The organism is Pseudomonas sp. 1121_17, assembly GCF_052850745.1.
On the sequence record NZ_VXCX01000014.1, the window covers coordinates 1 to 56,154 of the forward strand.

The 56,154-nt window shown below is 62.0% G+C and carries 53 protein-coding genes, 3 pseudogenes and 2 riboswitches (1 of these 58 only partly in view); of the genes and pseudogenes, 24 read left to right on the plus strand and 32 right to left on the minus strand.

Going from position 1 to position 56,154, the window contains the following annotated elements:
* The 3 genes and pseudogenes from FW789_RS21145 to FW789_RS21155 all read left to right on the plus strand — a co-directional run.
* Window positions 1-571 (plus strand): annotated as a pseudogene (locus tag FW789_RS21145) (PAAR domain-containing protein); the annotation flags it as partial.
* Window positions 552-962, plus strand: a complete 411-nt coding sequence (locus tag FW789_RS21150) for a hypothetical protein (protein WP_186700871.1) — start codon at window positions 552-554, stop codon at window positions 960-962. The pseudogene FW789_RS21145 and the gene FW789_RS21150, both read left to right, overlap by 20 nt.
* A gap of 343 nt (window positions 963-1,305) precedes the next feature.
* A complete protein-coding gene (locus FW789_RS21155; protein ID WP_146047346.1) occupies window positions 1,306-1,665 on the plus strand; it encodes a hypothetical protein in 360 nt (119 codons plus the stop codon).
* 1,638 nt (window positions 1,666-3,303) lie between these two features.
* Here FW789_RS21155 and FW789_RS21160 read toward each other — a convergent pair.
* Window positions 3,304-3,852, minus strand: coding sequence for a lipocalin family protein (locus FW789_RS21160; RefSeq protein ID WP_101320073.1), 549 nt, complete (start codon window positions 3,850-3,852; stop codon window positions 3,304-3,306).
* Window positions 3,853-4,022: 170 nt separating this feature from the next.
* On the opposite strand from FW789_RS21160, the gene FW789_RS21165 reads away from it, so the two are divergent.
* From FW789_RS21165 to tcuB, 3 genes are all read left to right on the plus strand, one after another.
* Window positions 4,023-4,949, plus strand: a complete 927-nt coding sequence (locus tag FW789_RS21165; RefSeq protein ID WP_446431977.1) for a LysR family transcriptional regulator — start codon at window positions 4,023-4,025, stop codon at window positions 4,947-4,949.
* A gap of 124 nt (window positions 4,950-5,073) precedes the next feature.
* Entirely contained in the window at window positions 5,074-6,528 is a 1,455-nt protein-coding gene (gene tcuA, locus FW789_RS21170; RefSeq protein ID WP_446431978.1) for an FAD-dependent tricarballylate dehydrogenase TcuA, read from the plus strand.
* Entirely contained in the window at window positions 6,509-7,690 is a 1,182-nt protein-coding gene (tcuB, locus tag FW789_RS21175) for a tricarballylate utilization 4Fe-4S protein TcuB (protein WP_186700884.1), read from the plus strand. The genes tcuA and tcuB overlap by 20 nt, the downstream gene beginning before the upstream one ends.
* A 41-nt stretch (window positions 7,691-7,731) precedes the next feature.
* On the opposite strand, the gene FW789_RS21180 is transcribed toward tcuB, so the two are convergent.
* Window positions 7,732-8,625 (minus strand): LysR family transcriptional regulator, encoded by an 894-nt coding sequence (locus FW789_RS21180; protein WP_101320065.1) that lies wholly within the window; start codon window positions 8,623-8,625, stop codon window positions 7,732-7,734.
* A gap of 147 nt (window positions 8,626-8,772) precedes the next feature.
* Between FW789_RS21180 and FW789_RS21185 the strand changes: the two genes are divergently transcribed.
* The 3 genes from FW789_RS21185 (at window position 8,773) to FW789_RS21195 (ending at window position 12,597) form a co-directional block, all read left to right on the plus strand.
* Window positions 8,773-9,846 carry a 4-oxalomesaconate tautomerase gene (locus tag FW789_RS21185; RefSeq protein WP_103437647.1) on the plus strand — a complete coding sequence of 358 codons (1,074 nt, stop codon included), beginning with the start codon at window positions 8,773-8,775 and terminating at the stop codon, window positions 9,844-9,846.
* A gap of 125 nt (window positions 9,847-9,971) precedes the next feature.
* Complete coding sequence (locus tag FW789_RS21190) at window positions 9,972-11,276, plus strand: CitMHS family transporter (protein WP_103437646.1); 1,305 nt, start codon at window positions 9,972-9,974, stop codon at window positions 11,274-11,276.
* A gap of 67 nt (window positions 11,277-11,343) precedes the next feature.
* On the plus strand, window positions 11,344-12,597 hold the full coding sequence (locus FW789_RS21195; protein ID WP_103437645.1) for an OprD family porin: 1,254 nt from the start codon (window positions 11,344-11,346) through the stop codon (window positions 12,595-12,597).
* Window positions 12,598-12,621: 24 nt separating this feature from the next.
* Here the strand turns inward: FW789_RS21195 and FW789_RS21200 are convergent, their stop codons facing one another.
* A complete protein-coding gene (locus FW789_RS21200; RefSeq protein ID WP_446431979.1) occupies window positions 12,622-13,683 on the minus strand; it encodes an AbrB family transcriptional regulator in 1,062 nt (353 codons plus the stop codon).
* Window positions 13,684-13,796: 113 nt separating this feature from the next.
* Here FW789_RS21200 and FW789_RS21205 point away from each other — a divergent pair, with 113 nt between their 5' ends.
* Window positions 13,797-14,699, plus strand: a complete 903-nt coding sequence (locus tag FW789_RS21205; RefSeq protein ID WP_103437643.1) for a LysR family transcriptional regulator — start codon at window positions 13,797-13,799, stop codon at window positions 14,697-14,699.
* 9 nt (window positions 14,700-14,708) lie between these two features.
* Here the strand turns inward: FW789_RS21205 and FW789_RS21210 are convergent, their stop codons facing one another.
* The 4 genes from FW789_RS21210 to FW789_RS21225 all read right to left on the minus strand — a co-directional run bounded on the left by FW789_RS21210 (window position 14,709) and on the right by FW789_RS21225 (window position 17,106).
* Entirely contained in the window at window positions 14,709-15,071 is a 363-nt protein-coding gene (locus tag FW789_RS21210) for a VOC family protein (RefSeq protein WP_103437642.1), read from the minus strand.
* Window positions 15,072-15,188: 117 nt separating this feature from the next.
* Entirely contained in the window at window positions 15,189-15,911 is a 723-nt protein-coding gene (locus tag FW789_RS21215; protein ID WP_186700892.1) for an anti-sigma factor, read from the minus strand.
* Window positions 15,908-16,453: a sigma-70 family RNA polymerase sigma factor gene (locus FW789_RS21220; protein ID WP_242548634.1), complete on the minus strand. Its 546-nt coding sequence runs from the start codon at window positions 16,451-16,453 to the stop codon at window positions 15,908-15,910. The genes FW789_RS21215 and FW789_RS21220 overlap by 4 nt, the downstream gene beginning before the upstream one ends.
* A gap of 110 nt (window positions 16,454-16,563) precedes the next feature.
* Window positions 16,564-17,106, minus strand: coding sequence for a DUF3455 domain-containing protein (locus FW789_RS21225; protein ID WP_207073454.1), 543 nt, complete (start codon window positions 17,104-17,106; stop codon window positions 16,564-16,566).
* Between the two features lie 201 nt (window positions 17,107-17,307).
* Between FW789_RS21225 and FW789_RS21230 the strand changes: the two genes are divergently transcribed.
* The gene (locus FW789_RS21230) at window positions 17,308-18,414 is read left to right on the plus strand and encodes a Gfo/Idh/MocA family protein (RefSeq protein WP_340609671.1); all 1,107 of its coding nucleotides are present in this window, start codon (window positions 17,308-17,310) and stop codon (window positions 18,412-18,414) included.
* Between the two features lie 41 nt (window positions 18,415-18,455).
* Here FW789_RS21230 and FW789_RS21235 read toward each other — a convergent pair whose 3' ends face one another.
* From FW789_RS21235 to FW789_RS21255, 5 genes are all read right to left on the minus strand, one after another.
* Complete coding sequence (locus tag FW789_RS21235) at window positions 18,456-20,210, minus strand: glycoside hydrolase family 15 protein (RefSeq protein ID WP_446432012.1); 1,755 nt, start codon at window positions 20,208-20,210, stop codon at window positions 18,456-18,458.
* Window positions 20,211-20,342: 132 nt separating this feature from the next.
* A complete protein-coding gene (locus FW789_RS21240; RefSeq protein ID WP_446431980.1) occupies window positions 20,343-20,879 on the minus strand; it encodes a PqiC family protein in 537 nt (178 codons plus the stop codon).
* Window positions 20,880-20,894: 15 nt separating this feature from the next.
* Window positions 20,895-22,550: a PqiB family protein gene (locus FW789_RS21245; protein ID WP_446431981.1), complete on the minus strand. Its 1,656-nt coding sequence runs from the start codon at window positions 22,548-22,550 to the stop codon at window positions 20,895-20,897.
* Window positions 22,531-23,187 (minus strand): paraquat-inducible protein A, encoded by a 657-nt coding sequence (locus FW789_RS21250; protein WP_186700909.1) that lies wholly within the window; start codon window positions 23,185-23,187, stop codon window positions 22,531-22,533. The genes FW789_RS21245 and FW789_RS21250 overlap by 20 nt, the downstream gene beginning before the upstream one ends.
* Window positions 23,184-23,780 carry a paraquat-inducible protein A gene (locus FW789_RS21255; RefSeq protein WP_446431982.1) on the minus strand — a complete coding sequence of 199 codons (597 nt, stop codon included), beginning with the start codon at window positions 23,778-23,780 and terminating at the stop codon, window positions 23,184-23,186. Before FW789_RS21255 ends, FW789_RS21250 begins: the two co-directional genes overlap by 4 nt.
* A 162-nt stretch (window positions 23,781-23,942) precedes the next feature.
* Between FW789_RS21255 and FW789_RS21260 the strand changes: the two genes are divergently transcribed.
* Complete coding sequence (locus FW789_RS21260; RefSeq protein ID WP_446431983.1) at window positions 23,943-24,659, plus strand: DUF72 domain-containing protein; 717 nt, start codon at window positions 23,943-23,945, stop codon at window positions 24,657-24,659.
* Here FW789_RS21260 and FW789_RS21265 read toward each other — a convergent pair.
* Entirely contained in the window at window positions 24,645-27,293 is a 2,649-nt protein-coding gene (locus FW789_RS21265) for an excinuclease ABC subunit A (RefSeq protein WP_446431984.1), read from the minus strand. The genes FW789_RS21260 and FW789_RS21265 overlap by 15 nt on opposite strands.
* Window positions 27,294-27,488: 195 nt before the next feature.
* Here FW789_RS21265 and FW789_RS21270 point away from each other — a divergent pair, with 195 nt between their 5' ends.
* Window positions 27,489-28,193 carry an SDR family oxidoreductase gene (locus FW789_RS21270; RefSeq protein WP_207073458.1) on the plus strand — a complete coding sequence of 235 codons (705 nt, stop codon included), beginning with the start codon at window positions 27,489-27,491 and terminating at the stop codon, window positions 28,191-28,193.
* Window positions 28,194-28,278: 85 nt separating this feature from the next.
* Entirely contained in the window at window positions 28,279-28,530 is a 252-nt protein-coding gene (locus FW789_RS21275) for a hypothetical protein (protein ID WP_186700913.1), read from the plus strand.
* 37 nt (window positions 28,531-28,567) lie between these two features.
* Here FW789_RS21275 and FW789_RS21280 read toward each other — a convergent pair whose 3' ends face one another.
* Both FW789_RS21280 and FW789_RS21285 read right to left on the minus strand, forming a co-directional pair.
* Window positions 28,568-29,893: an MFS transporter gene (locus tag FW789_RS21280; RefSeq protein WP_446431985.1), complete on the minus strand. Its 1,326-nt coding sequence runs from the start codon at window positions 29,891-29,893 to the stop codon at window positions 28,568-28,570.
* Between the two features lie 164 nt (window positions 29,894-30,057).
* Window positions 30,058-30,750: a FadR/GntR family transcriptional regulator gene (locus tag FW789_RS21285; RefSeq protein ID WP_186700914.1), complete on the minus strand. Its 693-nt coding sequence runs from the start codon at window positions 30,748-30,750 to the stop codon at window positions 30,058-30,060.
* Window positions 30,751-31,036: 286 nt separating this feature from the next.
* Here FW789_RS21285 and FW789_RS21290 point away from each other — a divergent pair, with 286 nt between their 5' ends.
* The 5 genes and pseudogenes from FW789_RS21290 to FW789_RS21310 form a co-directional block, all read left to right on the plus strand.
* The gene (locus tag FW789_RS21290; protein WP_103437630.1) at window positions 31,037-31,822 is read left to right on the plus strand and encodes a transporter substrate-binding domain-containing protein; all 786 of its coding nucleotides are present in this window, start codon (window positions 31,037-31,039) and stop codon (window positions 31,820-31,822) included.
* 23 nt (window positions 31,823-31,845) lie between these two features.
* Window positions 31,846-32,511: an amino acid ABC transporter permease gene (locus tag FW789_RS21295; protein WP_103437629.1), complete on the plus strand. Its 666-nt coding sequence runs from the start codon at window positions 31,846-31,848 to the stop codon at window positions 32,509-32,511.
* The gene (locus FW789_RS21300; RefSeq protein ID WP_446432013.1) at window positions 32,508-33,158 is read left to right on the plus strand and encodes an amino acid ABC transporter permease; all 651 of its coding nucleotides are present in this window, start codon (window positions 32,508-32,510) and stop codon (window positions 33,156-33,158) included. The genes FW789_RS21295 and FW789_RS21300 overlap by 4 nt, the downstream gene beginning before the upstream one ends.
* Window positions 33,145-33,882, plus strand: coding sequence for an amino acid ABC transporter ATP-binding protein (locus FW789_RS21305; protein ID WP_103437627.1), 738 nt, complete (start codon window positions 33,145-33,147; stop codon window positions 33,880-33,882). Before FW789_RS21300 ends, FW789_RS21305 begins: the two co-directional genes overlap by 14 nt.
* A gap of 40 nt (window positions 33,883-33,922) precedes the next feature.
* A pseudogene (locus FW789_RS21310) lies at window positions 33,923-34,057 on the plus strand (methyltransferase domain-containing protein); the annotation flags it as partial.
* Between the two features lie 111 nt (window positions 34,058-34,168).
* Here the strand turns inward: FW789_RS21310 and FW789_RS21315 are convergent.
* The 7 genes from FW789_RS21315 to FW789_RS21345 form a co-directional block, all read right to left on the minus strand.
* A complete protein-coding gene (locus tag FW789_RS21315) occupies window positions 34,169-36,319 on the minus strand; it encodes a TonB-dependent receptor (protein WP_446431986.1) in 2,151 nt (716 codons plus the stop codon).
* Between the two features lie 66 nt (window positions 36,320-36,385).
* Complete coding sequence (locus tag FW789_RS21320; protein WP_207073463.1) at window positions 36,386-36,793, minus strand: DUF2946 family protein; 408 nt, start codon at window positions 36,791-36,793, stop codon at window positions 36,386-36,388.
* A gap of 72 nt (window positions 36,794-36,865) precedes the next feature.
* Complete coding sequence (locus FW789_RS21325) at window positions 36,866-37,639, minus strand: ParA family protein (RefSeq protein ID WP_446431987.1); 774 nt, start codon at window positions 37,637-37,639, stop codon at window positions 36,866-36,868.
* A 196-nt stretch (window positions 37,640-37,835) separates the two neighbouring features.
* Window positions 37,836-38,237 (minus strand): hypothetical protein, encoded by a 402-nt coding sequence (locus tag FW789_RS21330; RefSeq protein ID WP_103437623.1) that lies wholly within the window; start codon window positions 38,235-38,237, stop codon window positions 37,836-37,838.
* Window positions 38,238-38,321: 84 nt separating this feature from the next.
* Window positions 38,322-39,353, minus strand: coding sequence for a UV damage endonuclease UvsE (locus FW789_RS21335; RefSeq protein ID WP_411564939.1), 1,032 nt, complete (start codon window positions 39,351-39,353; stop codon window positions 38,322-38,324).
* Between the two features lie 61 nt (window positions 39,354-39,414).
* The gene (locus FW789_RS21340) at window positions 39,415-41,010 is read right to left on the minus strand and encodes a sensor domain-containing diguanylate cyclase (protein WP_446431988.1); all 1,596 of its coding nucleotides are present in this window, start codon (window positions 41,008-41,010) and stop codon (window positions 39,415-39,417) included.
* 77 nt (window positions 41,011-41,087) lie between these two features.
* The gene (locus tag FW789_RS21345) at window positions 41,088-41,555 is read right to left on the minus strand and encodes a hypothetical protein (RefSeq protein ID WP_103437620.1); all 468 of its coding nucleotides are present in this window, start codon (window positions 41,553-41,555) and stop codon (window positions 41,088-41,090) included.
* Window positions 41,556-41,734: 179 nt separating this feature from the next.
* On the opposite strand from FW789_RS21345, the gene FW789_RS21350 reads away from it, so the two are divergent.
* The 3 genes from FW789_RS21350 (at window position 41,735) to FW789_RS21360 (ending at window position 43,888) form a co-directional block, all read left to right on the plus strand.
* On the plus strand, window positions 41,735-41,926 hold the full coding sequence (locus tag FW789_RS21350; protein WP_103437619.1) for a hypothetical protein: 192 nt from the start codon (window positions 41,735-41,737) through the stop codon (window positions 41,924-41,926).
* Complete coding sequence (locus FW789_RS21355; RefSeq protein ID WP_207073467.1) at window positions 41,923-43,314, plus strand: B12-binding domain-containing radical SAM protein; 1,392 nt, start codon at window positions 41,923-41,925, stop codon at window positions 43,312-43,314. The genes FW789_RS21350 and FW789_RS21355 overlap by 4 nt, the downstream gene beginning before the upstream one ends.
* Window positions 43,315-43,390: 76 nt before the next feature.
* Window positions 43,391-43,888, plus strand: a complete 498-nt coding sequence (locus tag FW789_RS21360) for a GNAT family N-acetyltransferase (RefSeq protein ID WP_103437617.1) — start codon at window positions 43,391-43,393, stop codon at window positions 43,886-43,888.
* Between the two features lie 139 nt (window positions 43,889-44,027).
* Here the strand turns inward: FW789_RS21360 and FW789_RS21365 are convergent.
* The 7 genes and pseudogenes from FW789_RS21365 to FW789_RS21395 all read right to left on the minus strand — a co-directional run bounded on the left by FW789_RS21365 (window position 44,028) and on the right by FW789_RS21395 (window position 52,426).
* Window positions 44,028-45,346, minus strand: a pseudogene (locus FW789_RS21365) (OprD family porin).
* A gap of 23 nt (window positions 45,347-45,369) precedes the next feature.
* Entirely contained in the window at window positions 45,370-45,810 is a 441-nt protein-coding gene (locus FW789_RS21370; protein WP_446431989.1) for a pseudoazurin, read from the minus strand.
* A 17-nt stretch (window positions 45,811-45,827) separates the two neighbouring features.
* Entirely contained in the window at window positions 45,828-46,616 is a 789-nt protein-coding gene (locus FW789_RS21375) for an ABC transporter ATP-binding protein (protein ID WP_446431990.1), read from the minus strand.
* On the minus strand, window positions 46,613-47,629 hold the full coding sequence (locus tag FW789_RS21380; RefSeq protein ID WP_181107438.1) for a FecCD family ABC transporter permease: 1,017 nt from the start codon (window positions 47,627-47,629) through the stop codon (window positions 46,613-46,615). Before FW789_RS21380 ends, FW789_RS21375 begins: the two co-directional genes overlap by 4 nt.
* Window positions 47,626-48,639, minus strand: coding sequence for an ABC transporter substrate-binding protein (locus FW789_RS21385; protein ID WP_446431991.1), 1,014 nt, complete (start codon window positions 48,637-48,639; stop codon window positions 47,626-47,628). The genes FW789_RS21380 and FW789_RS21385 overlap by 4 nt, the downstream gene beginning before the upstream one ends.
* A gap of 127 nt (window positions 48,640-48,766) precedes the next feature.
* Window positions 48,767-48,967: riboswitch (cobalamin riboswitch) on the minus strand.
* 28 nt (window positions 48,968-48,995) lie between these two features.
* Complete coding sequence (locus FW789_RS21390) at window positions 48,996-50,162, minus strand: DUF1624 domain-containing protein (RefSeq protein ID WP_446431992.1); 1,167 nt, start codon at window positions 50,160-50,162, stop codon at window positions 48,996-48,998.
* Between the two features lie 140 nt (window positions 50,163-50,302).
* Complete coding sequence (locus FW789_RS21395) at window positions 50,303-52,426, minus strand: TonB-dependent receptor (RefSeq protein WP_446431993.1); 2,124 nt, start codon at window positions 52,424-52,426, stop codon at window positions 50,303-50,305.
* A gap of 112 nt (window positions 52,427-52,538) precedes the next feature.
* A riboswitch (cobalamin riboswitch) is annotated at window positions 52,539-52,742 on the minus strand.
* 162 nt (window positions 52,743-52,904) lie between these two features.
* Between FW789_RS21395 and FW789_RS21400 the strand changes: the two genes are divergently transcribed.
* Window positions 52,905-53,651, plus strand: a complete 747-nt coding sequence (locus tag FW789_RS21400; protein WP_207073472.1) for an outer membrane beta-barrel protein — start codon at window positions 52,905-52,907, stop codon at window positions 53,649-53,651.
* Window positions 53,652-53,704: 53 nt separating this feature from the next.
* On the opposite strand, the gene FW789_RS21405 is transcribed toward FW789_RS21400, so the two are convergent.
* The 3 genes from FW789_RS21405 to lpxO form a co-directional block, all read right to left on the minus strand.
* Window positions 53,705-54,274, minus strand: coding sequence for a GNAT family N-acetyltransferase (locus FW789_RS21405; RefSeq protein ID WP_181107446.1), 570 nt, complete (start codon window positions 54,272-54,274; stop codon window positions 53,705-53,707).
* Window positions 54,275-54,351: 77 nt separating this feature from the next.
* Window positions 54,352-54,696, minus strand: a complete 345-nt coding sequence (locus tag FW789_RS21410) for a carboxymuconolactone decarboxylase family protein (protein ID WP_103437608.1) — start codon at window positions 54,694-54,696, stop codon at window positions 54,352-54,354.
* A gap of 145 nt (window positions 54,697-54,841) precedes the next feature.
* On the minus strand, window positions 54,842-55,741 hold the full coding sequence (lpxO, locus tag FW789_RS21415; RefSeq protein WP_103437607.1) for a lipid A hydroxylase LpxO: 900 nt from the start codon (window positions 55,739-55,741) through the stop codon (window positions 54,842-54,844).
* A 216-nt stretch (window positions 55,742-55,957) separates the two neighbouring features.
* Here lpxO and thpR point away from each other — a divergent pair, with 216 nt between their 5' ends.
* Window positions 55,958-56,154, plus strand: the 5' end (the start) of a protein-coding gene (gene thpR / locus FW789_RS21420) for an RNA 2',3'-cyclic phosphodiesterase (RefSeq protein ID WP_411562992.1). Its footprint extends 349 nt past the window's final position; 197 of the gene's 546 nt are visible here — the first part of the coding sequence; its start codon is at window positions 55,958-55,960; its stop codon lies off the right edge, out of view.

Consider the following 56,154-nt stretch of genomic DNA (forward strand, 5'->3'; position numbering starts at 1 on the left):
TAGCCCGGAGTTTTTTGCTAGTCGACAGAAGTTGCTCAGGCAACTGGATGGACAGTTGAAAGCGGCGTTTTTGAACAAGCGTCTGAATCTCGGCCCGTACGAGCGTCTTCGCCGTGATCTGAAAATATCTACCAAAAGCCTGGTTCATCATTGGTCAAAAGCCGGTGGGGCGGGGCAGATCCCGGGGTATGCCACGCATTTGGATGAGGTCGCGAAAGTGGCGAAGTATTTACAGCATGGTGGGGCTGTCGGTACTGCTATAGGGGGTGGGGCTTCTTACCTAAATGTTCAAGAAGTATGTCGTTTTGGTGAAACAGCGGAGTGCAAAAAAATCAGATTGACGGAGGTGGGGAATTTTACGGGAGGAATTGCTGGAGGTGCAGTAGGCGCGAATTTGGGTACGTCCGTTGCCTTAGCGGTCTGCGGTGTGTTCTCTGTTGTATCTGCGGGTGTCGGGGTGCCGGTGTGTGGGCTCGTCCTCGTAGGGGCTGGTTCGTTGGCAGGTGGAATGGTAGGTGGAATTGCGGGAGAAAAAGTAGGTGAGATGATGTATGGCCAGTATTATGATTGAGTTCGATAGTTGGCCATTTATGCTGCGTATCAGTGTGGTGTTGACCCCGGTAGTGATAGGTATGTCAGGTGTGGCGTTAAGCTTTTACATAGCCTGCACGCGTGAGTTCTTTGTGGTCGTAGCCGCCCTCAGTAGCACTGCCTGGATTGAAGGTCAGAAGCGGTACATGAAGAGCTTGAGCTTGAAATCACGTTGGATCATTGTGTGCGGTGTATGCGGATTGCTTATCGTGCCAGGGCCACAGATTAGAAGAGGGATGTTAAGTGTTGAGGGGTTAAAGGCGTTCCCGAACGGACTGAAGAAAAGGATGGTGGCGTCCGTATGGCTTACGTTTGTTGGTTTTATAGGGATGATTGTTGTCGCTGCATTCATCAAAATGGGTAAGTTGTAAGTGCTCGCTTGGTCGTTTTTTTGTTAACGAGAGCAGCTTCGCGTATCCAGCTGAAAGTACTTCCGCTCCCTGTAGGCGTATGCGTCCTGTTCGACTATGGTGGGGGTATTATCTGTCAGACACTGCTAGCACTCCTGGCCCAACAAAGCGCTGGAAGTTTGCAAGGATGCGTATCTAGCTTTGGTGCCTGTGGGCGTATCGCGTACGGTGTCGCTTTAGTCGTGGGTGGCTCATTGGCAGGGGGGGCGCTTGGAAGTGGCGCAGGGGAAGGAGCAGGTACAGTTATTTATGAGTTGACTGCGCCATGATCCCGAGTCCTCGGTCATGGCCGGTAGTTTGGCAGATGTTGATGATCTTCGGTCCGCTGACGGTTATGATCTTGGGCATGTTAATAAACGCCTGGACTGCCTGGGGGCGTGACCTTGATCGCATGATGTCAGCTCTTCAGAGCAGTGTTTGGCTCGAGATGCAAAGACGGATATGGGGTGAAAAAACACTTTTCTCCCGATGGATACTGCTCGGCACTATTAGCGGAGTTTTGGCTATGTCACGTATTCATATAAAGCGTGGTGAGCTTGATGCGAGCGAGTATGTTAATTTCCCAAGATCCTTAAGGTTACGAGTTGTCCTAGCGGATGCCATGATGTTAGGCGCGATCTTGGTGTTGTTGAGTATTCTTGGGCTTTATAAGCTGCATGAGTGATGTTCTGGTCCAGGTGCTGAGTGAGACTGATGATCATTCCTCTTTGGGTTAGTTGCATTCGCATCTACTTCCATTGGTGCGAATGAAGGGCGATAAGGTTGCTACTTCGCTATTTTAATTATCGGAGTGCTCCAGGTGAGCTATGTTCGGATGTCACGTAGTTTCTGAGCGAGCGGTACTAGGGGCGGATTATGCTCAATTATCTTGAGGGATTGCTGGGCGGGCTCGGTGTATTCATCTACGCAATGCCATTTGTTTTCATAGGTGTTGGTATGGTCATGTGGGTCTATATCATGATGAGTGGTGATATTGACGTCATGCGAGAAATAGTATCTGCCAATCCGCGCTTGAGGATTTTAATTGCTGGGGCTGTTCGCACGTTGCGAGATAAGTGGTGGTTTGTGACTAACTTTTCCTCATTGACGGATTGCCATCATCTCTATATTCGACGCGGCAAGATAGTGCCTGAGGACTTGCATGCTATACCTCCCAGCTTACGTCTTCGGCTTCGAGTTGGAGGTGGGTGCTACTGCTTGGGTATTGCATGGGCTGCACTCCTGTACGTTGCTAAGGCCATTTATGAGTGGTGAGGTCGCCAGCGTTGGCCGAGTGAATGGCCCTGAGTCAAGAAAGCCGGGACCAGAGGGCGGTGGAGCAGGCGAGGGCATTGGTGAATGCTTCTGTGAGCTTATACATTAATGATCGCTCTGGTCAGTGCTTGGCCGACCGAAGTGAAGCTGCTGCTCTACCTCGTGCCTATGATCTTAATGTGTGTGGGGCTAGCACTCCGATTCTTGATGATGTTAGGGCGCGATTTGGAGGATATGGAACGAATCGTCTCCGGCAATAGGCGATTGGCATCTGTAGCCAGGAAAGATAACTCAACTTTGAAAGATAATGGTTTTTTATTGCAGGGTTTTCTGCGTTGTTAACGTATAAGCGCCTCCTGATTTGGGGGGCGGATTGTCGCGGAGGATCTAAATTGTATTCCGCGAAACTTACGCATGCGCCTACGTATTTCAACAGTGTGTCTGTATGTTGGGTTTTTTTGGATGATGCTACTTTACTTTGTTAAGAAAATGTCATCTGGGTGAGTAAAAGTGCGTGGGAATTGCATTCATGAAATTGCAAGCAAGCCTGAGAGTGTCAGAGAGTTACTGAGATTGGAGAATGTGAGGGGTATTTGGGTGGTTGAATTCAGTAGTTGGTCGCCAGCGTTCCGCATCGTTATATTGGCGTGCCCCATACTGATTGTTCTGTCAGGCTTGGTGTTAAGCTTTTATATTGCCTGCAGTCGAGACTTCTTTGTCGCGTTGTCTGCCATCAAAAGCAGTCCGTGGCTTGAGCGACAAAAGAACTGCACGGATTTTTCAAGTGCGCATTCTCGATGGATGCTTGTTTCCAACATATGCGGTCTATTGCTTCTACCAGGTCCGCACCGTCGAAGGGGTTTACTGAGCATTGAAGAGTTGCAGGCGTTTCCGGTCAGGTTGAAGAAGATGATGCTGGCGTCTACGTGGCTGACGATTATTGGGTGTGTCTGGATAGCGATAGTTGCTGCAATAATAAAGTTGGAGAATATATAAGTACATAGGCCGGAAGGGCTCGCGAAAGCCAGCCCCTTCCAGCCCATCTCCCTTAATCCGCCTTACGCCACACCAACTCACTCACGTCATACCCTTGCTCACGCGCCGTAGTCAGCAATTTCTCACGCGTTTCACTGCTGATAGTCGGCGTGCGCGACAGCAGCCACAGGTACTCGCGGTTCGGGTGGCCGACCAGTGCAACCTGGTAATCCTGATCGTGGTACAGCACCCAGTACTCGCCCTTGGTCAAGCCGGGCAGGAGCTTGCTGAACCAGTTGTCGAACTTGACCCAGAGCTTGTCTGTCTTGCCAGGCACCTGTGGTTCGGCGGTGCCGTGGACTTCGTTCCATTTGCCGTCTTCTTCACGGCAGCGATTGGTGACGTCGATCAGGCCGTCGGCGCGCAGGCCATATCGCGCTTCTGACTGCACGCAGTTGCGCTGGAAGAACATCGGCAGGCGGGCGACTTCATACCAGGTGCCTTGGTAACGCTGCAGGTCGACCTGCATGGTTGCCGGCGGTTTCTGGTTGTCGCTGGAGCTTGCGCAGCCGGCCAGCGCCAAAGCCAGGCATGACAGCAGCAAAGTGTTGCGTAGGATCATCAGGCACCTCCTGGAAACAGTCGAATGGTTTGTCTGCAATCTTCGATCCCAACGCGCTGGGAAAGTGCCGATGTGCGGCCCAGCAGGTTGCAACATCACCGTCGAGTCAGCCATTGAGTTGTGCAAAGCTTTGAGTATAGGGTAGCCGCCCACCATCGCCCGAGGTCTCCATGGAACTGCGCCAATTACGCTACTACCTCGGTGTACTTGAACACGGCAGCCTCGGCCGCGCCGCCCTTGAGCTGGGGGTTGGCGCTTCGGCGTTGAGCCAGCAGCTGTCCAAGCTCGAAGGTGAGCTGTGCACGCGGCTGTTGACCCGCACCAGCACCGGCGTGGCGCCTACCGCGGCCGGGTTGGCGTTCCAGCACCATGCCCGGCTGACACTGCGTCAGGCCGAGCACGCTGTGCTGGCCGCGCAGAGCGGGCGCATGAGCGGCTATGCCAGCGTTGGCCTGGCGCCCACAACAGCATCGATCCTTGGCCTGCCGCTGATTGCGCGCATGCGCGAGCGTTATCCAGACGTGCGCCTGCATCTGGTTGAGATGCTTTCGGGTTATCTGGTCAACCAGCTCAACGCGCGCCATCTGGACCTGGCGGTACTGTTCCAGGCCGATGTGGGGCCGCGTTTGAGCCTGCGACCGCTGCTGCAAGAGCGCTTGTTTGCGTTGGTGCCAACGGCGCTGGTGCGGGCGGAGTGGGGCGATAGCCTTAGCCTGGCACAGCTCAAGGACCTGCCGCTGGTGTTGCCCAGCGCCCAGCACGGTTTGCGCACGACGCTGCGTTCAGCCTTCGAGCGGGTGGGGCATGAGCCTGACATCGTCATGGAGATCGACGGCCTGTCGTTGTTGATGGATGCGGTGTGTGCCGGCCACGCCGCATCCATTCAGCCAGGCGCCACGGTAGCGCGATCGCTGCAGGCGGGGCTGAAGGTGTTCGAGATCAGCGATGGCGACGCCGAGCGGCGCAATGTGATGGTGAGCCTGGCCGAAGACGAACTGTCACCGGCGGCACTGGCCACGCGCATCGTGCTGTTCGACGTGGCGCGTGAGCTGGTCGAGCAAGGCCGTTGGCCCGGTGCACGGATGCTCTCGACCTGACCCTTTAACAAAACTGTAGGCCCCTGTGCCGACAGCCCGTTTCGCCGTCCTGGGCAGCGCTCTAAAGTCGCCGCCATCGCGAGGAGCAACCGAACGCCCGTCTCCTCGCTGAACAGGAGGCGATATGATTGATGTGCTCGTCATAGGGGGCGGCAACGCAGCCCTGTGCGCTGCGCTGATGGCGCGCGAGGCCGGTGCCAGCGTGCTGTTGCTGGAAGCCGCGCCGCGTGAATGGCGCGGTGGCAACTCGCAGCACACGCGCAACCTCAGGTGCATGCACGATGCGCCGCAGGATGTGCTGGTCGAGAGCTACCCGGAAGAAGAATTCTGGCAGGACCTGCTCAAGGTCACCGGCGGCATGACCGATGAAAAGCTGGCGCGCTTGGTTATCAGAGCTTCGGCGACTTGCCGCGACTGGATGCGCAGCCATGGCGTGCACTTTCAGCCGTCGTTGTCCGGTGCCCTGCATACCGCGCGCACCAACGCCTTTTTCATGGGGGGCGGCAAGGCGCTGGTCAATGCCTATTTCCGCAGCGCCGAGCAGCTCGGCGTAGGCGTTCGCTATAACGCACCGGTCAGCCACATCGAGCTTGACGGTGATCGTTTTGTGGCCGCCCATATCGGCCCACGGCACGTCGATGGTCGCGACCTGCCCGCCGAACGTATCGAGGCGCGGGCCTGTGTGCTCGCCGCCGGCGGCTTTGAGTCCAATCGTGAATGGCTGCGCGAGGCCTGGGGCCAGAACGAACGTGGCGAGTGGACTGCAGACAATTTTCTGATCCGTGGCACACGCTTCAACACCGGCGTGCTGCTGCGTGGCTTGATGGAGCAGGGCGCCGACACCATCGGCGATCCGACCCAGGCGCACATGGTTGCCATCGACGCGCGTGCTCCGCTGTATGACGGCGGCATCTGCACCCGTATCGACTGCGTATCGCTCGGCGTGGTGGTCAACCGTAGCGGCCAGCGCTTCTACGACGAGGGCGAAGATTTCTGGCCCAAGCGCTATGCCATCTGGGGCCGTCTGGTCGCCCAGCAGCCAGGGCAGGTAGGCTTTTCGATCATTGACCAAAAGGCGCTCGGGCGTTTCATGCCGCCGGTGTTTGCCGGCACCAAGGCCAATACCCTCGGCGAACTGGCACAGCAGCTCGGCCTGCCCGAAGGCGAATTCGTCGCCACCGTGCAGGCCTACAACGCGGCCTGCCAGGTCGGCACGTTTGACCACACTCGGCTTGATGACTGCCATACCCAAGGCGTGCAACCGGTCAAGAGCCATTGGGCGCGCCCGCTGGATACCCCACCTTTCTACGGCTACCCGTTGCGCCCCGGCGTGACCTTTACCTACCTGGGCCTGCGCACCGATCACACCGCCGCCGTGCACTTTGCCGGCAAGCCCAGCCCGAACCTGTTCGTTGCCGGTGAAATGATGGCCGGCAACGTGTTGGGCAAGGGCTACACCGCCGGCGTCGGCATGTCCATCGGCACCGCTTTCGGCCGGATTGCCGGCACCCAGGCGGCGGCAGCGCTCGGCTATCACCATCCTTCCAGCGAGTTTACCCATGACTGCGCAACTGCTTGAACCGCGGCTGGTCGAGCCCAGCAAGGGCCACGGCGAACTGATCGCCGTGCTGAATGTGGACGAAAGCGAAGTCGACCGGCAGATGCGCATCTGTAATGCCTGCCGTTATTGCGAGGGCTTTTGCGCGGTGTTCCCGGCAATGACCCGGCGGCTGGACTTCAACAAGGCCGACATCCACTACCTGGCCAACCTGTGTCACAACTGTGGTGCCTGCCTGCATGCCTGCCAGTACGCCGCGCCGCATGAGTTTGCCGTAAATGTGCCGAAGGCGCTGGCCACCGTGCGCGGCCAGACTTACTCGGACTACGCCTGGCCAAGCGCCTTGGGCCGGCTCTACCGGCATAACGGCACGCTGCTCGCCAGTGCACTGGCAGCCGGGTTATCGCTGTTCCTGCTGCTGGCGCTGCTGGTCAATGGCACGCTGCTACCAGGGCGGCTGGCGGGGGATTTCTATGCGGTGTTCCCGCATAACACCCTGGCGTTGATGTTTGGCGTGGTCTTTGCCGCAGCCATGCTGGCTTTGAGCATCGCCGTCAGACGCTTCTGGTGCGAGGTCGCACCGGCAGACAGCCCGCCCGCAAGCAAGCACGCTGCGGTGGTGGAAGCCTCGACTGCGGCGCTGACGCTGAAGTACCTGGACGGTGGCCATGGCCAGGGCTGCACCAACGAGAGCGACCGTTACACCTTGTGGCGCCGGCGTTTTCATCACCTGACCTTTTACGGTTTCATGCTCTGCTTCGCGGCGACGGTGGTCGCCACCGGTTACCACTACCTGTTGGGTGAAATGGCGCCTTATCCGCTGCTCAGCTGGCCGGTAGTGCTGGGTACTGTCGGCGGTGTGGGCCTGGTCATCGGCCCTGTCGGCCTGCTGGTGCTCAACCTGCGCCGCGACCCAGCGCATGGCGATGTCAGCCAGCGGCCGATGGACCGCGCGTTCATCCTGCTGTTGTTGCTGGTCAGCCTGACTGGCCTGGCCTTGCTCGGCTGGCGCGACACCGGAGCGATGGCAATCTTGCTCGCGGTGCACCTGGGCTGCGTGATGGCGCTGTTCCTCACCTTGCCCTACGGCAAGTTCGCCCACGGCATTTTCCGCAGCGCGGCGTTGCTCAAGTTTGCCATCGAAAAACGCCAGCCCGATCCGCACGGACTGGGGGGCGAATGACGTCCGCTCAGTACCAGCGCAAGCCAGTCGCCGTGCACGGCTCAGCTGTTCGGCCATTTCTCCAGCAGAATGGCCACGAACTTCTCGGCAGCCGGCGACAGCGAGGCGCCGCGCCGATAGACCAGGCCGAGGGTGCGGGTCACCTCTGGCTCGCTCAGCGGCACGCTGACCAGGGTAGGGTGGTCGGCTGCCGGCATGGCCAGGCTGGGCATGGCGGAGACGCCAAGGCCAGCCTCGACCATGCCCAGCGACGTCGACAAGTGCTGCACCTCATAGAACCACTTGGGACGCCAGCTCAGGCCGGACAAGGCATGGTCGAGCAGCATCCGATTGCCGCTCAAGCGGCCTACGCCGATCAGGCGGTAGTCGGCCAGCTGCGTCCAGGTCACCGACGCGCGGCTGGCCAGCTCATGGTCACGGCGGCAGGCGAGGACGAACTTCTCCTCGACCAGCGGCACGAACTCAATGTCCGGGTGCTGGCCACTCATCATGTTGATGCCGAAGTCGGCTTCACCGCGCAGTACGGCCTCAAGCCCGTCGTTGGCGCTGAGATCGAGCAGGCGAATACGGATCTTCGGGTATTGCTCGTTGTACAGGCGAATCACCGACGGCAAAAAGTAGAACGCTGCCGTCGGGATGCAGGCCAGGGTCACCTGGCCGGTCTGGCGTTCGGCCAGTTCGCGGATGCTCAGGATCGAGTCCTCGAAGTCATCCAGCAGGCGTCTGGCCTTGGGCAGGAAGTCGCGGCCGACACTGGTCAGGCTGACCCGGCGCGTAGTCCGTTCGAGCAACGGCGTACCCAAGCCTTCTTCTAGCTTCTTGATCCGCCGGCTCAGTGCTGGTTGAGACAGATGAAGCACATCAGCAGCTTCGTGAAAGCTGCCCAGTTCGGCGATTTTCACGAAAGATCTTATATCCTGGAGCTCATATTCCATGACGATTCTCTTCAGCAGTTCACGGCTTGATTCATTTGCTGTGCGCAATAATAGCTACGATCTTTGCATTGGATTGATTTATCGGTCCCTGTCACTCTTGTTTCCAACACATCAATACCCCCTATTGATCAACAAGAGTCAGTAGTCATGCAACGAATTCCTTGTGTTCTGATGCGCGGCGGTACCTCCAAGGGTCCGTTTTTCCATGCCTGGGACTTGCCGACCAATGTGGTCGAGCGTGACGAAATGCTGATCAACCTGATGGGCTCTGGCCATGAGCTGGAAATCGACGGCATCGGCGGCGGCAGCCCGCAGACCAGCAAAGTGGCGATCCTCAGCCCCTCGCTGCATGCCGATGCCGATGTCGACTACCTGTTCGTTCAGGTCATGGTCGCTCAGCGCCGCGTCGATACTGCACCTAATTGCGGCAACATGCTCTGCGCAGTCGGCCCATTCGCCATCGAAGAGGGCCTGGTCAAGGCCACCGAAGGCAAGACCCTGGTGCGCATCCGCAACTTGAACACCGGTACCTTCGTCAACTCGCTGGTGGAAACCCCCGGCGGCATCGTCCGCTACGAGGGCCGCACTGCGATCGATGGCGTGCCGGGTACCGCAGCGCCGGTGCAGTTGACCTTCCTCGATGCCGTTGGCAGCAAGACCGGCAAGCTGTTCCCCACCGGTCAGGCCAGCGATGTGATCGATGATGTCGAGCTGACCTGCATCGACATGGCCATGCCGATGATGATCATCGAAGCCAGCAAGCTTGGCGTTACCGGCGGCGAAAGCCCTGCCGAGCTCGAGGGCAACAGCGCGCTGATGCAAAAGATCGAAGCGCTGCGGATCAAGGCCGGCGCGGCGATGGGCCTGGGCGATGTCAGCGGTATGGTCATCCCCAAACCCGTGCTGATCTCGCCAGCCAAATTCGACGGCACCCTGCAGGTGCGTTACTTCATGCCGCACGACTGCCATCGGGCCTTGGCCATCACTGGCGCCATCGGCCTGGCGACGGCCTGCGTCAGCCCAGGCACGGTGGTCATGCAGATGCTCGGCGAGCGCGCCAATGGCCTTACTCAGGTGCGCCTGGAACACCCGAGCGGCAGCATCGATATTGCCCTGGAACGCACCGCAGGCAAGCCGATTCAAGCCTCGGTGGTACGCACTGCCCGGCGGCTCTTCTCCGGCTACGTCTACGCGCCGTCCGTGCGCAGGCTCGCCGGCTGATCGCTTTAAACGCTTCGTTTGACGATTGACATACAATCGCTCGCTGCCTTGCCGGGCATCGAGCGGGTCAGGCGCCGTCTGCCCGGCAGACGTGCACATTTACAATAAAAACAAGAGATACAGACATGCTCGCACTCCTCGGTTTGGTCATGGTAGTGACGTTCACCTACCTGATCATGAGCAAACGCTTATCCCCAATCGTAGCCTTGACGGTCGTGCCTATCGTATTTGCGGTGATCGGCGGCTTCGCCCCGGAAACCGGCAAGATGATGCTCGACGGCCTGAAAGTGGTTGCGCCATCGGCAGCCTTGTTGCTGTTTGCCATTCTCTTCTTTGGCCTGATGATCGATGCGGGATTGTTCGATCCGCTGATCCGCAAGATCCTCAAAAGGGTCAATGGCGACCCGCTGAAAATTGCCATCGGCACCGCGCTGCTGTCGCTGCTGGTCGCACTGGATGGTGACGGCACCACCACCTACATGATCACCTGCGCCGCGATGCTGCCGCTGTACAAGCGCATCGGCATGAACCCGATGATACTGGCGACCATCTCGATGCTGTCGCTGAGCATCATGAGCGGCATGAGCCCATGGGGCGGGCCGGCTACTCGCGCCATCGCTGCCTTGGGCCTGGACGCCACCCACTACTTCATCCCGATGCTGCCAACCATGATCGGCGGCGCCGCCTGGGTTGTGTTCACCGCGTTCCTGCTGGGCCGTAGCGAGCGCAAGCGCATTGGTAACATCAAGCTCGAGTCCGGTGGTGGCGACTGCTACATCAAGGCGATCCTGGAAGATACCCCGCACAAGCGTCCGCGCCTGGCATACGTCAACCTGGTGCTGGTGATCGCGGTGATGACTGCGCTGGTGCTGGGTGTGATGCACGCGGCGATCCTGTTCATGATCGGTTTCGTTGCTGCGCTGATGATCAACTACCCGCAGCTGGACATCCAGAAAGAGCGCATCCTCGCCCACTCGGGCAATGCCATGACCGTGGTCCTGCTGGTGTTTGCCGCCGGTATCTTCGCGGGCATCTTCTCGGGTACGAAGATGGTCGACGCGCTGGCGCAGACCCTGGTTGACTGGATCCCGGATGCCTGGGGCCACTGGTTCCCGCTGGTGGTGGCGATCACCAGCATGCCGCTGACCTTCGTCCTGTCCAACGATGCCTACTACTTCGGCGTGGTGCCGATCCTGGCCAACGCCGCTGCTGCATACGGCATCGACCCGGTGGAAATCGCTCGCGCCTCGGTACTTGGCCAGCCGGTACACCTGATGAGCCCGCTGGTGGCTTCGACCCTGCTGCTGGTGGGGATGGTTGACCGCGATATCGGCGACTTCCAGAAAGCCACGGTTAAATGGGCGGTGTATACCTCCCTGGTAATCACCGCCCTGGCAGTCCTGACCGGCGCCATTTCGTTCTTCGCCTGACCTTGTTGGACGGGCACCGCTCGGTGCCCGCGCAGCCCTTCAAAAAACAATAAAAGAGTCCTCTGACATGCAATCACTCCTTCTGCGTGGGGCCGCCTGCGGCCTGTTTTGCGGCTGCCTGCCTGCGGCCGTCGCCGGCGGTTTCATCGAAGACAGCAAACTCAAGCTGCAACTGCGCAATGTCTACTTCAACGAAAACTTCCGTGACGAGCAGGGCATGACTGCTCGCGCTGCTGCCACTGCCAAGAGCGAGCGCACCGAATGGGCGCAGGGCTTTTTGCTGGATTACCAGTCAGGCTTCACCCAGGGCACCATCGGCGTTGGCCTCGATGCCATGGCGCTGGTCGGGGTCAAGCTCGACTCCGGTCGCGGCCGCAGTGGCACCGGCCTGTTGCCCGTGCATGACGATGGCCGCGCGGCCGACGAGTTCGCCAGCGCTGGTGTAACCGCCAAAGCCAAGCTGGCCAATACCGTGGTCAAGCACGGCACCTTGCTGCCCAAGACCCCGGTGCTGGTGCACAACGATGCACGCTTGTTGCCGCAGACCTACCAGGGCACGCAGTTGGTCAGCACCGATATCGATGGCCTGACCCTGACTGCCGGCCAGCTGGACCGCTTCAAGCAGCGCGATTCGTCCGACAGCACCGGGCTCTATGTCGACGGCTATCGCGGCGACGAGACCGGCGATTTCCGCTACGCCGGTGCTGACTATGCCGCCAGCAAAACACTGCGCCTGAGCTACTTCCATGGCGAACTGGAAAACTTCTACCGCCAGGACTTCGCCGGTATCCAGCACGACCTCAAGCTCGGTGGCGGCGTGTTGACCAGCGACCTGCGCTACTTCAGCAGCCATGACAGCGGTTCGGCCTACGCCGGCCGGATCGACAACGACATGCTCAGCGGCCAGTTGGCCTACGCCCACAGCGGCCATACCGTAGGTGCCGGTTACCAGGTGCTCAACGGCGACGCCGGGCTGCCGTACATCAGCGGTGCGACCGTGTACTCGTTCAGCAACGTCGGCATCGGCAAGTTCATCGAGGAAGAAGAAAAGACCTGGATGGCCAGCTACGCCTACAACTTTGCTGCAGCCGGTGTGCCAGGCCTGACCTTCATGACCCGCTACCTGAGCGGTGACAATGGCCGTTCCGGCGATGCTGGCCTGAGCGAGTGGGAACGTGACATCGAGCTGGCCTACGTGGTCCAATCGGGCACCTTCAAGGGGCTTGGCATCAAGGCACGTAACTACGTCTATCGCGCTGACTTCGCCCGCGGTCGTGACAGCAATCGGCTGTACCTGACCTACGACGTTGCGCTCTGGTAAACGCGTGGCAGGGGTAGGCGGGTTTCAGGCCTTGGCCAGGCGGATGATCTGCCTGGCGCAAAAGGCACCGGTGATGATCACGGCAATCAGGCGCAAGGTCTGCATTGCCAGCACCAGCCCGACATCTGAGTGGGTTTCCACCGCAATGATGGCCATGGCATCCAGCCCGCCTGGGCTGGTTGCCAGGTACATCGAAAGAAAATCATGCCCAGTGACCCACGCCAGCAACCAGGCGCAGCCGGCGCACAGCGCGATCAAACCGGTCGCTCCGGCGATCATGGTCGGCAAGCGGCTCCCCACATAACGCACCGTGACCCGATCGAAACGCAGGCCTACGTAGCATCCGATGGCGCCATAGGCAAAGGCCAGCAACCAGCCGGGCAGGGCAATCTGCATCAGGCCACTCAATTGCAGCGCACTACCGATCAACAACGGTGCCAGCAGCGCGCCCGCAGGCAGTTTGGTGGCCAGGGTTATCCCGATCACAATCACGGCCAGGCATGGCAGCAGTTGGTTCAGTTGTACCGCAGGGGTGCTGGCGGCTGGTACCAACGCCTTGCTGGCGATATCGCCGGCGCCAAGCAAGTGGCTGACCAGCGCGCCGATCATCACTACGCAGACGACCCGCACGTATTGCATGGTTGCCACTACCCGCGGATCGGCACCGTGTGCTTCCGCCATCGAGACCATCGCCGAAGCTGCGCCAGGGGCTGTGCCCCAGGCTGCAGTCGCGGCCGAGATACCGCCGTAACGCACAGTGGCCAGGCCTACCATGGCGCTCAACAGCACAGTGAGCAGCGTGGTTATCAGCATCACCGGCCACGACTGCGTCAAGGCCGCCAGTACCGTCCAGCTCATCGAGTGGGCAACCATCAGGCCGACGCAGCCCTGGCCAAAGCGAAACACCTGTTTGTGCAGGCGCAGCCCGGCGCCACTGACGCCAAAGGCGATCGCGGTAAGCATCGGCCCGAGAAACAATCCTGCAGGCACTGCCAACGCATGCAGTAGTTGGCCGCTGGCGGCAGCACAACCGATCAGGGCCAGCCAACGCAGGGTCAGCAGGGGATTTGATAGCAACAACTGCACGGGGTGATTCTCCTCGACCCGGTAACGGCGCTTGCGGGAGAAAATTATCGACGGCGCAATCGATCAAGTCTATTTTCTACTTTCGATGAACCTATAACTGAAATTCATGAATCATGGACCTTCGTGACCTGACTTACTTCGCCACCATCGCTGAGCTTGGCCATCTTGGCCGGGCTGCCGAACGGCTCAACCGCAGCCAGCCCGCCTTGAGCAAAAGTATCCAACGGCTGGAAGAATCCCTCGGCACGCGGCTGTTCAAGCGTGATGGTCGGCGTATCAAGCTGACCGACGTAGGCGAGTTACTGCTTGAGCGAGGTCGGCAATTGCAGCTGAACATCGCCGAAACCGAGCGCGAGGTCCGGGATTTTGCCGGTGGTTTGATTGGCAACATCCGCCTCGGTTGCGCGGCGAGCATGGCTGAGTACTTGTTGCCGCGGCTGACCGAGTCGCTGTTGCAGCGCGCGCCCGAGCTGACCTTGCAGCTGTCCATCGGCCAGGACGATCTGCTCAAGGAGTCGCTGCGCTCGGGGCGGTTGGATGCCATCATCTGCCCGCTGATCGTCGATGATCCGCACGTCAGCAGTTACCCGATCTTGCAGGATGAGGCCGTAGTGGTAGCCAGTGCCGACCATCCATTGTTTGCCGCGCCGATCACCTTGCACAGCCTTTGCCAATACCGCTGGGTGCTGCCGGCGATCACGGTCAGTTCCAGGCGCTGGATCGACAACGTGTTTGCCACTCACCATTTGCCGATGCCACAGGTGCAGATCGAAGCCAACAGCATCTCGATGCTGCCCCGCCTGATCGAGCGCACCCGGCTGCTGAGCTTTGTAGCGAGGGAAACCCTTGAGCACGGCCACGGTATGTCGCGCTTGCGTGCGGTGACCCTGGATGAAACCACCATGCATCGCACTGTGGCGGTGTCGATTCGCGCCGAGGGCTATCTGCCACCGGCCGTGGCCGCGATGGTCGAATTGCTCAAGGAACGCGGGCGCAGTTTTTTCGGTGACAATTGAACGGGCCGATCAAGCACTGCTTGTTGCAGTCCACACCGCCAGTTCGTAGCCGTCCGGGTCGATGAAGTGGAAGCGGCTGCCGCCGGGGAACGAGAAGGTCTGCCGGCTGATCTGCGCGCCAGCAGCCAGCAGCCGCTGCTGAGTCGCATCCAGATCGTCGGCGTACAGAATCACCAGCGGGCCGCCGGGGCGGACCGGCTCGCCGGTAGTGAACCCGCCGCTCAGGCGACCGTCACTGAATTCGGTGTAGGTTGGGCCGTAATCGACAAAGGTCCAGTCGAATGCCTTGGCGTAAAACGCTTTGCTGCGGGCAATGTCGCTGACATTGAATTCGATGTTGTCGATCTGCCGGTCGTTACCGCGAACAGTCATGATGGCTTCCTTGCTCGGTCGTGAACTTGAAGCTGTGAGCATGAGGGCTTTTGGACAGCTTTGTCCACATAGCTCAAACGGTGCTCAATCTCGAAGCCACAGGTTCCATGCTGACAATCAAATGACTTTCACCGCCCGGCCAATAAACTGAATCGGCCCAGTCGGCTTGCCAGTCTTCGATCCGCCGGCATTCTCCAGTGTCAGTTCGAACAACTGGTTCGCTTCAAGCGGCGGCAGTTTGTCCAGCGGCACCGAAATCTTCTCCCCTGGCTGGACCAGACCCAGCGACACCGGCCCTTGCCAGTCATCACCTTTGGTCCAGAACTGCAGGGTTTTGTCGGCCGGCACAGTGACTTGGCCGAGTGGAATCAGCTCGACCTCACGCGGACTGCTGGCCTGAATCACCCAGCCCGGGGCGCGGTCTTGCGGGGCGACCAGCACGACCAGATAGGAGGTCTGCGGCGGCGTGACAGTCTGGCTCGACAGCGCCACGGCCATCACCAGACTCGCCGCCAGGCCAGCACCTGCCAGGCCACGCCACAGCGGCAGCAGGTTCCACCAGGAGGTGTTCACGCTGCGTTCGGGGGCTGCTTCACGTGGAGCGAGGCTGTCCAGGCTGCGGCCAACGCGCTGCCACAGTTGCATCGAGGGTTGTTGCGCCGGGGCGAGGGTAGTCAACTCCAGAAGGCGTTGCTCCCAGGCATCGACAGCGGCGCGCAAGGCACCGTCATAGGCCAGGCGTTGTTGCACTGCGGCACGTTGCTCGGCATCGAGCGTGCCCAGCACGTATTCACCGGCCAGTTGCTCCAGCTCATCGGCGTTGCTCTGGTCGTTGTTCATCCCATGCACTCCCGCAATGCTGCCAGGCTGCGCTTGATCCAGGCCTTGACCGTGCCCAGCGGCGTGCTCATGCGCTGGGCGATTTCTGCATGGGTGCAGCCGTCGACGTAGGCGTGCAGGATGCAGTCGCGCCGCGCCGGCTCCAGCTGCTCCAGGCAGTGGTAAATCCGCGCCGAATGCGCCTGCGCGGTAAAGTCCACTGGCTGCCACTGCGCAGAGGCTTGCAGCGCCTCGTCGTGTTGCTCATCCAGAGGCACCTGGCGCGCGCCATCACGCACGAAGTTCAATGCCAGATGCCGGGTGACGCTGTAGATCCAGCCACGTGCCGAACCTCTATCTGGATCGAAGCTTGCGGCATGCGTCCAGATCCGTACGAAGGCGTCATGGACGATGTCTTCAGCCACCGCCGGTTCGCGTGCGATGCGCAGGGCGACCCCGAGCAAACGCGCGCTTTCCTGCTGATACAGCTCGCGCAGGGCTCTACGATCGCCTGCAGCGCAGGCCAGCAGGCAACGTTGATAATCAAACGCGGGTTCAGGCAAGGACAAATTCTGTTCAGCCATTGGCAAGGGGTGCGGACCCCAGCCGGCTGGCCGGGGTTTGTCGCAGAGCTTAGACGACTTTTGTAGTCAGCACTTGCCGCGCACGTCGATCACTTGGCAGACCAGAAGATGTAGTCGGCCTGATATTTGACAACCTGTTTCTCACCCTTGTTGGCGGCAGTGCATGCGCTGGCGGGAGCTACGCCGCCTTTGGTCGCGGTGCGCTGAATGTAGCTCACGCCCTGCATCGCGCCTGTGCCGTCGGCGGGGTTGGCCTTGACCAGTTGGTAGGGGATGTCGCCTTTGCTGGCTGGGGAGACGGCGACCTGGGTGCCGGTGACTTTCGAACCATCCTTGGCCTGCCAGGTTGCAGGTGGGCCAAAGTAGTCGCCGACTGCCTTGCCCTTGCGGTCATTGAGCACGGCTTTGGGGCCGACGAAGAACCACTCGGTCTGGCCGGCGGCATCTACCTTGTCGCGGCACTCGTAGGTGATCTCGCCTACGCCGACGGTTTCCATCATCACTTTGTTGCCGTCCGGCACCTTGACTGCATCCGGCAGGCCCATTTGCGCCTGGGCGGTCTGCATGAACAGGGACAGGCCGCCTATGGCCAGGGAAGCGCTGATCAGGCTGAGAGTACGTTTGCCATTCATGGTGTATCTCCTGGTGAGTAACCGAGTGGCAGCGATGGGCTGCTGACAGTACTACCCACCAGTAACGGGTTTGGATGCAGCCTGATGAAAATAATTTTTGCCATGGTGCTCGATCATCCGCAAGGCAAGAAAAATCGAACTCGCCCCCCGGCTTGCTTGCCCACTTCCTAGCTAATGAAAATTTCCCGCAAGGAGACAGCAATGCCCAGTTCAGATGGCAAAATCCGCTACGCAGTAGTCGGCGGTGGTTCGATCTCGCAGGGTGCATTCATGCCTGGGGTCAGTCAGACCGGCAATTCGACCCTCGCCGCATTGGTTACCGGCGACTCTGAAAAGGCTCGCCAGTTGGCCAGCCGCTACCAGCTCAAGGCCTGGGCCTACACCGACTACGCAGCACTGCTTGCCTCCGGTGAGATTGATGCGGTGTACGTTGCCACGCCCAACTTCCGTCATCGCGAATTCGTCATCCCGGCGCTGGAAGCCGGTATCCACGTGCTGCTGGAAAAACCCATGGCGGCCAGCGATGACGACTGCGTGGCCATGCGCGATGCGGCGCAACGCACCGGTACCAAATTGATGATCGCCTACCGCTTGCACTGCGAGCCGGGCACGTTGGAGATGATCGAGCGGGTGCATAGCGGCGAGTTCGGCCAGCCGCGTCTGTTCACATCGATTTTCACCCAGACCGTCAAACCGAGTAATCACCGCGCCCACAGCGGCTTTGCTGCCGGCCCGGTAGCGGACATGGGCCCGTATCCGCTGAACATGGTGCGCCAGCTGTTCAATGCCGAGCCGATTGAGGTGAGTGCGATAGGCAGCCATTCGCCAGGCAGCCAGATCGACACCTGGGACACCGTCAGCGTGTCGCTGCGTTTTCCTGAAGAGCGCCTGGCGCAGTTCACCGTCAGCTACTGCCTGCCTGATTCCGAGCGCTTCCAGCTGCTCGGCACTGAGGGCGAAATCGAAGCATCGCCTTGTTATGGCTATGGGGAAGATGTCGCGATCAGCTACCGCGCCACCCTCGATGACACCACCCGCGTGCATGTGCATCCGGTGGTGGATCAATTTGCCGGCGAGACCGCGTACTTCTCCGACTGCATCCTCAACGACCAGGCGCCGGAGCCGGATGGCGATGAGGGCTGGCGTGATGTGCGCGTAATCATGGCCATCGAACGCGCGTTGGTCACCGGCCAGGCGCAGACGCTCGAGCCGCTGCCGGCCAGGCGTTTGCCGCAGCGTGATCAGCGCCGTGCGTTTGCCCTCGCCGAAGTGCCGCCATATGTGAATACCGAGTCGCCTACTGAGTAAACTGGCTCAGCGTGCCCGAATCCGGGCACGCCAACCGCCACTCAGCGCTCTGGTCGAAAGCCACCAATCGCCCGCGCTGCACGCATCAGGGCCAAGTGGGTCAGGCCCTGCGGCAGGTTGCCTAGATAATGCCCGTGGTCGGGATCGACCATCTCGGCGTAGATGCCGACACCGCGGTGCAGTCCGCTCACTGCGCGTTCAAAAGCGTGCTGCGCGCGTTCGGGTTGGTCGAGCAAGGCCCAGGCTTCGATCAGCCAGAAGGTGCAGGCAAGAAAGCAGCCTTCCTCGTGATCAGCACCACTGTAGCGATAGTGAAAGCCATTGCGGCCGAGCGTGTGCTCGACCGCTTCCAGCGTGCTGCGCAAGCGCTCGACGCTGGGATAGCCAAACCGCACGGCCAACGCCAGCGAAGCATCGAGTCCGTCTGCTCCGGGGTAAAACAGATAGGCCTGCTGCGCCTCGCTCCAGCAATGCTCCTCGATCCAGGCCTGGATACGTTGCCGCTCACGGTCCCAGCGGTCGCGGCATGTAGTCGGCAGATGACCACCGTCGGCCAGTTCCACCGCACGGCTCAAAGCCTGCCAGCAACTGATCTTGGAACTGGTGTAGTGCTGCTTGTCAGGCAGCTCCCAGATCCCGCAATCAGGCTGGCGCCAACGGTCGGCGCACTCATCGGCCAAGCCCGCGAGGATCATCGCACTGGGCGAATCGAGAATGTTGCCGCTGTCGATAAAGCACCGTGCGGTTTCGAAGATATCGCCGTAGACGCCATGCTGCGGTTGATCGGTGGCGTCGTTACCAACCTGCGGTGGCGAATTTTTGTAACCGGGCAGGGCGATCGGCCGGGTGGGCTCGACGCGTGCGCCTTCGAGGGTGTAGCAGACCCGCGCGCCGTGCTCGCCAAGCCGCTTGAGCAGCCAGGTGAAAGCCGCCTTGGCCTCCGGCTGCGCGCCGATACCCAGAAATGCTTCGATGGTATAGCCGGCATCGCGCACCCAGGCGTAGCGGTAGTCATAGTTCTTCAGGCCGCCGATGCGCTCGGGCAGGGATGAGGTGGCAGCGGCCATGATCGAGCCGGCAGGGGACGACAGCAGCAGTTTCAAGGCCAGCGCGCTGCGCACCACCAGCGGTTTGTACGGGCCGTCGTAGGTCAGCCCTTGCGACCACTGCCTCCACTCGCGGTCCGAGCCGTCGATGCGTGCATCGATCAGCTCCAGAGGCGGGCGCACCAACGGCTCGTCGCGGCCGGCGATGATCGCCAGCACGGTTTTCTGCCCGGCGGCGATGCGCAACGTGGCACTGACGCCAAGGTCATCCTGGCGCTCGATCTGCAACTGCTCGCTGTGCAGAAACATCCCCAGAATCCGCCCGGCATGGAACACACAGCCATTGCCGGTCGGTGCCAGATAAGGGCAGACGGTATCGGCCTGGGTGCCAAAGTTCAGCGTTACGGCAAAATCGACTTGCCCAGTGATGCCCTCGACCCGCCGCGCCAGTTCTGCCCACGGCAGGCGCCCAGCCGGGCCGCTGTTGAGCGACTCGATCATGCGCGCGCTGCCGCTGGCGGTGATGAACAGGGTTTCCAGCACATTGCTGTTCGGCAGATAACGCCGTTCGACGCTGAAGGCCTGCTGCGGGGTGATTGCGAAGCAGCCCCCGTTAGCAGAAGCCAGCAGGCGATCGCACAGCGGCGGCGAGTCCATGTGCGGCACGCACCACCAATCAATAGAGCCGTCCCAGCCGACCAGCGCCACCGAGCGTCCGTCACCCAGCGCGGCATAGCCCTCGAGCGGCAGCCAGCCGCCAGCGTCACGCTGCGGTAGGCCGCACTGCAGGCCTTGCATCATATTGTCATTCACAGGCCAGCTCCGAGTCGGGTGTGTGCATACCGACCGGAGCGCGGCGAGGCGAGTTCGTTTGGCTTTACTTCACGAGCAGCCGCCCTGTGGGTTGCGCGCGGCCTGGTTGATCCGCACAGCGAGCTGCTGCAGGTTGTGTTGATGGGCAGTGACCAGGGCATCGATAGCGCTGCCGGCCTGGGTCTGGATGATGCTGCGACATTCAAGGCTGTTGCCAGCGGTACCGCGCAGGCGCCATTTGGCATCCAGCAAGGCGTACTGGCTGGGCACCGAATCAAAGCGCTGGACGATGATCCGTACCGAGCTCTTCTGGCCCGGCACGCCGCTGCTCAGTTGTTCGGCGAGGGCGCTACGCATTTCGTCGGCCAGGCTGGCGCCCCACCATTGCGTTTCCAGAATGGCCAGGCCGCTGGCGCCCTGGCGAATCACGATCTGGGCGCGGTCGACCTGCGCGGGCACACTGACGCTTTCGATGGCGACCTCGCTGCCGGCCGGGGAGCGGCTGACCTGGGTTGGCATCAGCGTGTGAAACTGGATCGGCTCGCTGCGACACGCTGCCAGCAGCGCAAGCGAGACGAGCAGCATGAGCTTGCAGGGTGAAGTCATGGCTATCGCTCCGGGTCAGTTGCGCGGTGGGCCTTGCAGGTCGATAGGTGGCGCATTGCTTGGTCGACCACGGATCAACGCCTCTGGGTTACGCCCAAGGTAATCGGACAGATCGCGCAACGAGCGAGACATGCGCCCGAGTTCGTCGAGGGTCTCACTGAGCTTCTCACGCTGCGGCGAGTCTTCGGCGAGCGTGGCGCTGGCCGACTGCAAGGTCTTGCTGACATCCGCCAGGGTGCTCTGCACCCCCGGCAGGGTGCGGCTGTTGAACTGCAACAGGCCTTTGCGCAGCTCGACCAAGTTGCCGTCGAGGTTGCCGGCGATGCGCTCGACGGGCAGCTTGTTGATTTTTTCCAGCATCGCCTGGAGTTGCTCCTGGAGGATTTCCAGGCTGCCGGGCAGGGTCGGGATCGCAATTGGCCTGGCGTTCAGGTCGAAGGCGACCTTGGGCGCCTTGGGGAAGAAGTCCAGGGCGATGTATAGCTGACCGGTCAGCAGGTTGCCATTGCGTGCCTGCGCGCGCAGGCCGTTGGCGACGAACGAGCTGAACACCTGGGCGGTGGCGGTCATGTCATCCGGATCATGCTTGAGCGCTTTGAGCATTTTCTTGTGCGCCTGGCCCAATCGTTGCGCATACACCACGATGCCGACGTTGATCGGGAAGCTGCGTTGCACTTCATCAAAGTCTAGATTGACCGAGACCACTCGGCCGATCTCGATACCGAGAAACTCCACCGGCGCGCCCACTTTGAGGCCGCGCATGGCCTGGTCGAAACGCAATGTCAGGTACTGGGCTTTGCCGCTCGGCGGGGCCAGCGCGGTTTGCTGATCGTCAAACAGCTCATAGGTGCGGGCTTCGGCGGCGGCGCTATCGTTGGGGCTGTACTCAGGTGCGCGGAAGGCGATGCCGCCAACCAGCAGGGTCGACAGCGATTCAGTCTTGATCGCCACACCGTTGGCGCCGATGTTGACGTCGATGCCGCTGGCGTTCCAGAAGCGCGTGTTGTCGGTGACATAGGCGTCATTGGGGGCGTGGATGAACACTTCGATATTGACGCCTTTGCCGTCGGCATCCAGCGCGTAGGCGACTACCTGGCCCACAGGGATCTTGCGGTAGTACACCGGCGAGCCTATATCCAGCGAGCCGAGGTCCTGGGTGTGCAGGGTGAAGCGCTTGCCGGGTTCGCCGTAGGTGATCGGCGGCGGGTTTTCCAGGCCCTTGAAGCGCTTGGCGCGGCCCTCGGCCTGGCCGATGTCGGCACCGATATAGTCACCCGAGAGCAGCGTGTCGATGCCCGACACGCCACCGGCGCCAATACGCGGGCGCACCACCCAGAACTGCGAGTCTTCGCGGGTGAAGCCCTCGGCTTGCTTGTCCAGCTGGACGGTAGCGTTGACGCTGCGTTGATCATCGCTCAAGGCCACCGCCGAAACGTGACCGATGACCACGCTGCGGTATTTGACCTCGGTCTTGTTCGCCACCAGGCCACTGCCGGTCTTGAAGTTGAGAGTGATGGTCGGGCCTTCCTGCAGTTTGCTGTGAATCACCAACGACAGGCCGACCAGTACCGCCACCAGCGGGACCAGCCACACCAGTGACACGCTGAAACGGCGCGTCTTGATTGGCGGTGGTCCCGGTTCTGCCGGTGCTTCAGTGGCGGGCGACTTCATCCATGGCCTCCTCAGGTCCTGCTTGCCAGATCAGACGCGGGTCAAAGCTCATCGCCGCGAGCATGGTGAACACCACCACCAGGCCAAAGAACAGAATCCCCACGCGCGGCTCGATATCGCCCAGCGCCTGGAACTTGACCAGCGCTGCAACCAGCGCCACTACCAGCACGTCGAGCATCGACCAGTAGCCGATCAACTCGACAAACCGGTACAACTGCGAACGCTCGCGGCACGCCCACTGGCTGCGCCGCTGGACGGTGATCAGCAGCAGCGACAGCGCGACGAACTTGACCCCCGGCACCGCGATGCTGGCGATGAAGATGATCAGCGCGATGTCCCACGCGCCGTGCGCCCAGAACTCCAGCACGCCACTCATGATGGTGCTGTCGGCACCGTCGCCGAGCATGGTCGTGTTCATCACCGGCAGCAGGTTGGCCGGGATGTAGAACACCAGCGCGGCCAGCATGAACGCCCAGGTGCGGGCCAGCGAGTTAACCTTGCGCCGGTGCAGTGGTGCGTCGCAGCGCGGGCAACTGTGTGGCTCGTCGCGCATGTCGCAGGCCAGGCCGCAGCTGTGACACAGGCACAGGTTGAGCTCGGCGGCCGTCGGTGGGTGGTCTCTGGCAGTGCGGTTCATGGCAGCGCCCACAGTTCGCGGATATCGCGACCAGCGATGCGGATCAGCAGCAGGCTCAGCGCGGCGAGGGCGAACAGGCCGATACCGGGCAGCACCGCCAGCATCCCGGCCAGCTTGAACACCGCAACCATGGCGCCGAGCAGGCAGACTTCGAGCATGCTCCACGGGCGCAGGGTTTCCAGCCAGCGCATGCACAGTTTGAACGCCGGCGCGCGGCGCTGGCTGAGGGCAAAGGCCAGCACCCAGATCAGCAGCATCAACTGAAACGCCGGCGCGATGATGATGGCGATGGCTGCGACCATGGCAATGAAGGTGATTGGTCCCTGGCTCAGCGCCAGTACCGAATCCCACAAGGTGGCGCTGTTTTTCAGGCCTTGCAGGCTGATGGTCATGATCGGATAGAAGTTGGCGAACAGCCACAGTATGGCTGCGGTGATGGTCAGCGCCAGGCGCTGTTCCACCGTCAGGCCGTTGTAGCGCTCCAGCACGCCGGCGCAGCGCACACACAAGGACTTTTGATGTTTGCCGAGCACAACCTGCTGGTAAACGCAGTCGCAGTGCTCGCAAATGATCAGCTGGGCGGTGCTGGCCATGGTCGCCATCGCATGAGGCAGGGTTAAGTGAATATAGAAGTGCTGGCTTATTCGGCAACTTTTTCCTGAAGGTAATCCGCTGACAACGGGTGATGCTAGCTGAACCTTGACCCCGTTCTGCAACTCCACTGGCTGACGGGCAAGTCAAGCAGGGAGGTACTGATGATTTATCTGGGCTGTGCCGGCTGGAGCATCTCACGTACTTACGCTGCACAGCTGGCAGGCGAGGGCAGCCATCTGCAGCGCTACGCCCGCCAACTCACTGCGGTAGAGATCAACAGTTCGTTCTATCGACCGCATCGCCCAGCCAGTTATACGCGCTGGGCTGGCGCGGTGCCGCCGGGGTTTCGCTTTTCGGTCAAGCTGCCGCGTGCCATCAGCCATGAACGGCGTCTGGTCGATTGCGCGCAAGCCTTGGCTGAGTTCTTTGCGCAGTGCACGGCGCTCGGGTCAGCGCTGGGTTGCGTGCTGGTGCAACTGCCTCCCTCATTGGCGTTCGAGCCGCTGCTGGTGGAGCGTTTCATGGCTGATGTGCGCAAGATGTATCCAGGGCCTGTGGCATTGGAAGCGCGCCACCCCAGCTGGGCCGAGGCCGGACCGCTGATGGAGCAGTTGCAGGTGGCACTGGTGGGCGCAGACCCGGCGCGCTTTGCCCTGGATGCGCAGCCGCGTGGCTGGTCAGGCCTTGCGTACTGGCGCCTGCATGGCTCACCGCGTACCTATTTCAGCGATTACCCCAGCACTTGGCTGCAGGCGCTGGCGCCGCAGTTGCTGGCCCGCGCCGAGGCAGGCGCGGCGACCTGGTGCATTTTTGACAACACGGCAGGCGATGCAGCCTTGGGCGATGCCCTTGAACTGCAGACGCTACTGGGTAATTGAGCGCAGCACACTTTGCAGAAATGGCGCCGTCCGGCTGTGCTTGCAGCGGGCGACCTCGGCGGGCACGCCGCTGGCGACGACCTGGCCACCCGCAGTGCCGGCGCCGGGGCCGATGTCGATGACCCAGTCGCTTTGCGCCACCACACGCATGTCATGCTCGACCACCACCACCGTGTGCCCGCCGTCGACCAGCCGGTTCAGTTGCAGCAGCAGGCGGTCGACGTCCTGCGGGTGCAGCCCGTTGGTGGGCTCATCCAGCACATACAGGGTGGCGCCGCGCGCGCTGCGTTGCAGCTCGGTGGCCAGCTTGATCCGTTGCGCTTCGCCACCGGACAGCTCGGTGGCCGGTTGGCCAAGACGCAGATAACCCAGGCCAATATCGGCCAGCACCTGCAAGCTGCGCCGCACGGGCGGCTGTTCGGCAAACACCTGCAGCGCTTGTTCGACGGTCATGCCGAGCACATCGGCAATGCTCATGTCCTGCCAGGTCACTGCCAGCGTTGCCGGGTTGTAGCGGGCGCCGTGGCAGGTCGGGCAGGGCGCGTAGACGCTGGGCATGAACAGCAACTCGACGCTGACAAAACCTTCGCCTTCGCAGGTTTCACAACGGCCCTTGGCAACGTTGAACGAGAAACGTCCGGCGTCGAAGCCCTGCGCCTTAGCCTGTTCGGTAGCGGCAAACAGCTTGCGGACGTGATCGAACAGCCCGGTGTAGGTGGCCAGGTTGGAGCGTGGGGTACGTCCGATCGGCTTCTGGTCGACCTTGACCAGCCGCTTGATCGCCTCCAGGCCAGCGGCGATGCGGCCACTGCTGGCTTGTTCCGGCTCGTCTTCCAGGCTTTGTTCGTCAGGCTCTGCGGCTTGCTCCGGCTGGCCGAGGTGGGCGCTTACCAGCTCGAGCAGGGCCTGGCTGACCAGGCTGGACTTGCCCGAGCCGGAGATCCCGGTAACCGCCGTGAAGCAGCCCAGCGGGAATTGCGCATTGAGGTCTTGCAGGTTGTTGCGGGTCACCCCCTCAAGCGCCAGCCAACCCTGTGCGGCTCTGGATTGCTGGTGTTGCGGCCTGGCCTCGGCGAACAGATACGCGCGGGTGCATGACTGCTCGATCTCGGCCAGGCCCGCTGGCGGGCCGCTGTAGAGAATCCGCCCGCCGTGCTCGCCGGCGGCAGGGCCCACATCGATCAGCCAGTCGGCGCGGCGCATGGTGTCCAGGTCGTGCTCGACCACAAACACTGAATTGCCGCTGCTTTTCAGCCGTTGCAGGGCCGCGTACAGCGCCTCGCTATCGGCTGGGTGCAAGCCGGCCGAGGGCTCGTCGAGCACATAGATCACGCCGAACAGTTGCGAGTTGAGCTGAGTGGCCAGGCGCAGCCGCTGCAGCTCGCCGGACGACAGCGTGGGCGTGCTGCGCTCGAGTGCCAGATACCCCAGGCCAAGGTCGATCAGGGTGTTGATCCGTTCCAGCAGTTCGGCGGCAATGCGTTGCGCGGCCAGGCGTTTCTCCAGCGACAGATTGGGCGTGTGGCGCACATCCGGGCCGCCGCTGTGCGCCGGCTCGCCCTTGGCCGCCCGTTGCTGGCGTGCCTCGCGGGTTTGCTGATGAGAGAGGGTAGCGCCGCTTTGCTCTGCGTTGGTCAGATAGTCGGGATTGGCCACCGTGCGCAATACCACGGCCAGGTCCTGCAACGGCAGCTGCGACAGCTCGGCAATGTCCAGGCCGGCGAAGGTGACGGTCAGGGCTTCGCGCTTGAGGCGTTTGCCGGCGCACAGCGGGCATGCACTTGGGCGCATGTACTGGCTGACGCGCTTGCGCATCTGCGCGCTTTGCGAGTGCATGAAGGTGTGCAGCACATAGCGCTTGGCGCCACTGAATGTGCCTTGATAACTCGGCTCCAGTTTGCGTTTGAGCGCTGTGCGGGTCTGCTCGGGAGTCAGCCCGGCGTACACCGGCACAGTCGGGGTTTCCTCGGTGAACAGGATCCAGTCACGCTGTTCTTGCGGTAGATCGCGCCATGGCTTGTCGATGTCGTAGCCCAGGGTGACGAGGATATCGCGCTGATTCTGCCCGCCCCAGGCCAACGGCCAGGCCGCCACCGCACGCTCGCGGATAGTTAGAGAAGGGTCGGGCACCATGCTCGCCTCGGTGACTTCATAGACGCGGCCCAGGCCATGACACTCCGGGCAAGCGCCCTGCGGCGTATTCGGCGAGAAGTCCTCGGCGTACAGCATTGGTTGCCCGTCGGGGTAACTGCCGGCGCGCGAGTAGAGCATGCGGATCGAACTCGACAAGGTGGTCACGCTGCCCACCGAGGAGCGCGCACTGGGGCTGCCGCGTTGCTGCTGCAGGGCTACCGCTGGCGGCAAGCCTTCAATAGCGTCGACATCGGGTACCCCGACCTGATCGATCAGGCGCCGTGCGTAAGGCGCCACCGATTCGAAATAACGCCGCTGCGCTTCGGCATATACGGTGGAAAACGCCAGCGAGGATTTGCCTGAGCCGGACACACCGGTAAACACCACCAGCGCGTCGCGAGGGATGTCGACATCGACGTTCTGCAAGTTGTGCTCGCGGGCGCCGCGCACGCTGACGAAGCCGGTGAAGGCGTGCTCTGGGGATGTGCTGCGTGGTGGCATGGAAGACGGCCCTGATCTGCTGGAAATAACACCTTAATGAGTAGGACCGCATCGGCCAATGGCCGTGCGGGAGAGTTTCGAATCAGGTTCTACTCAGAAGTTTTTCTACTGGCTCTCGTGATTATTCATGACTGCTGACGAGCCTGCTCTCGGGTGTAGCCTTTAAGCGTCATCAATGTGTACTCAGGAGCAATCATGTCAGCAGACAAAGTAGCCATTATCACCGCCGGCGGCAGCGGCATGGGCGCCGCCGCCGCCCGCCGACTAGCCGCCGACGGCTTTCACGTCGCGATCCTGTCCTCTTCCGGCAAAGGCGAGGCCCTTGCCGCTGAACTAGGCGGTATCGGCCTGACCGGCAGCAATCAATCCCCTGCCGATCTGCAAGCACTGGTCGATGCGGTCATGACCAAATGGGGCCGCGTCGACGTGCTGGTCAACAGCGCAGGCCACGGCCCACGGGCGCCAATTCTGGAGCTGACCGATCAGGACTGGCAGCTTGGCATGGACACGTACCTGCTCAATGTAATCCGTCCCAGTCGCCTGGTTACGCCGATCATGCAGCGCCAGCAAGGTGGCGTGATCATCAATATTTCTACCGCCTGGGCTTTTGAACCTAGCTCCCTGTTCCCGACTTCAGCGGTATTCCGCGCAGGGCTGGCCGCGTTCACCAAGATTTTTGCCGACGAATTTGCCGGCGATAACGTGCGCATCAACAACGTCTTGCCCGGCTGGATCGACAGCTTGCCCAGCACCGAGCAACGCCGCGACAGCGTACCGCTCAAGCGCTATGGCACCAGCGAAGAAATCGCTGCCACCGTGGCATTTCTGGCCAGTGAAGGCGCCGCCTACATCACCGGGCAGAACATCCGCGTCGATGGCGGCATTACCCGCAGCCTCTAACCGCTGAGCGGGCCATGGGCAAGTTCGCAGGAACCCCTCAGCGCTGCGCTGACTCAACCGGGAAACCAGCGCCGGGTAACTGCCAATGAATGTCTTCGATGCCTCCTTGCAGCCACAGGATCAACAGCGGATCTCGGCACTGTCGGGGTGGTATCAACTGCTGGAGGACCGCCAGCAGCGCATGGACTGCCCCAACACCTACCACGAGCGGCTGCTCTATCAGGCTGACGAAATGGACCGCCTGGGCTTGGTGACGTGGCAAGAGTGGCGTGACCTGAGGCTTGAGGCAGACAAGGCCTACCTCTGGGCCGTGCACGGTGGCGACTACCGCAACTGACTGTGCAACGGGGCCTCAACGACCCCGCAGACATGGCTTAAACGGCGGGGTTAGGCTGCCCTGTCGGCACCTCTTCATGCAGTGAAATCCGCGAAGTCTCCGGCAGCGCCAGGCCACCGATCAACGCCAGCAAGGCGATCACCACCAGATAGAACGCAGGTGCCAGGCTGCTGCCGGTCTGGCCAATCAGCCAGGTCGCAACCAGCGGCGCGGTGCCGCCGAACAGCGTGTAGGCAACGTTGTAGGTGATCGCCGAGGCGGTGTAGCGGGTGCGGGTAGGGAAGCTCTCCGAGAGCAGCGCGGCAGTGACTACACCACTCATCAGCGCACCGACCGCCAGCAGGATCACGCCGAGCAACGCGCCGGACATCGACCCCGAGCTCGCCAGCCAGTAGGCCGGGAACACCGCAATCATCACCCACAGGCAGGTAAAACCAATGGTCTTGCGTCGGCCAATGCGGTCCGAAAGCAACCCGGCCAGTGGGCAGCCGGCAGCGGCGAACAGCAGTGCCACAGTGGTCACCAGCAACGACTGCGCGCGGGTCAGGTTGCCGACCAGTTGCAGGTAAGTGGCAAAGTAGGTGGTGAACATATAGAACGACAGTGCCGTCAGCGAAATGAATGCGCCGAGGTTGCGGATCGCCCGGCCGTGATTGCGCAGGGTCTGCTTGAGCGGCGAATGGCTGTGCACCTTGCCTTCGGCGATGGCCGCACGGAACGCTGGGGTTTCCTCCATGCGCCAGCGCAGGTACAGACCGACCAGGCCCAATGGCGCCGCGATCAGAAACGGCACACGCCAGCCCCAGCTGTTCATCGCGTCACTGCTCAGGTTTGCCTCGAGGGCGTAGGCGATCACTGCTGCGCAGGCAAACGCCGAAAAGGTCGACACCGGCACGAAGCTGCCATAGAACGCGCGTCTGGTTTGCGGTGCGTGTTCCATCAGATAAGCGCATGCACCTGCGTACTCGCCACCAGCGGAAAAGCCTTGCAGGCAGCGCGCCAGGGTCAGTAACAGCGGCGCGGCGATACCGATGCTGGCGTAGGTGGGCAGCAGGCCGATGAGTGTGGTCGAGCCCGCCATCAGCAGAATGGTCATCGACAACACGCGTTTGCGCCCGAGCCGATCTCCCAAAGCACCAAACACGATGCCGCCCAATGGCCGCAAGGCAAAGGCTACGGCGAACACGGCAAAGGTTTTGAGCAGGCCGGCGCCGGGGTCGGAGCTGGCGAAGAACTGGCTGGCGATCAGTGTGGCAAGGAAGCCGTAGACGGCGAAGTCGAACCACTCGACGAAATTGCCAACGGCCGAGGCCGCGATGACCCGGCGCAAGGTGGCCGGTGATACCTCATGGGAAGTGGACATGCGGATACGCTCCGATTTGCCATGGCAGCCTGATTGAAAGTGCCGCAGTCGGGCCGCAGCATCGTTGTTATGGCTATCAGTAGATCGGCAGGTTGCGCCGCGCGCATATTCGGGGGCGACACTGAGCTATCTGTTTCAACCAGCAGGCAAGCGGTTGCGCCGGCCTAGACCGGGAACACCACGCCGGTACGCGAAGCTGCGTTGCGGATATGCTCCTGCATGGCCCGCTGCGCGCCCAGTTGCGAGCGTCGGGCCAGGGCGCGGAGGATCTTGCTGTGCTCCTGCCAGGTTTCCATGGCCCGCTCCGGACGTATGAACGGCAGCTTCTGGCTTTCCAGAAAGATGTCCTGGCTGGCGGTGATCACATGCAGCATGGCGCGGTTGCCGGACGCCTGCAGCAGCGCCTGGTGGAAGGCAAAGTCCAGCCGCGCTGCCGCTTCGAAGTTACCCGCACGCAACTCCTGGCGCATGGCCTCGACATTGGCGGCAAGCCGGTCAAGATCGTCGGCCGTCAGGTTCAGCGCCGCCTGCCCGGCGGCAAAGCCTTCCAGTGCATAGCGCAGTTGGAAGGTGTCGGCGGCAGACACCTGCTCGGCGTACGGCCAACTGAAGCCCACCGGGGTTGCCGGCACTGGGGCCAGCACGAACACGCCCTTACCGGGCTGCACGCTGACCAGGCCCAACGCGCTGAGGGTCGATAATGCTTCGCGCAACGAGGCCCGGCTGACCCCCAGTTGCTCGGCCAGGTCGCGCTGCGAGGGAAGGGCATCACCGGGCAGATAACCACCGTCATCGATCAGTTTGCGGATTGCCTGCAAGGCGATTTCCGGGACGGCGCGGGGGAGGGTATCGAGCATGCAGTTCAGACCGGTCAGAGGGCAGGGTTCGACCCTTTTACGGGCAATGCGCGGCGCTGGCAAGCCTTGCTCCGTGCTGGCGCAGGGTGAACGGAGCTTGCACAAATGCAGGGCGCAGCGCGGCGCGCTTGCCTTACTCAGCAGCAACTGTTCAGACCAGTAAGACCGTGGCGCAGACGGTCTGGCCTGCTTTTGCGGGGTTTAGGGAGCTTTCTGGCATGGCCCGTGCACTTGTGCTGTGTAACTGCCTGTCCAGTTGCCCACTCTGACCCTGCGAGGCTCGTGCATGACCAAGTTCCGTACCCTGTTTCTGGCTACCGTGTTCTGCGGCGGTGCCCTTGGCGCAGTTCAGGCCCAAGCCGATGCGCTGGCCGACATCACCGCCCGTGGTGTATTGAAAGTCGCTGTGCCGCAAGACTTCCCGCCATTCGGTTCGGTCGGCCCTGACCTCAAACCGCGCGGCCTGGACATCGACACCGCGCAGTTGCTGGCCGACAAGCTTGGGGTCAAGCTGGCGCTGACGCCGGTCAACAGCACCAACCGTATCCCGTTCCTCACCACCGGCAAGGTTGACCTGGTGATTTCCAGCCTGGGCAAAAATCCGGAGCGGGCGGCGGTGATCGACTTCTCGAAACCCTACGCACCGTTCTACCTGGCTGTGTTCGGCCCGGCCGAGACCAAGATCGACAGCATCGATGCCATTGCTGGCAAGACCATCAGCGTCACCCGCGGCTCGATCGAAGACATGGAGCTGTCGGCAGTGGCCCCCAAGGGCGCAACCATCAAGCGCTTTGAAGACAACAACTCGACCATCGCCGCCTACCTGGCTGGGCAGGTCGAGCTGATCGCCAGTGGCAGCGTGGTCATGGCCGTGATCGCCGAGAAGAACCCGGCCAAGGTGCCGGTACTCAAGGTCAAGCTCAAGGACTCGCCGGTGTATGTCGGCCTGGCCAAGCAGGAGCCGGCACTGCTGGACAAGGTCAACGCCACGCTGGATGCAGCCAAGGCTGACGGCAGCCTCAATCGCAATGCGGAAAAATGGCTGAAGCAGCCGCTTCCGGCTGACCTTTAAGCCGCGCCTGGAGTTGCTGTTCGATGGCCTATCAATTTGATTTCGCCCCGGTGCTGGCCCAGGCTGACCTGCTCCTCAAGGGCGCGCTGTTCACCCTGCAACTGACGGTGGTCGGTACCGTGCTGGGGCTGGCCATCGGCGTGCTCGGCGCGGTGGTCCGGGCCTGGCGCCTGCAGCCGTTTTCAGCGGTGTTCGGGGCGTATGTGGAGCTGATCCGCAACACGCCGTTTCTGGTCCAGCTGTTTTTCATCTTCTTTGGCTTGCCGGCGCTTGGCGTGCGCCTGAGTGAATGGGAAGCGGCAGTGCTGGCGATGGTGATCAACCTCGGCGCGTACTCCACCGAGATCATCCGCGCCGGCATCATGGCCATCCCCAAGGGCCAGCTGGAAGCGGCTGCAGCGTTGGCCATGAGCCGCTTCGAGGCGTTTCGACATGTGATTCTGCGGCCGGCACTGGCCAAGGTCTGGCCGGCGCTGAGCAGCCAGATCGTGATCGTCATGCTCGGTTCGGCGGTGTGTTCGCAGATCGCCACCGAGGAGTTGTCGTTCGCGGCCAACTTCATTCAATCGCGTAATTTCCGCGCGTTCGAGACTTATCTGCTGACCACCGTGCTGTATCTGCTCATGGCCATCGGCGTGCGGCAGTTGCTGGCCTGGCTCGGGCAGCGCTGGCTGATGGGGAGACGCTGATGGACTTCACCTTGTGGGATATCGTCCGCAACCTGCTGGCCGGCTTGCAATGGACCTTGTTGCTGTCGCTGGTGGCGTTTGTCTGCGGCGGCGTTGCCGGCTTGCTGTTGCTGCTCGCGCGGATCTCGGAAAACCCTTATCTGCGCGGCCTTGCCCGGGGCTATATCGAATTGTTCCAGGGCACGCCATTGCTGATGCAGCTGTTCATGGTGTTCTTCGGCATCGCGCTGTTCGGCATCGACGTTTCGGCGTGGATGGCAGCAGCAATTGCCCTGACGCTGTTTACCAGCGCGTTCCTTGCCGAGATCTGGCGCGGTTGTGTCGAGTCGATCGGCCGTGGCCAGTGGGAAGCCTCCGGCAGCCTGGCGCTGAGCCGACTCGAGCAACTGCGCTATGTGATCCTGCCGCAGGCCATGCGCATCGCCATCGCGCCGACGGTGGGCTTCTCGGTGCAGGTGGTCAAGGGTACGGCGGTCACGTCGATCATCGGCTTCACCGAACTGACCAAGACCGGCGGCATGCTCGCCAACGCCACCTTCGAGCCGTTCCTGACCTACGGCCTGGTCGCCGTGGGCTACTTCATCCTCTGCTACCCGCTCTCGTTGAGCGCCCGTTATCTGGAAAGGAGGCTGCATGCCCCTGCTTAGAGTGTCTGCGCTGCACAAATATTACGGCGACAACCACGTGCTCAAGGGCGTTGACCTGAGCATCGAAGAGGGCGAAGTGGTCGCGATCATTGGCCGCAGCGGTTCGGGCAAGAGCACCTTGTTGCGCACCCTCAACGGCCTGGAGTCGATCAGTGACGGCGTCATCGAAGTCGACGGTGAGTACCTCGACGCTGCCCGCGCCGACCTGCGCAGCCTGCGCCAGAAGGTGGGCATGGTGTTTCAGCAGTTCAACCTGTTCCCGCACCTGAGCGTCGGCGAGAACGTGATGCTGGCGCCGCAGGTGGTGAAGAAGACCAGCAAGGGCGAAGCGCGGCAACTGGCTGAGCAGATGCTGGCGCGGGTCGGCCTGGGCGAGAAATTCAACGCCTACCCGGATCAACTCTCCGGTGGCCAGCAACAGCGGGTGGCCATCGCCCGTGCGCTGGCGATGTCGCCGAAAGTGCTGCTGTGTGACGAGATCACTTCGGCATTGGACCCGGAACTGGTGACCGAGGTGCTGGGGGTGGTACGCCAGCTGGCCAAGGAGGGCATGACCCTGATCATGGTCACTCACGAGATGCGCTTTGCCCGGGAAGTGGGCGACAAGCTGGTGTTCATGCACCAGGGTAAGGTGCATGAAGTGGGCAATCCGCGGGAGGTGTTCGCCGCGCCGCAAACCGCCGAGCTGGCCAACTTCATTGGTGCGGTGGCGCAAGCGTCCTGAGCTGCTCGACCAACTGAGCAGCTAGGACCTGTCGCAGAACATGCTCGCGCGTGCCCGGCACGATACCCATGATCCGGCGATCGAGTACCGCATCGCTGATCTGGAGAGCCTCACGCTGCCAGCAGCAGGGTTCGATCTGGCCTACAGTGCGCTCACCTTCCACTACATCGAAGACTTGCCACGGCTGATCGCAACGCTGTACCAGGCACTGGTACCGGGCGGCCAGTTGGTGTTCAGTTGTGAACACCCGATCTACATGGCCGCTGCCGGCGCGCACTGGCAGCCATCAGAAACGTACGTCCATGGCCAACTCGAGCGCACGCGGCGCGCCCATGTAGTACTGCAGGCCGTATGCCTGCTTGGCGTAGACCTCGTCGGTCAGGTTGCGCACCCGTGCTGTCAGTGCGGTGTTCCGGTCGACCTGATAGCGCGCGAATGCACCGAACAGGGTATAGGCCGGCGCCTTCAGCGTGTTGGCGTTGTCGGCGTAGACCGAGCCGACATAACGCCCGTCAACGCCCATCGACCAAGCCGTATCGAAGCTGTAGGTCAGCCACAGGTTGCCGACATTGGCCGGCACGTTGACCGGCGCGTTGCCTTTACGCGATACCGAGATGCCATTGGCGGCCTCGTTGAACTCATCATACTGCGCATCGACATAGGCATAGTTGGCTTCGGCCAGCAGCGTTGGCGTGACTTGAAAACGCCCAGCCAGTTCGATCCCGCGTGAGGTCTGCTGACCGGCTTGCACCGTCAGGTTGGGGTTGCTCGAATCGCGCACGGTAAAGTCCTTTCGCACGATCTGATACAGCGCAATGGTTGCCGCGCCGCGGCCTTCGAGAAAGTCGAACTTGCTGCCGGCTTCCCACTGCTCGCCCTTGGACAGATCGAACAGGCCGACGTTGGAATAGGTGGCAGCGGCCAACGACCCGGCCGGTAAGTCGGCAGCGGTGCTGTACTGCAGGTACACGCTGGCGCTTGGCGTCAGCTCGTAGCTCAAGCCGACCCGCCCGCTGAGCGATTCCCAACGGCGTTCAAAGTAGGCTGGGCTGGTGGGCGAAACCGTGTCGTAGTTGTCCACCTGCATTTCCAGGTAGTCGTAGCGCAGGCCTGTGAGCAAGGCCAGGCGATCGGTCAACTGCAGGCGGTTTTCAGCGAACACTGCGCCATTGTCGATCTGGTGATGGCGCTGGCGGGTCAGGCCGGTATTGACCCCCGGGATATCACCGAAGCTTCCAGGGTCGAAATGGTCTGGGTCGACCACGTCGCTCCAGCTGCCCGCAGTGGGGTAGAGATCCTGGCGCATGCGCGAGTAATCCACGCCCATCGCCCATTGGCTCGACAGGCCAAGCAGGGTGTTGGCGTGGCGCAGTTCGATACGGTCGCCCAGTACCGTTTGCTCATGGCGCTGCAGGTATGGGCTGCCGCGCTGCACATTGCTCGCGGCGTTGTAGCTGTACCGCTCAAGGTTGCGGTAGTCGCGTTGGGCGTCGTAGTGGTACAGCGTGTTGTGCACGCTGGTGGCGTCGCTGATCTGGTAGTCGAGCATCGAGCGCAACCAGCGCACGCGCTGTTCATAGCGGCCGTCGGCGACGTTGTAGTTCTCGAAGCGGCGGCCGTTGTCGATCTTCATGGTGCTGCGCCCCGGCAGGATCGGCGCGCCCCAGTAGGGGCTGACTTCTTTGTCCTGCTGGTACTCGATGGCCAGCGTGTGGGTGAGGTCGGGGGTCAGCTCACTGAGCAAGGACAACGCCAGGCTGTCGGTGTCGCGCTCATTGCGGTCGATGTATCCGTTACTGTGGCCGCGGCTGAAATCCAGACGCACGAAGTGATGAGCCTCGGCCGGGTTGCTGGCCAGCGCCTGATTGATACCGAAGGCGATTTCCGAATCGTCGAAGCTGCCATAGCGCAGGCGGCCATCGATGGTCTGCTGATCGCGGCTGGCCAGCTTGCTGATGTAGTTGATCGAGCCGCCGACTGCACCGGCGCCATGCAGGAACGACGACGGCCCACCGATCAGTTCGACACGATCAATGACCCAGGCGTCCACCGGGCGAGTGGCGCTGCTATAGCCGAGGTTGATGCCGTTGAAGAGCTGGGTGACCTGGTTCTGGGTGAAGCCGCGGTAGCTGACAAAGCCGCCGTAGCCGGGGTTGGCCGAGGCGTTTACACCGGTCATGGCGTTGATCACGTCCTGGGTGTCTTTGGCCCCGCGTTGTTCGATCACGCTGCGGTCGGAAACACTCACCGAGGCGGGCGTTTGCCGCGCGGTCAGGCCGAGCTTGGAGCCGGTACGGATCGGCTCGTCCAGTTGCACGCCCGAGGGCGCTGCACGGCTGGCGTCGATGCTGGTGGCGGAGAGTTCGATGGCCGAGTGGTCGGCCCAGGCGATACTGCAGGTGCTCGCCAGGAGCACCAGGGAAGTCTGGCGGATCATGTTGTTGTGGTTTCCACGCAAAAGTCATGGCTGAGCACACACCTGCGGGCAAGTGGCCCGGGCGGCTCAGACGAAGGTTGCTGGCGTTGCGTGGATGGCAGGGGAGGCGCGTGGGTTGAGGGCAGGGCGCACATAGCGTGGCGGCGGTTGGGCCCAGCTGCGCTCGACCATCGGCGACGGCGCGCTGCCGCGCAGGCGCTCGAACCACCAGCCCGTGCTGCTTGGTGCCACCGCTTGAACAAACGATGAGCACACTGGGCAGTCCAGCTGCGCCATGTGCTGATCACCGCTGGACTCGCCAAGGTCGACCGCCGGCCCGTGCTCGCTGGACAGCGAGCAGAAGCCACCGTTGAGCCCGGACAGTTGTAGGCCGCTCATCTGGCCGTGGTGCAAGCCGCAGATCAATAGGCTGAAGAGGACGCTGGCATACAGCGCCCAGGCAGTCAGCGCACGGCTCTGGCGGGGGATTTTCATGGCAGTGAATCTACCATCAGCTCAGCATCGCCTGAGTGCTGACTGGCTGTGGTGGATTGTCGCACCTGGGTGTCAGGCGGCGCGTTCCAATACATCGAGCAGGTCGACGAACTCGCGGGCCAATTTGTGCGTGGGCGCCAGATGGACCAGCGGCACGGCGGCCTGGTGCGACTCGCGCATCTTGATCGAGGCACTCAGGTACACCGGCAGAATCGGCAGGCCTTCACTGCGCAGTTGCTCGACCAGGGTCTGATGCAGTGCGGTGCGCCCGGCGTACTGATTGACCACCACGCCCTCGACGGTAAGTTCGGCATTGTGGTCGTGGCGCAGCTCTTCAACTTCGGCCATGACGTTGAGCAGCGCCTGGCGCGAGAAGCTGTCGCAGTCGAACGGGATCAGCAGGCGCTCGGCGGCGAGCAGGGCGCTGAAGGTATAGAAGTTCAGCGCAGGCGGGGTGTCGATATAGATCCGCTCGTAATCTTCCGACAGCGCGACCAGCAGCTTGCGCAGCTTGTTGATCTTGAATTTGCTTTCCAGACGGGTCTGCAAATCGGCCAGCTCAGGGCTGGCAGTGACCAGGTGCAGGTTGGCGTAGCGTGTCTCGCTGATGGCCACACGGTTCTTCTTGCCTTCAGGGCTGGTACTGAGGGTCTGCCTGAAGAAGTCGGCAATGCCGGGTGGGATCTGGTCGTTGCTCAAACCGGTGAGGTAGTAGGTGGCATTGGCCTGGGGATCGAGATCGACCAGCAGTGTCCGGTAACCCTCTGCAGCGCTGGCAGCGGCAAGATTGCAGGCAATGCTCGATTTGCCCACTCCACCTTTCTGATTGAATACGACTCGACGCATGCTGCGGTTCATCCCTGAAATAAGCCGTGGGGCCATAGATGGCAGTTCAGAGACAATCCTATGAAGTAAACATGACATTATTAAGACAAGGGTTGTTACATTTTGCCCGGTGCTTGAAACCCGCATCCTGAACGAAGCCGGCAGGCTCGAATCGCAATTCGAACCTGCCGGCGTTTAACGTGCGATGGCCCGTGAATTAGCCGCCGCCACCGCCGCCACCTGCGCCGCTACCGCCTGCACCGCCGGAGCCGCCGCTACCGGAACTGCCTGAGCCAGTGCCGCTGCCCGAGCCGCCCATGCCGCCGCTGCCGGTGCCACTGCCGCCGGTGCCGCCCTGGTTGTCATCGCTGTCAGTGGTGCTGCCGCCCATGCCGCTGCCACCGGTACCGCTGCCGTTCATGGTGCCAGTGCCAGTGCCGTCACGCTGCATGGTGCCGGTGCCCGTGCCGTCGCTGTTCATGGTGCCCGGGCCAACGCCGGTGGCGCCGCCGGTCTGGGTGCTTGGCGCGTCGTTGTCATTCATGTTGGTCGCGGCCATTGCCAGTGGCGCGGTGGCGCCAAGGCAGACTGCGAGACAAAGTGCATGCATCCGCTTCATGGTGTATCTCCCGTTCATGTGAGTACATGCGTTGGGCCTTGCCTCGTCGGCGAGGGTGCCCCGGAACTGACGGACGGTGCCCAATCAACCGCCGGCGGCAGCGCCATCAACGTAGCGCTGATAGAACTCGAGGGTGGCGAGGTTCTTGTGCTTGGCCTCGAACATGATGTCGAAGCCGCCCATGAAGCCCAGCGCGTAACGGTTGGTCCAGTCGTTCCACATGCGCTCGCTGTGCTGGTACAGATCACGCTTGTTGACCTGCTCCAGCAAGGCTGGAATCTTCAGCTTCTGCTGGGCGGCAAAGCCCAGTTCTTGCAGGCGCTCGGGCGGCTGCGAGTAGTGCATCACCGGGCGCACGCCGCGCCAGCTGGCGATGATCGGCGCCAGCCGTGGGTCGTCATGGGCGATGTAGTCGTTCTCGTGAATCCAGCAGTGATGGATATCCAGCACCACCGGCGCAAGGTCGGCCAGGCCCAGGCAATCGTCGACGCCGTAGGTCTTTTCATCGTTCTCGAAGGTGATGACATTGCGCGCCTCCTGCGACAGCCGCGGCCATACGGCACGAACGCCAGCGGCGCCCAAGCGCCCGGCAATGTGCACGTTGCACTTGAAGTCCTGAAAGCGCTGGCCGTAGCCCATCATGCGGATCATGTCGGCGTGGTACTCGAACTCGGCCAGGCTGTTCTCGACCACGTCGGCGCGGTCCGAGCCGAGTACGCAGTACTGGCCGGGATGAAACGACAGGCGAATATCCGCGCTGCGGGCAAACGCGCCAATCGCGCCGAGGCGTGTCTGCAGGTCAGCCTGAACGGTCGGGTTACGGTAGAACTCGGCCACTTGCGGGTGGCTGTAGAGCGGCAGCAGGTCGCTGCTCAAGCGCACCATGCGCAGGGTTGGCGGTAGCTCGGCAACATACGCCAGCAGGCGCAACTGGGCATCGAGATTGTGTTCGACCAGCTCCAGCAGCTTTGCCGCAGCGGCTTCGACGCTGGCGCTGTTGAGCCAGCGCAAGGTCGTGGTGCGCGGGTTGAAAGCCTTTTCGATGGCCTCCAGTTCCTTGATCGACAGGCTGCGATGCGGGTGGCGGTACATACAGGCAAAGCCCAGACGGGGCATGGTCATCTCCGGATCGATAGGGGCTGCAGCTTGGACATCAGCGCCGCGGCAAACGCTCAGCTCAGCTGTGCGCCGCCTCGCCACTGCTCGCGACCTGGACCTGATTGCGCCCGTTCTGCTTGGCCACATACAACGCAGCGTCGGCCTCGCTGAGCACCTCGGCCGGCAGGCTGCCAGAGTTGGACTGCCAATGGGCCACGCCCAGCGACACGGTGATCGCACCGACCGCAGCGAGCGGTGTGTCCTGCACGCAAATGCGCAATCGCTGAGCAACCACGGTGGCGATCTCCACGCTGGCGCCAGGCAGGATCATGATGAACTCCTCGCCACCGGTGCGGCAGAGCACGTCGACTTCACGGCAACAGCGGCGCATCAGCTCGGCCAACTGGCGCAGGGCCTGATCACCTACTGCATGGCCGTAAGTGTCGTTGATCCGTTTGAAGTGATCGATGTCGAGCACGACAGCGGCGAAGTTACGCTCCTCGGCCTTGAGCAGCGACAGGTTGTATTCAAGGCTGCGGCGGTTACCGAGCCCGGTCAAGGGGTCGGTTTGCGCGTCCCGGTTAAGCCGGCCGATGCGCTCCTGCAGCAGATTGAGGCCAAACAGCAAAGCGCGCTTCAACTCGGCCGCTTCGAAGTACCAGGCGCGCACCTTGTGCAGATGTTCGGACGTGCCAGGGCGGTCCAGCGCCAGCGCGCCCGCCGCCAGTTGCCACAGCGGTCGGGTGATGGCCAGGGCAAACCACCACAGGGCGAGAAAACCAAGCAATGCCAACGGCGCCGACAGCAGCACCACATTCAGAATCAGCTGACGCATTGGCGCTACTGTCTGGCTCAGCGGTTGTTGCGCGATCACGCCCCAACCGGTGCTGGGCACGGTGGCAAAACCGGCGAGCATCTCCACGCCGGCACTGTTATGGATCTGCCGTGTGCCCTCAGACAGGGCGGGGAGCTGATCGATCAGGGAATTGCCCTCGACCACTGTACCGACCCGCTCCGGATCCGGGTGATAGAGCAGGCGCCGGTTGCGGTCGACCACGTACAGGTACGAACCATCCTTGTAGTAGTGCTCGCCGAGCATGCTGTTGAGAAAGTTGCGTTCACGCAGGTACACGCTGCCGCCGACATAGCCCAGGTATTTGCCTTGCCCATCGAAGATTGGTTGTGACAGCACCACCACCAGGTTATTGGCTGCCGACAGAAAAGGTGTTGATACCAGCGGGCGGCGTTCGCGCAGGGCCTCTTGCGAGCCTGGCGTCTGCACATGGGTGCCGATCAGGTGGCGCAGTGGCGCGGGCGAAACGGCGCGCAGAAACCCCTGGGCGTCGACCAGAAAGGTCGAGTTGAAGGCGATGCTCTGCTGCAGCACCCGCTCGGTCTCCGCCAGCAGCGAGGGCGCATCGTTCAGGTTGTGCGCCTGCACCCCGGCACTGAAGCCCAGTTGCTGCAGCGCGTTGCCCAGAAACGTATCGGTGATTGCTGCAAGTTTTGCCGCGTAGACCCGGTTGGCTTCCAGAGAGTGGTCGATCAGCAGTTGGCGTTGTACTCGGTAACTGGCGAAGTAGCTGGTCAGCAGCATGGTCACTGCAGTCAGCGCCGACAGTACGAGGATGAGTGTGCGCAGATCCAGGCGCAGTCCTTTCTTGGCGTGTGGCAATCCTGACCTCACTGACGGGTTACTGCGAAATACCTTATGCGTTTCGCGTGATTGCAGCTACAGCTAAACCGGGCTGTTCAAGGCAGCGCTTGCAGATCGTCCTCGACCTGCTGCATACGTTGCGCGGCGAGGGCCTGCACCGCTTTGTCCTGGGCGCTGGCGCGCATCAGACCGGTGAGCTTCTCGCTGAGGCGTTTGCCCTGCTCGGTGTCGCCGAGTGCCTTGGCTTTCTCGGGATTCTGCGTTGCCTCGACGATAGTCTCGAATTCGGCATCGCTGAAGTTGGCTGTGCTGTACAGCTTGAACAGGTCGTTGCGCTGGTCCTCGACGGTGAGGTGCTTGCGCAGCACCTGTTTGATCTGCTCTTCGGGGACCTGCGGGTGGTCCATGGCCAGCAGTGAGGCCATCCTGCCGATGTTGTGCTCGTAGGCGGCTTGCAAGGGCAGCTTGGCGAGGATCTGTTGTTCGCGGCTGGGCTGCTGGTCGCAGGCAGCGAGGGCGCCGAGCAAGAACACGGGCAGCAGCAGGTTGAGCAAGCGATTCATCGAGCAGCCCTTGGGCACGGTGGGGTGGCAAGTTTACCGTTTTTCCAGGGCCTGCGTGGCAGTTGCGCTGCGTGGGAAACGGCCTGCACAGATGTCAGGAAAGTAAACACATCGTTTTTGACAGCGGCTGCCCAGCTGCATCTGAATACCCCCTCGATTTGTGTGGGCGGGGGAGCGATATGAATATCTGCGTGATTCAGGGCGACATGCTGGCGGAGCGGACTGCCGAGCAGTACCCACGGGTAACCCTTTGCGACGAATGCATCCGCCGCGATCGGTTGGCCGGTGAGGAAGCGCTTATCGTGGCAGTCGAAGGGCCGGCCGAGGTGCAGGCCGAGCAGGTCTGCGAAGGCTGCGGAGCCGAGCAATGAGTGGATTGATTGCCCGCTCTGGTGGCCTTGCGCCGGTGTTGTTCGTCTCGGCGGGTTTGCTCCAGCCAAAAAAGCGCGATCACCCCCTGGCGCGCCGACAGTTGTACCTGAACTACGGCGCACTGGGATTGGCCTCGCTGTGCAGCCTCAACGGCATCGAGACAGCGCTGGTGCATGGTGAGCACGAAAACCCTGAGCAGTTGGTCGCGCGCTTGCACCAGCAAGGGCGGTTGCGCCTGGCGACCCAGGTGATGCTGTCGATGCCAAGTTTCTACGCGTTGGAGTGGGCCCAGCGTTTCTGCGCTGCGGTCAAGGCGCTCGACCCGCGGATCCGCATCGTCCTCGGCGGGCGTTGGGTCACCAACCCGGACAAGGCGTGGCTGAAGGAGCGCATGCCGCACGTCGACCTGATTGTCCAAGGCGCGGGCGAAGATGCAATGGCGCACTTGCTCGGTTTTAGTGGGCAGTGGCAGGCCCCTGCACACTGCGGTCTCGATCACAGTCTGGTCGAGAACTTCCAGCGCTATCAGCCCAGCGTTGAAACCTCGCGCGGTTGTGGCCGCGGTTGCGCATTTTGTGAAGAGCGGGCAATGCCTTTGACCGACTTGAAGACGCCGGCGCGGATCGTCAAAGAACTGCACACGTTGATCGACGTGTATGGCGATCAGTCGGTGCGGCCATACTTCCAGTCGTCCTATCTGGTGCCCAAACGCAAATGGGCCGATGAGCTGGCCAATGCGATACAGGCTGCCGGTATCAACATCGCCTGGCGCTGCGAGAGCCGGGTCGACAGCGTCAAACCCAACGCCGTGCCAGGCCTGGTGGCGGCAGGCATGAAGGTGATTGACCTGGGGCTCGAGTCTGCCTCGCTGCTGCAGCTGGAGCGGATGCAGAAGGCTGACAAGCCACAGCGCTACCTCGATGCCGCATCCAAGTTGCTCGAGACCTGCGCCAGTCATGGCATCTGGGTCAAGGTCAACGTGCTCCTGTATGGCGGCGAAACCGCGCAGACGCTCGATGAAACACAGCGCTGGCTGGATGCCCACGCGCAATACCTCAAGGGCGTGTCGGTTGGCCCGGTCGTGGTCTATGGGCCGCCCAGTCATAGTGAGGAGTTTCTGGGCGAACTAGCTGAGTTTGGCGCACGCCCGGTGGAGGTATCCAGTGCTGAAGAACGTGGCGTCACCCAGGTCCACCTCAGCGCCGAGATCAATCAGGAGCAGGCCGAGATCGAGAGTATTCGCTTGTCCAGGCGCTACATGACGCAGGACGACTACTTCGACCTCAAGCGGTTCTCTTACTACCCACGTGACTACAGCGAAGAACAGTTTCGCCGCGACGTTGCGGACTGTGATCCGCAGCGCTTGCCGTTTCGCCAGTCAGCTTGAGCGCGCCCGTGCAATTGCGCACGGGCTGGCGATCGGGTAGAAGTTGGCTTTCACCTCGCTTCAAGGCTTGAGCTCAATGACAGACTGGATCATCACTTCGGTAGCCGCCGATGCCATCGACGAGGTGGTCGCGTTCGTCAACGACTCGCGCCGGGAGCTGTTTGCGCTGCTGGCTGACGCACCGCTGCCGGCTGACCTTGCCCGGTTCAGCGACACCTACCTGCAAGTTGGCGGCTGTTTCTTGACCGCGCGCGACAACGGCCGGCTGGTCGCAGCCATCGGCTACCTGCCTTACGACCACCGCTTCAGCCAGCTGAATTATCACGATTTCACTGTGGTGGAAGTGGTGCGGCTGTTCGTTTTGCCCGAGTACCGCCGCTGTGGTCTGGCCGCAGCGCTGTTTGCAGAGCTGCGGTTGCGGGCCAAGGCTGCTGGAATCGAATGTTTGTATCTGCATACGCATCCGTTTCTGCCAGGAGCGATTCGCTTCTGGGAGCGGCAAGGGTTTGTCATCACCGATATTGAACAGGACCCTGTATGGCAAACGACGCATATGCAGTTGCTGCTGGTGTAGGGGGTGAGAAGGCATTTGGGGGGGTGAGCTAAGGCGGCGCCGTCGGCAGGTTGCAGTGACCGTTTGGCGAACCGACTGAGGTAGATAAGCGAAGACGCAGTGAGAGCTTCTCGTTCCGATCAGCTTCGCTCTGCCTGCCTCAAAACCCACCCGTAAGCGGATACTCCACCGCTACCCGAATCTGATCCGCATCCAGCTCAGCTTGCGCCGTGTTCCCACGATGCTCGTCATGCCGCAGAGAGAACACCATGCCTTTGGCCTTGCCGCTCTGCACCACATAGCGCGCTTCAAGGTCGCGTTCCCAATGCTTGCCGCCGCGACTGTAACCGAGATAGGCATAACCGCCGCGTGGATCGACACGACTGCCGTCGATGTCGAAACCGCGTACATACAGCGCCGTCAGGTTCAACCCATGCACGCCGTAGGCGCCCATGTCCAGGTCGTAGCGCGCCTGCCAGGACTTCTCGTTGGGGGCGTTGAAGTCGGACAGCTGCACCGCGTTGCTGATGAATATGGCGCCGCGGCTGACGTAGTCGAACGGGGTGTCGCCGTGCACTTGTTGCCAACCGAGACTGAAACCGTGTGGCCCGTGGTTGTAGCGCGAGACCAGGCTCCAGGTGGTGTTGTCGATCTGCCCGGACAAGGCCTTGCCGGTGTCGCGGGTGCGGTACAGGTTGAGGTCGAGGCTGACGCTGCGTTGGTCGCTCAGGACGTGGCTGAGGGTGCTGCCCAGATAGTGCTGGTTCCAGGTGTCTTCATAGCGCGAGGTGTACAAGCTGGCGCTGACGGCATCGCTCGGGTTCCAGACCATGCCGGCGAGGTCGAAGCTGTTGCCCTTGAGGGCATTCGAGTAGTTCACCACCAGGCCTTGGTTGTGGCTGCTGGCATTACGGTCGGCGCTCTCGGTGAAGTGCCGGGCAACCAGTTTCAAGGTGTCAACTTCGTTGCTGGTCAACAACCAGCCGGTTGCAGTCTCTGGCAGCAGGGGCTGTCGGAGGCGTTGAATACCGGCGTTTTTACCCGCTGCTCACCGTAGCTCAGCACCGTATCGGCCATCCGCAGTTTAAGTGCGGCGCCAGCGCGGCTGTACTCGGTTTTCGGGTGGCCTTGATTGTCCACGCTGAGCAAGCGCGCCTTGCCCGCACGGCCGCCGCCGCTGTCGAGTTGCACGCCGAGGTAAGCGTGGGCATCGACGCCAACCCCGATCAGGCCCTGGGTAAAACCTGACTGCAAGGTGCCCATCAGGCCATAGCCCCATTCTTCGGCTTTGCCGCTGCGCTCGCTACGGGGTTTGTAGGCGTTGCGCGCGCCGCTGTTGCTGGCTCCGTGACGATAATCGCGCTGGTCGAATACGCTGCGGTTGAGCAGGCTCCAGCTGCTGTCTTCAATCAGCCCGTTGGCCTTTGCCTGGGCAGACTCGGCGGCTGCCAGAGGGGAGACAGTGATCAGCGGGAGCAGGGCAAAAGCGTGCTTGAAAGACCTCACTGGCCGGTTCCCAGTTTCTCCCACTGTGCTTGCAAACGGGCCTTGGCCCGGGGCGGCAAGGTCGCTGGCAGGGCCGGCAGGTCAGCCGCCGGTTCGCCGACCTGGATCAACATGACCATGCCCATCCCCAGGTGCGGGATGCATTGAATGCCATACAGCCCCGGCACGCTGAACTGCTGCTCGTGGGGCTGATTGAGCTTGCTCTTGAAGGCTTCGGCGCCGGCTGGCAGCAGCTCGGCAAGGGTCGCGGCATTGTGCCCGCTCATGGTCGGCACAAAGCGCACGCTGTCGCCGGGAGCGATGCGCAGGTGGTCCGGCTCATAGACCATGGCACCGTCGCTGCCGCGGTTGAGCATCTTTACTTCATGGACTTCGGCGTGAGCCAGAGGGGCGAGCAGGGTGCTGCACAGCAATAAGGCGAGAAGGCGTGAAAACATAGTGAGAACATCCGTGTTCAGGGGGCGCGAAAGCGCAGGATGCGCGCGCCGTCGTATGGGTCGGTGAGGTAGTGAGCGTGTACGCCGAAGGTGCACAGCAGGCGCTCTGGCGTGAGCACTTCATGGGGCTTGCCAAGGGCTACCAGGCGGCCTTGGTCGAGCACCGCGAGGCGGTCGCAGGTCAGTGCCTGGTTAAGATCGTGCAATGCCACCAAGGTTGTCACCGGCAACGCCTGGACCTGTTGCAGCAGGCTTAGTTGGTGCTGGATATCGAGATGGTTGGTCGGCTCATCGAGCAGCAACACGCCCGGCCGCTGGGCCAGGGCGCGGGCGATGTGCACGCGCTGCCGCTCGCCGCCGGACAGGCTGTGCCAGAGGCGCTGGCGCAAATGCAGGGCGTCAAGATCGGTAAGGGCCTGCTCGACGATGCGCCGATCCTCGGGGGAGTACGGCGCCAGCGCCGACAGCCATGGTGTGCGACCCAGGGCCACGGCGTCATACACGCTGATGGCATCGCTGGTGTAGGCCTGCTGCTCGACCAGAGCCAAGACCTGGGCGATCTGCCGCCGGGGCATGCGCGCCAGTGGCTGGCCGAGCAGTTGCACTTCACCATTGCTCGGTTTGAGAAGGCCGGCAAGCAGTTTGAGCAGGGTCGATTTGCCGGAGCCATTTGGGCCAACCACGCCGAGGGTTTCCCCGGCGATCACCTCAAGCTCGACCGCTTCGAGCAGATCGTTGCCACCCAGACGCAGGCCAAGGCCTCGGCAACTGAGCGGCGCGAGATTCACGGTGTTGAGGTTGGTCATGCGCGCCCCCGGCGGCTTACCAGAATCAAGGCGAACAGAGGCGCGCCAATCAGCGCAGTGACCACGCCGACCGGAATCACCTGCCCAGGAATCAAGGTCCGCGAGAGGATATCGGCGCTGATCAGGAACAGCGCACCTCCCAGGGCACTTGCCGGCAGCAGGCGGCTGTGACCGGTGCCGAGCAGCAGGCGCAGTGCGTGAGGAATGACCAGGCCGACAAAGCCGATGGCGCCGACAATCGATACCATCACTGCCGTAACCAGCGCCGCGCAGCTGATCAGCAGCAGTTGGCTGCGGCGCACCGGAATACCCAGCGAGGCCGCCGAGTCGGCGCCGAAGGTAAAGGCGTCGAGAGTGCGCCGATGCCACAGGCATACCGCCAAACCCAGCAGCGCCACTGGCACCGCCAGCCACACTGACGGCCAACGCACGCCGCTGAGGTTACCCAGCAGCCAGAACAGAATGCCACGCGCCTGTTCGGCAGTCGCCGACTTGGTGATCAAGAATGCCGTAAGCGCGCTGAACAACTGCGAGCCAGCGATCCCAGCCAGAATCACCTGGGCATTACCGCCGCCAGCACCGCTGGCCCGCGACAGCAGCAGGACCAGGCCGAACGCTGCCAGTGCACCAATGAACGCGCCGCCCGACATCGACAGCGCAGCGCCACCAAGCCCAAGCAGGGCTACCGCGACCGCACCCGTCGAAGCACCCGCCGACAACCCAAGCAGATACGGCTCGGCCAGCGGATTGCGCAGCAGCGCCTGCAGGATCACCCCGCAGGTCGCCAGCCCGGCGCCGCATGCGGCAGCCACCAGGGTGCGGGTCAGGCGATAGTTCCAGATGATGCCCGCGTCGATCGGGTCGACTGGGTAACCGGCGTCCCACAGGTTGTTGGCCAGGACCCGCAAGACCACGCTGGGCGCCACTGGCGTTTCACCAATGGCGATACCGGCAAGCATCGCCCCCAGCAAGGCGAGCAGGGCAGCGGCGCAGTAGGGCAGCAGACGCATCATGGTTGCTCGGCTTTCCCCGAAGCAAACGCGTTGGACAGCGTCTCCAGGCCACGGAACAGGCGAATACCGGCCTGCATCGCGTCGGCATCGAGGACGATGATGCGGCCCTTGCGAACGGCGTCCATGTGTTTGGTGACGGGGTCACTACGGAGGAATTCGAGCTTCTTCTGGTAGTCATCGGCAGGGAAGCGGCGGCGGTCCATGCGGGCGATGATCAGCCAGGTCGGGTTGGCCTTGGCCAGGGTTTCCCAGCCAACCGTTGGCCACTCTTCGCTGGACTCGACCACGTTGCGCACGCCCAGGGTCTGCAGCATGAAGTCGGCCACGCCCTGGCGGCCGGCGACATATGGGTCGATGTCGAGGTCGGCACTGGAGAACCAGAACAGGGCGGAGGTCTGCGTCAGGTCGTGGCCGGCCAGTTGTTTGCGGGCAGTGTCCAGGCTCTGCTTGAGCTCGTTGTTGAGCGCTTCGCCACGCGCCTGCACGTCGAAGATCTCGGCCAGTTGGCTGACGCTTTTGTAGATGCTGGCGATCTGGAACGGCTGCAGCCGGGTGCCGTCGGCACCGACCAGGTTGTCCTTGCCTTCGCAATCGGACGGCAGCACATAGGTCGGCACGTTCAGCTCGTTGAACTGCTCACGGGTGCCGACCACACCCTGTGCGCCGATCATCCATTCGAACTGCGCAGCTACCAGTTGCGGGCGCTTGCCGACCACTGCTTCAAAGCTTGGATCGTTGTCAGCGAGGCGCTCGACCTTGTCGTTCTGCGCCTTGAACTCGGGCAGCACGTTGTTGAACCACAGCGAGGTGCCCACCAGCTTGTCGCCCAGGCCTAGTGCATAGAGCATTTCGGTACCGGCCTGGCCGATGGTCACTGCGCGCTGCGGCGCCTGGGCAAAGGTCTGCACCGCGCCGCAGTTGTCGATGGTCAGCGGATAGTGGGTGGCGGCGGCCTGGGCCAGGCCAGACAGGCTCAGGCCTGCCAGCAGGGTCACGAAAAGGGGCAGCATGGGTGGGCGATCTCCTATCGAACAATGCGGGGAATGAACCCACGGACAGGCATCGCCTTGCCCATTGCGCACGGCAACGGGCAGCACCCTGGGAAGGGTGGAGATGGCCAGCCCGGACACCCCGCCGGTTGGTAAATGCTTGCCGGCAGGTCTCCTGACTGGTGCGTCATGGCCTGGCTCCAGCCTTCCCGGGTCAGCAACCCAGTGGCATCGATGGAGCAGGCTCGGCACTTACAGTTGCGGGGGCAGTTCCGTTTCGCCTGCATTGAGGGCAGGCCTGGGATTCCCTGTTAGTTCCGTGATGGAAACCGGCGGGCGGCATGGTAGACCATCACCCCGCCGGGGGAAAACGCTTTTCAGAGATACTTGAGCCAGCTGATGTCGCGGCGGCGTGCCTTGAGTTGGGCAAACTGGCGCACCGGCAGGTACAACGCCGCCGCCAGCAAGACTGCAGTCAGCCAGATGAAGCCGATGCTGTCGAAGCCGAAATAACCACCCTGATTGAGCCCGAACAGCGCGACACAGGCCAGGTACAGCAGCTTGAGCACATACAGGTGCAGCAGGTAGAAAAACATCGGCGCCGCGCCGAACACCGCCAGCACACTGATCCAGCGCGCCTGGCCGGCGCGTTCGAAGCCGCGTAGCAACAGCAGCCCGGCGCCCAGCGTCAGTGCCAGGAACAGTAGTGATGGCGGGTACTTGGTGATGTTGCAAAAGCTCATCACGGTCTGCATCAGGCTTGGGTAGCTGCTCCACGGCGCTTCGCCGTAGCCATTGAGCAGGCGCAGGCCGAGGAAGCCGAGCAGGGCCGCTACACCCGCCAGCAGCAAGCGCCGTTGGCGCACGCCGGCGACGCTGCTGCGGGCGAACCACGGGCCGAGGGCGTAGCCAAAGGCAATTACACCAATCCACGGCAGCACTGGGTAGGAGGTGCGCATGCGCAGGCTGTCGGACACCTCCAGCCAGCCGCGGTCATGCAGGATCGCCCACGGCACATGCATGACCGAGCCGGGCGCAAAGTGCACGCCGTCGAGCAGGTTATGCCCGGCGATGATCAGTGCACCGAGCGCGATCAGCACCGGGCGTGGCAGCCAGACCAGCAGTGACAGCGCGATCATGCTCACGCCGATCGCCCAGATCACCTGCATGTAGATCACCGTCGGGGGCAACTGGAAGGTCCAGGCGAAGTTGACCAGGGTGAATTCCAGCACCACCAGAAACAGTCCGCGCTTGAACAGGAACGCCGACGTGGCGCCGCGGCCTTGATACTTCTCGCCATACAGCCAGGCCGAAAGACCGGTCAGCAGGACGAACACCGGGGCACACAGATGCGCCAGGGTGCGGCTGAAAAACAACGAAGGTTCGGTGCTTTCGATGGTCATCGGGTCAACCACCTGGTGATGCATGAAGAAGGTCTCGCGTACGTGATCGAGCAGCATGAACAGAATGACCAACCCGCGCAGGGCATCGATGCTCTGCAGGCGTTGGCTGACGAGGGTGGGAGAGGTCAGAGCGCTTGTCATGAAATTTCGCTGGTGAGGTTTCGTGTAACGTTATCTTATAACTATTGGTTTTCCTGTTGAAAGCCTTTTATCGGCGAGCGTAGTGCCCATGAAGGCCCTGGCTAGCCCGTTGCTGCGCGGCCAGCCAGGGTAAATCGCGTTTAGAAGCTGTAGTCCAGCGTGGCGAAATACGAGCGTGGTGCGCCCAGCAGCCACTGCTCGCCGCTGTAGGCGGCCGTCACGTAGTTGCGGTTTAACAGGTTGTTCAACTGCAGGCCCAGGCGCACGTCAGGCAGCACTTGCCAGCCCAGGTTGGCATCGACCACGGTGTAGCTGGGGATGCTCTGGCTATTGCCGGTGTCGGCGTAACGCGTGTCGACATAACGCAGGCCGACGCCGGCATCGACGTCCTGGCCAAAGCCTTTGCTCAGCCACAGGTTGGCACTGCGTCGCGGCACATTGGCCGGGCGTTTGCCGCTGCGGTCGGTGGCAACGCCTGCCACGCTTTCATTGAAGTCGTCGTACTTGGCCCGCAGCAGCGCGGCGTTGGCCGACAGCTGCCACTGGTTGGCCAGGGCCAATTCGAGGGTCGCCTCCAGGCCATCGGAGGTCTGCTGGCCGGCCTGTTGCGGTTGATGGCTGACAGGGTCGTCGACCAGCAGCTTTTTCTTGACGATGTGATAAGCGGCCAAGGTCCACTCGCCACCGCCATCAAGAAAGCGCTGCTTGACGCCAAGTTCGGTCTGGCGCGCTTCGGTCAGGTCGAAGTTCATCTGTGCCGAGCTGAGGCTGACCAGGTTTTCCACACCGTCTTCACTGGTCGAGTACTGGCCGTACAGCGACAGGTCCGGCGTCAGCGCATAGACCAGCCCGGCGCGCCAGTTGCCGCCGCTGAGACTGCGGTCGGTGCGGCTGCCGTCGATCAGGTTGTCGCGCTCGATGTGGTTCTGATCACGGCGAATACCGGTCACCAGCGACAGCTGCTCAGTCAACTGCGTGCGGTTTTCGGCGAACAGCGCTGCGCTGTGGGTGGTGCTGAACGAGCGCGGTTGCAGCGGCGTGGCGCTGGCGAACTGGCCGGGCGCGGGCTGCCACGGGTCAATGTAGTCGTTGCCCATATCGTTGTAGGGCCAGTTGTTGGTCAGGCGGAAACGGATCTTGTTGTATTCGGCACCCACCACGGTGGTGCTGGCCAGGCCAAACAGGCTGTGCTGGAAGGTGAAGCTCTGGCGATCACCGATCTGCTCCTGGTTGTGCTTGATCTCGAGAAAACCATTACGCAGCAGTTGGCCGACGTCTGCGTCCCAGTTGTAGTTTTCGGCGTTGCGCCAGTGGCGACGGCTCTTGATGTAATAGAGCTGGTTGCTGGCGCTGACGTTGTCGCTGATAGCCCACTCGCTGCTCAGGCGGGTCCATTCATCGTGGTAGCGCAATTCGGCGTCACGCACGTTGTAGTTCTTGTCGCGCAGGCTGTCACGGTAGTGCCCGGCGATCAGCGGTGTGCCGAAGTAGTTCATCGGCTCGGCGTCGCCGCGTTCGTGGGCGAAGGTGAAACTCAGGTCTTCGCTGGCATCGAAGCGCAGTGCCAGGCCCAGGGCCAGGTTGCGTGAGTCGCCGCGGTCGATATAGCCATTGCCTTGCTGCTGGTTGATGGTGGCGCGGTAGCTGAGGCGCTCGCTCAGGCTGCCGCCGCTGTCCAGGCCCAGTTGCTGGCGGTCCCATGAGCCGTAGCCCAGGCGCAGCTGGTTGTGGATCTCGCCTTGCACGGGCTTTTTCGGGATGACGTTGACCACCGCGCCGGTGGCGCCTTCGCCGTACAACACCGACGCCGGCCCGCGCAGCACTTCGATACGCTCGACCAGCCATGAGTCGACCGGGAAAGTCTGGGTGCCGGCACCGGTGTACAGGCGCGCGCCGTCGAACAGGGTCATCACCGAACCATGGCCGTTGAAGCCGCGTGCGCTGAGGCCAGTGCCGCCATCGCCTGGGGTGCCGATGGAGGTGATGCCCGGGGTGCGGGTGACCGCATCCTGCACGGTGAGGTTGCTGCGCTGCTGGATCTGTTCGGCGCTAAGGCTGCTGACACTGGCTGGTGTTTCGAGGGCAGTGAGGCCGAGGCGCGAGCCGGTCTCGCTGCTGCTGGTGAGGTCGGCGCTTGCGTCGCGGCGTTCGCTGATCGCGATAGAGGGCAGGGCGACGACCTTGCTCGCCGGCTCTGCGGCCACGGCTGGCGAAGCGGCGGCAATGCAGGCCGCCAGAAGAGTAAAGGTATTGGTACGGGACATGTCGTTCCACTGGTGCAGGAAGTAAGGATCCCGGTGGAAACAACGCAAAGACAAGCGGGCACGAACGCTGGGCGCACGCGCAAACCGGCCTGCGCCCGCCCACCGCGGGTTTGCCAACTGAAAGTTGCAGGCCGGTCTCCGGGCTTGCGAGGGCTGGAAACCTTCACCTTCCCGTGCACGGGCACAGTGGTGTGTCGAAGGTTTCACTCGCTTACCGTTGCGGGGGCAGCGCCGGACTAGTCATGCAGATGACGCACCGGCTTCCCGTTTCACCCTGCGCACGGCGGCGCAGGACACCTGAAACTGGCGCGCATCTGAGCATCGAAAGTGGCCTTAGTCAAACCTTGGCGCTAAGAAAAATTTGTGACGCATTAGCGGTTTGCGAGTTTTTACTGATTCTTTTTCGAACTTTTCACACTCGGTGTGCATCGAAGCGCTCGAATGTCACAGAAACACCACGTCATGGAGACCTTTACCAATGTCCACCCGTAACCTGTTGCGTCATTCCTGCCTGCTGGCCCTGATCGCTGCCCCGCTTGCTGCCAACGCTGCGCCAAGTACCGATCCGCTGTTCACTTTCGGCCTGCTCGGCAGCTACGACAAATTCAAGTTCGAAGGCGGCTCTGAATCGGAGACCGATCACCTTGGTCAAGGTGGTCTGTTCGCCAACTATGGCAACAAGATGACCGCCGAATCCGGCTTCATCTACCAGATTGGCGCGGACGCCAAGTATGGTAAGAAGAGCGACAACAAGCTCAAGGAAGCCAAGGTTGATCTGGACCTGGGCTGGCGTGCTGCGATGGATGCGCGCAACTTCCTCGACTTCACCGTGGGCGCCGGCTATGACTGGTCGCGCTTCGAGCCTGAGCTCGACGACCTGGACAACGAGCTGACCTACAAGTCGCCGTTCGCCAAGGCTGCCATCGGCTACAACCACCAGTTCGATGCCTCGACCCTGCGCGTTGAAGTCGGTGCTCGCCGTAGCATTGACGGCCGCGCCAAGCTCAAGGTCGACGATTTCGGCAGCGACACCGTGGACATGAAAGACCGCACCAACCCTTATGCCGAAGTCAGCCTGCTGATGAACCAGCAGGGCGGCATGCCGGTCTACGGCAGCGTCTACTACACCCGCACCGAGTACAAACTCGATGAAGACTCGGATGTGGCTGACAATACCAAGCTCAAGCGTGATGAGTTTGGTGTGAAGGTTGGTTTGGCGTTCTGATTTAGCGATTTGTAGTGGGGCTGCAAAGCAGCCCCAACTACTCCGACCTATAGCTACTTGCCACGCCGCCGCGACACCCGCGCTTCAATGTTCTTGCGCCCGATCAGCAGCGCAGGTTTCTCCACCACCGGCTCATCCGCCAGCCATTTGTACATCACCAGGCAATCCACCAGCCCCAGCCGGGCATGCCGGTAGGCCTTGGGCAGGCGGCCGACTTCATCGAAGCCAAGCTTGCGCCACAGCGCCACGGCCACCTCGTTACTCGCAACCACCGAATTGAACTGCAACGCCAGAAACCCTTCCTGGCGGGCAAGCTTCTGTGAGTGCTCGCACATCAGCCTGGCCACGCCACGCCCGCGTGCAGCCGGGCAGACCATATAGCCACAATTGCCCACATGGGCGCCGGGTCCGGCGGCATTGGCTTTGAGGTAATACGAGCCAAGCAGCTCGCCGTCCTGCTCCGCCACCAGTGTATGCAGCGGTGCCTCCAGCCACAGCTGGCGCGCCTGCTCGAAGCTGATCTGCGGGTCGAAGGCGTAGGTTTCGCGGGCCTGGACGATGTTTTGCATAGTGGGCCAGAAGCCGTCGAAGTCGGCGGCGGTCATGGGGCGGATATGGATCATGGCGGTACCTGCACGGGCTGAGCCGGCAAGTCTGGTGGTGCAGGCGCCGCCGCGCAAGTGCGGCGACGCCGACAGGCTTACTCGTCGGCTTGGCCCAGCGCATCCAGAGCTCGGGTCGAATAGACCAGCGCAGCTCCAGCGTTCATCGCCACGGCGACACCGAGCGCCTCGGCGATCTGCTCGCGGGTCGCGCCCTGCTTGAGGGCTTCCTTGGAGTGCACGGCAATGCAGCCGTCGCAGCGGGTGGTGACGGCAACCGCCAGCGAGATCAATTCGCGGGTCTTGGCATCCAGGTGGTTGGTCTTGGCCCCGGCGCCGCTGGCGGTCACGTAGCCCGCGACGGTGTCCGGTGAGAGTTGCTTGAGGTCGCCGATGCCAGCCATCAGCTGCTTACGGTAGGCGTCCCAGTCCATCATGCTCATTGTCTTCACCTTGTAGGGTTGCGGCAGGAGCTTTCAGGCTAGTCGAGTGGAGAGGGTTAGCGAGCGGGATAATAGTCGAAAGCGTGTTGCACTTAGGTAGCAAGCATTCAGCGCCGCCGGCATGACGGCGCCTTGCCAGGCTGTCTCAGATGTAGATGAACACCAGCACCAGGGCCGCTACCACCAGCCACTTTTCCAGGTAATAGCGCATGCGGTTGCGTTTTTTCAGCGCCTTGCCACGCTCGCGGATTTTGTAGATGCGGGTGAACAGGCGGTTGATCGCGCCAGTCTTGTCATTAGCGTTGTTGGGCGCTGCAGCCGCGGCCATCACCTTGCGGCTGAACCAGCGGTTGAAGGCGGTAGCCCAGTGGTACTTGAGCGGCCGCTCGACATCGCAAAAGAGGATGATGCGGTTGTGCTCGGTGGTGTTGGCGGCGTAGTGGATGTAGGTTTCGTCGAAAATCACCGCCTCGCCGTCGCGCCACGAGTACTTTTCGCCATCGACATCGATATAGCAGCCATCGTCGTTCGGCGTGTCCAGGCCTAGGTGATAACGATAGGAGCCGGCATACGGGTCACGGTGGCGAACCAGCTTGGCGCCTGGGGGCAGGGTGGCGAACATGGCAGCCTTGACCGTACCGATGCCTTGCAGCAGCTCGGTGGTGCGCGGGCACAGTGTTGTCGCCGACGGGTGGGTCTCGCCATACCACTTCAGGTAAAAGCGCTTCCAGCCGGTCTTGAAGAACGAATTGAAGCCAACGTCGTCATGGTTGTCGGACTTTTTGATTTCGCCAACGTGCAGCAGCTGCTGGGCTTCAGCGCGAATTTCCTGCCAGTTGTCCTTGAGCGGTTGCAGCTCTGGGAAGGCATCGACCGGCAGGTAGGGTTTGGCCGGCAGCCTGGAAAACAGATAGAGGAAGCTGTTGATCGGCGCAAGGAAACTCGAGTGGTCCCCCAGCTGGCGCGTCAGCTTGTGACGCACATGGCCACGCAGATGCACATAGGCAATCGAGAGGACGAAGATCAGTACGAAAGCAATTTTCATCGACAAACACTTGTAGAGAATGGCCATGAGCCATGGCTAGATCGCGTCAGCATAAACAAACCGAGTACGACTTTGTACTTATTGTTACATTTGATCGACGGTACTTTGGTGGCATTGCCTACGTGTCGCGCAAACGTTTCCGCTAGGGTTTTCGGCTCATCTGCGATCCGTCAGGCCGGTACACTCGACTGATCCGTTCATTAATCCGGAGCGAACATGGCCAAGGAAACGCGCCCCAGCGGCAGCCCGTTCAAGCGACTGTTTTTTGCCCTTCCAGTCAGTGATGACCAGCGCCGCAGCGTCGCCCAGTGGCGTCGTGAACTTGAGTTGCGCAGCGGCAAGCCAGTGCCCGCGGACAACTTCCATCTGACTCTGCTGTTTCTCGGAGATGTCGACAGTGCGCAGTTACCCGC

Coding starts and splice junctions, on each gene's coding strand:
- FW789_RS21150 (WP_186700871.1), top strand. CDS start 552: ATGGCCAGTATTATGATTGAGTTCGATAGTTGGCCATTTATGCTGCGT.
- FW789_RS21155 (WP_146047346.1), top strand. CDS start 1,306: ATGTTGATGATCTTCGGTCCGCTGACGGTTATGATCTTGGGCATGTTA.
- FW789_RS21160 (WP_101320073.1), bottom strand. CDS start 3,852: ATGATCCTACGCAACACTTTGCTGCTGTCATGCCTGGCTTTGGCGCTG.
- FW789_RS21165 (WP_446431977.1), top strand. CDS start 4,023: ATGGAACTGCGCCAATTACGCTACTACCTCGGTGTACTTGAACACGGC.
- tcuA (WP_446431978.1), top strand. CDS start 5,074: ATGATTGATGTGCTCGTCATAGGGGGCGGCAACGCAGCCCTGTGCGCT.
- tcuB (WP_186700884.1), top strand. CDS start 6,509: ATGACTGCGCAACTGCTTGAACCGCGGCTGGTCGAGCCCAGCAAGGGC.
- FW789_RS21180 (WP_101320065.1), bottom strand. CDS start 8,625: ATGGAATATGAGCTCCAGGATATAAGATCTTTCGTGAAAATCGCCGAA.
- FW789_RS21185 (WP_103437647.1), top strand. CDS start 8,773: ATGCAACGAATTCCTTGTGTTCTGATGCGCGGCGGTACCTCCAAGGGT.
- FW789_RS21190 (WP_103437646.1), top strand. CDS start 9,972: ATGCTCGCACTCCTCGGTTTGGTCATGGTAGTGACGTTCACCTACCTG.
- FW789_RS21195 (WP_103437645.1), top strand. CDS start 11,344: ATGCAATCACTCCTTCTGCGTGGGGCCGCCTGCGGCCTGTTTTGCGGC.
- FW789_RS21205 (WP_103437643.1), top strand. CDS start 13,797: ATGGACCTTCGTGACCTGACTTACTTCGCCACCATCGCTGAGCTTGGC.
- FW789_RS21210 (WP_103437642.1), bottom strand. CDS start 15,071: ATGACTGTTCGCGGTAACGACCGGCAGATCGACAACATCGAATTCAAT.
- FW789_RS21215 (WP_186700892.1), bottom strand. CDS start 15,911: ATGAACAACGACCAGAGCAACGCCGATGAGCTGGAGCAACTGGCCGGT.
- FW789_RS21225 (WP_207073454.1), bottom strand. CDS start 17,106: ATGAATGGCAAACGTACTCTCAGCCTGATCAGCGCTTCCCTGGCCATA.
- FW789_RS21230 (WP_340609671.1), top strand. CDS start 17,308: ATGCCCAGTTCAGATGGCAAAATCCGCTACGCAGTAGTCGGCGGTGGT.
- FW789_RS21240 (WP_446431980.1), bottom strand. CDS start 20,879: ATGACTTCACCCTGCAAGCTCATGCTGCTCGTCTCGCTTGCGCTGCTG.
- FW789_RS21245 (WP_446431981.1), bottom strand. CDS start 22,550: ATGAAGTCGCCCGCCACTGAAGCACCGGCAGAACCGGGACCACCGCCA.
- FW789_RS21250 (WP_186700909.1), bottom strand. CDS start 23,187: ATGAACCGCACTGCCAGAGACCACCCACCGACGGCCGCCGAGCTCAAC.
- FW789_RS21255 (WP_446431982.1), bottom strand. CDS start 23,780: ATGGCCAGCACCGCCCAGCTGATCATTTGCGAGCACTGCGACTGCGTT.
- FW789_RS21260 (WP_446431983.1), top strand. CDS start 23,943: ATGATTTATCTGGGCTGTGCCGGCTGGAGCATCTCACGTACTTACGCT.
- FW789_RS21265 (WP_446431984.1), bottom strand. CDS start 27,293: ATGCCACCACGCAGCACATCCCCAGAGCACGCCTTCACCGGCTTCGTC.
- FW789_RS21270 (WP_207073458.1), top strand. CDS start 27,489: ATGTCAGCAGACAAAGTAGCCATTATCACCGCCGGCGGCAGCGGCATG.
- FW789_RS21275 (WP_186700913.1), top strand. CDS start 28,279: ATGAATGTCTTCGATGCCTCCTTGCAGCCACAGGATCAACAGCGGATC.
- FW789_RS21280 (WP_446431985.1), bottom strand. CDS start 29,893: ATGTCCACTTCCCATGAGGTATCACCGGCCACCTTGCGCCGGGTCATC.
- FW789_RS21285 (WP_186700914.1), bottom strand. CDS start 30,750: ATGCTCGATACCCTCCCCCGCGCCGTCCCGGAAATCGCCTTGCAGGCA.
- FW789_RS21290 (WP_103437630.1), top strand. CDS start 31,037: ATGACCAAGTTCCGTACCCTGTTTCTGGCTACCGTGTTCTGCGGCGGT.
- FW789_RS21295 (WP_103437629.1), top strand. CDS start 31,846: ATGGCCTATCAATTTGATTTCGCCCCGGTGCTGGCCCAGGCTGACCTG.
- FW789_RS21305 (WP_103437627.1), top strand. CDS start 33,145: ATGCCCCTGCTTAGAGTGTCTGCGCTGCACAAATATTACGGCGACAAC.
- FW789_RS21315 (WP_446431986.1), bottom strand. CDS start 36,319: ATGATCCGCCAGACTTCCCTGGTGCTCCTGGCGAGCACCTGCAGTATC.
- FW789_RS21320 (WP_207073463.1), bottom strand. CDS start 36,793: ATGAAAATCCCCCGCCAGAGCCGTGCGCTGACTGCCTGGGCGCTGTAT.
- FW789_RS21325 (WP_446431987.1), bottom strand. CDS start 37,639: ATGCGTCGAGTCGTATTCAATCAGAAAGGTGGAGTGGGCAAATCGAGC.
- FW789_RS21330 (WP_103437623.1), bottom strand. CDS start 38,237: ATGAAGCGGATGCATGCACTTTGTCTCGCAGTCTGCCTTGGCGCCACC.
- FW789_RS21335 (WP_411564939.1), bottom strand. CDS start 39,353: ATGCCCCGTCTGGGCTTTGCCTGTATGTACCGCCACCCGCATCGCAGC.
- FW789_RS21345 (WP_103437620.1), bottom strand. CDS start 41,555: ATGAATCGCTTGCTCAACCTGCTGCTGCCCGTGTTCTTGCTCGGCGCC.
- FW789_RS21350 (WP_103437619.1), top strand. CDS start 41,735: ATGAATATCTGCGTGATTCAGGGCGACATGCTGGCGGAGCGGACTGCC.
- FW789_RS21355 (WP_207073467.1), top strand. CDS start 41,923: ATGAGTGGATTGATTGCCCGCTCTGGTGGCCTTGCGCCGGTGTTGTTC.
- FW789_RS21360 (WP_103437617.1), top strand. CDS start 43,391: ATGACAGACTGGATCATCACTTCGGTAGCCGCCGATGCCATCGACGAG.
- FW789_RS21370 (WP_446431989.1), bottom strand. CDS start 45,810: ATGTTTTCACGCCTTCTCGCCTTATTGCTGTGCAGCACCCTGCTCGCC.
- FW789_RS21375 (WP_446431990.1), bottom strand. CDS start 46,616: ATGACCAACCTCAACACCGTGAATCTCGCGCCGCTCAGTTGCCGAGGC.
- FW789_RS21380 (WP_181107438.1), bottom strand. CDS start 47,629: ATGATGCGTCTGCTGCCCTACTGCGCCGCTGCCCTGCTCGCCTTGCTG.
- FW789_RS21385 (WP_446431991.1), bottom strand. CDS start 48,639: ATGCTGCCCCTTTTCGTGACCCTGCTGGCAGGCCTGAGCCTGTCTGGC.
- FW789_RS21390 (WP_446431992.1), bottom strand. CDS start 50,162: ATGACAAGCGCTCTGACCTCTCCCACCCTCGTCAGCCAACGCCTGCAG.
- FW789_RS21395 (WP_446431993.1), bottom strand. CDS start 52,426: ATGTCCCGTACCAATACCTTTACTCTTCTGGCGGCCTGCATTGCCGCC.
- FW789_RS21400 (WP_207073472.1), top strand. CDS start 52,905: ATGTCCACCCGTAACCTGTTGCGTCATTCCTGCCTGCTGGCCCTGATC.
- FW789_RS21405 (WP_181107446.1), bottom strand. CDS start 54,274: ATGATCCATATCCGCCCCATGACCGCCGCCGACTTCGACGGCTTCTGG.
- FW789_RS21410 (WP_103437608.1), bottom strand. CDS start 54,696: ATGAGCATGATGGACTGGGACGCCTACCGTAAGCAGCTGATGGCTGGC.
- lpxO (WP_103437607.1), bottom strand. CDS start 55,741: ATGAAAATTGCTTTCGTACTGATCTTCGTCCTCTCGATTGCCTATGTG.